This window comes from bacterium (genome assembly GCA_017744355.1).
GTDB lineage: Bacteria > Cyanobacteriota > Sericytochromatia > S15B-MN24 > UBA4093 > JAGIBK01.
This window is the reverse complement of record JAGIBK010000001.1, coordinates 167081-224751: the sequence shown is the minus strand read 5'-3', so window position 1 is coordinate 224751 and position 57671 is coordinate 167081. Positions and strand designations below refer to the sequence as shown.

Genomic DNA, 57671 nt, shown 5'->3' with positions numbered 1-57671 from the left:
AGGGCGTCCGCGACGCGGGTCAAGGAGGCGCTGCCAAGGCCGCCCTCTTCGTGGTGGGTCTCTAGGTAGATGTCCATCGCGAGCTCGATGTGCTCGGGCTTCGCCTGGTAGCTGATCGCGAGCTTCATGGAATCGCACAGGAACTCGAGGGCGTGGTGGTTCGCCAGCAGGGTCGGGAAGCCGCTGAAGGCCTCGGACTCGTGGGGGGCGGCCAGATCCGCTTCGACCGTCAGGAAGCCCTCGCGCTTGGCGCGGGTGAAGATCGCGAACATGGCGCCCAGGATCTCGTCGTAAGCCGCCCGGGTGTACTTGGATCCGGCGAAGACGGTGGGTAGCTCCTTGGTGATCTGCTTGAGGACCGGCGCCGGGGTCGCGCAGAGCATCGCCCCGAGCGCCGCCCCGCCGATGATGAGGAGCTCGTATGGCTGATAGAGGACCACGAGGGGGCCGCCCTCCGCCATGAACCCTCCAAAGACCGCGCCAAAGACGATGAGCAGCCCGATAATCGCGAACACCTGGAATCACCTCGACAATATCGATATAGAAACGAAAATCCGCCACCATGACAAGCAGGGGAGCGCCCGTCCACCTATACCCCGTTCATCCGCAAAAGCTACCTTTTTAATTGCGGAAGATTCGCCTAAGATGGGGGTCCCAGCCCATCACCCTCGCGAGGAGGCCCTCCATGACCCCGTCCCCCCCGAGCTTCGAAGCGCTCGGCCTAAGGCCCGAGCTGCTCGGCGGCCTTGCGCGACTCGGTTTCGAGCGCCCCACCCCCATCCAGGCCTCGAGCATCCCCTCCCAGCTCGAAGGCCACGACGCGGTGATCCAGGCCGAGACGGGCACGGGCAAGACTCTCGCCTACGGCCTGCCCCTGCTGAACGCCATCGCGGGCACCCCCCTGCGCCCCCGGGCCATGATCCTGGTGCCGACCCGCGAGCTGGCGCTGCAGGTGCGCGACGTGCTGCGCGAGGCCGCCCGCAAGTGGCGCCCCGCGATCCATGCCCTGGTCGGCGGCGAGGCCATCGAGCCCCAGCTCAAGCTCATCGACAAGGGGATCGCCGTACTGGTGGGGACGCCCGGCCGGGTGCACGACCTGGTCCGACGCGACGCCTTGATGCTCAAGCACTGCCGTACCGTCGTCCTCGACGAGGCCGACGAGATGCTGCTGCGCGGCTTCAAGCACGACCTGGACGGAATCCTCGCGGCGCTGCCCACCGAGCGCCAGACCGTCCTGGTCTCGGCCACGGTCGGCCCCGAGGTCCAAGCCTACGCCGAAGCGACCATGCGCAAGACGGAGGAAAAGGCCCCCCTCCAGCCCGCCACCACCGCCAAGACCCTGACTCACCATCACGTGGCGGTTCCCAAGGACGGCAAGCTGCCCATCCTGACCAAACTGCTGCGCGAGGAGCCGGGACAAGCCATCGTCTTCGTTCGGCTCAAGGAAGACACCAAGCGCGTGGCCATGCGCCTGCGCCAGGCGGGGCTCGCCGCCGCCTACCTCAACGGTGACTTGCCGCAGGCGAACCGCAACGAGACCATGGCGCGCTTCCGTGACGGGCTCTACCGGATCCTGGTCGCCACCGACGTGGCCTCGCGCGGGCTCGACATCCCCGAGGTCGATCTGGTCGTCAACTACGCCGTGCCGCCCGACGTGGACCAGTACGTCCACCGCGCGGGCCGCTCGGGCCGTGCCGGGCGCGAGGGACGGGCCGTGACCCTCAGCTACCGCGAGGAGGTCGAGGCCCTCAAGCGCCTGCGCACCGGGATACCGCTCGAACCCCTCAAGATCGCTCCGCCCCGTTCCGGCAGCGACGACCACATCCGGCCTTGGAAGCCGCCCGTCGAGGCCTTCGAGGCGCCCGAGACTCCGAGCAAGAATCCTGCCGCGAAGCCGCCCAGGACCAAGATCTCGCGCCATCTGGACTGGCATGAGGATCGACCCGATCGCAGGGATCGACGCAAGCGTTGACCCCTAGCAGGCGACAATTCATGCATGAAATGTCGTCGATCGTTTTTGCTCCTGACCGTCCTCGCGCTGAGCGCCGCCGGCTGCCAGGCCCCGCTTGCGGGCACGGGTCTTCCGGCCGCCGCTGAAGGCTTCGACGCCATGCTCGCCGCCTCGAAGGCGGGGATCGTGCGCATCAACGTCGGCCTCGGCGCGCTGAGCGCCGCCCAAGCCGCCGAAATCGGCAAGCGTCACGGCCTCGAACTGGTACGGCACCTCGGCGCCACGGGCCTTGCGACCTACCAGGTGAAAGGCGCCAAGCCTCAAGACCTCTCAGCCCTTTCGCGGCAAAGCGGCGTGCGCTACATCGAGCGGGACGTGACCGGCACCCTGAGCGACGCGGCACCCTCCCGCGCGATCCCGAACGACCCCGGCTTCGACGAGCAGTGGGACATGCAGCGGATGAAGGTCGCCGACGCCTGGGAGATCCGCGAGGGCGCCACGGACGCGGTCATCGCCGTGATCGACACAGGCTGCGACCTGAAGCACCCGGAGCTCGCCCCCAAGCTCGTGAGCGGCCACAACGTCACGGCCCCCACCCGCGTGCCCCAGGACGACCTGGGGCACGGGACCGCCGTCGCGGGCATCGCGGCGGCCGCCACCCACAACGGCGAGGGCCTCGCGGGGGTCGCCCCCAACGCGCGGCTGATGCCCGTCAAGGTCAACGTCTCGAACACCGGCGCAGTGCGCGCGGCCGACGCCGCGGCGGGCATCGTCTGGGCGGTCGATCACGGGGCGAGCGTCCTCAACATGAGCCTGGGCTTCGCCGAGGGTGAGGACGGCCTGACGGCAAGCGGCCTTCGGGCCCTCAAGGACGCGGTGACATACGCCCTCGAGCGCAACGTGGCGATCGTGGCCGCGGCCGGCAACATCGGAGATCGGCCGATCAAGACCTATCCCGCCTGCTGGAGCTCGGAGCCCGGCTTCGAGGGCCTGATCGCGGTGGGCGCCCTGGACCGGAACGACCGGCGCGCGAGCTACTCCAACTATGGGGCGTTCGTGACCGTGACGGCCCCTGCCGACGACGTGCCCGCCCTCGCCATCGGCGGCTACGGCCGCTTTGGCGGCACTTCGGCCGCAGCCCCCCACGTGAGCGGCCTCGCGGCCCTGCTCATCCACCCCTCGCGCCCGCCCTCGGCCAAGACCCTGCGCAAGTGGATCGTCACGAGCGCCCGCGACCTGGGTACGGCCGGCTGGGATCAGCAGTACGGCGCCGGTTGCGTGGATGCGCTCGAAGCGATCCAGACCAGCACCCGCGAGCGCTAGCTCAACAGCTCCTCGATCACCCGGGCCACCCCGTCCTCGCGCACGTGGTGGGTGACGCGATCGGCGACGGCCTTGACGGCGTCGGGCGCGTTGCCCATCGCCACGCCGAGCCCCGCGTACTCCAGCATGTCCAGGTCGTTCATGCCGTCGCCGAAGGCCACGATCTCCTCGCGCGAGACCCCCAGGCGTTCTGCCACGTGCTGGAGGGCGACGCTCTTGCGGATGGTGGGGTTCGCGATCTCGAGGAAGATGGGGATCGACTCGGTGACGTAGAGCTGCTCGCCGAAGCGCTCGCGCAGGGCGGGCACCCACTTCTGGACCGCCTCGGCCTCGGCGATCGCGACGATCTTGGTCGGCTCGGTCGTGAGGGCCTCCTCGAAGGTGGGCACCACCTTGGGAACGACCCGCGAGACGCTGGAGTAGAGCTCGGCCTCGGGGCTCATGCGCTCGACGATGAGCTCGTCATCCACGTACAAGTTGAGATGGAAGCCCGACGCCCTCAGCGACTCGAGCGCCTCGTGGGCGAGGGGCATGGGGATGGTGCGGTGCCACAGGTCCGCCTCGGTGAGGTGGTCCCGGATCAGCGCCCCCTGGTAGGTGATGAGCGGGGTCTTGACCCCGCAGGCCCGGGCGTAGGGCAGGGTGGCGCGGTACATGCGCCCGGTCGCCATCACGAAGTGGACCCCGGCCTCGTGGGCAAGCTCCACGGCCCGCCGGTTGCGCTCCGAGACCTCGAGGTCGCGCCCGATGAAGGTCCCATCGAGGTCGGTGGCGATCAGTTTCGGGCGCATGGGCAGACTCCTTACTCGGGCGCGGGGCAGGACGATGACAGTCTAGCAGATGCCCACGCCGAAAGGGGCCAAGGGGTCCGAGGCAAAGCGGGTCAGCGTGATATAATCGAAAGCCGCCCCTTTCTCGCACCGCCGGTCCATTCGGCAGGAGGTCCCCCCGTCATGAGCGCCCGTCAAAACGCCATCTTCATCGTCACGGGCCTCTCCGGGGCGGGCAAGAGCCTCGCAATCCGCTGCTTCGAGGACATGGGCTTCCTCTGCGTGGACAACCTGATCCCGCCGCTCTTGCCCCAGTTCATCGAGCTGACCTATCCCAGCATGCACCAGATCGCGGTGGTGATGGACTCGCGCGGCGGCAGCTTCCTCGACGAGCTGACGAACGTCTTGGAGCAGATCAAGCCCAAGGGCTACCCCACCACGGTGGTCTTCCTGGAAGCCTCGGACAACATCCTGCTGACCCGCTTCAGCGAGACCCGCCGGCGTCATCCCCTCTGGGGCGAGGCCACCCTCGTCGACTCGATCAAGCAGGAACGCGATCGCCTCGCCGAGATCCGCGCGGCCGCCGACGTCATCATCGACACCTCGGACCTGACCGGCAAGCAGCTCAAGGAGAAGCTCATCGCGAGCTTCATCCAGACCGATCAGGTCGACGGCTCCATGCAGGTGACGGTCAAGAGCTTCGGCTTCAAGTACGGCCCGCCCATGGACGCGGACCTGGTCTTCGACGTGCGCTTCTTGCCCAACCCTCACTACGACCCGGACCTCAGGCCCTTCACCGGCCTCGACGAGAAGGTCCAGGACTTCGTCCTGAGCCACCCGGTCACCCTGGAGTTCCTCGAGCGCTTCATCGACCTGGCCTCGTTCCTGGTGCCCCACTACCGCAAGGAGGGCAAGACCCACCTGGCGATCGCCATCGGCTGCACCGGCGGCCGCCACCGCTCGGTGGCGATCGCCCACTACCTGGCCGAGTACCTGCGTCGGGGCGAGACCCCGGTCATCGAGGAGCACCGCGACATCTCGCGCCATCCCGACTACTACGGCGCCGAGCCGCAGCCCCGCGCGGGCGCCTAAAACGGCCATGCGGCAGCTGCTTCGCTGGCTCACTCCGGGCCTCGGCATCAAGCGCTGGGTCGCCCTTTCGTTGTTCGGGGTTCTCCTGAGCAACACCGGGGTGATCTTCCTGACCTACTTCGTGCTCATGGAGCTGCGCGGGCGCGAGCCGCGCGTGGCGACCGTCATCGAAGGGGTTGCGCTCCTGGCCCTGGGGGCGGTGATCGCCTTTCTCGGCGCCCGGCGCCTCATCCGCGAGGTGGTATGGGTGCTGCACCCCGCGCCGCCGCGCCTGGTGGATGCCTTCCACCGCCAGCGGGTGCGCCGGGGGCCCAAGCTCGTCGCCATCGGGGGCGGCACCGGCCTCTCGACCCTGCTGCGCGGGCTCAAGGCCTACTCGGACAACATCACCGCCATCGTGGCCATGACCGACAACGGGGGCTCCAGCGGCCGCCTGCGCGAGGAGCTGGGGGTGCTGCCGCCCGGCGATCTGCGCCACTGCCTCACCGCTCTCGCCGGCGAAGAGGAGCTGCTCACCAAGCTCTTCGACTATCGCTTCACGGCGGGCAGCTCGCTTTTGGGCCACTCGTTCGGCAACCTCTTCCTCACGGCCATGGCCGACATCACGGGCGATCTGGAGCAGGCCATCCGCGCCTCGAGCAGCGTTCTTGCGGTCCGCGGCCAGGTGCTGCCCGCGACCCTCGAAGCCATGGAGCTCGTCGCCATCCTCGAAGGTGGCGAGGTGGTCCGCGGCGAGCAGCAGATCTCGACGAGCCCGGTGCCCATCGCCATGGTCCGCTCGGAGCCCGAGGCCCCGATGGCCCTGCCCGAGGCGATCCGCGCCATCCAGGAGGCGGACGCCATCATCATCGGGCCCGGCAGCCTCTACACCAGCCTCGCCCCCAACCTGCTCATCCCCGAGATCGTGGAGGCCCTGCTCATGAGCAAGGCACCCAGGCTGTACGTCTGCAACGTCATGACCCAGCCCGGCGAAACCGATCGCTACTCCGTCGCGGATCACGTCCGCGCCCTCCAGCGCCTGGGCGGGCCCGACATCATCCAGGACGTGCTGGCCAACCAGGAGCTGCCCCAGCGCCTGCTCGAAAAGTACGAGGCCCAGGGCCAGCACCCGGTCGCCTTCGACCGAGAGGCCTGCAAGGCCCTTGGCGTCCAGGCCTTCAGCGCTCCCCTGCTCGACGAGGGGGACGTGGTCCGGCACGACCCCGCCGCGCTTGCGCGCGCCATCGTGGAGTGGCTCCTCAAGGCCCGCAAGGAATCGGGCGAGAAGATCCTGCCCTTCCCCACCGAGGCCGAATGGTCCGCCAAGAGCAAGGGGTGGCTATGAGCGCGCCGACCTTCTCCCAGGAGGTGCGCAGCCACCTCGCCCAGGTCGAGAACGACCGCCCCTGCTGCCAGAAGGCCCTGCTGCTGGCGCTGCTCTCGGTCTGCGCCTCCGAGGCCGCCGAGGGCCAGCTGATCGTCTCGCTCGAAAACGGAGGGGTGGCGCGACTCCTCTTCAAGCTCGCCAAGCAAGCACTCGGCGTCACCCCTCACCTGCACGACCCGGACCCCTCGCAGCGCGGCACTCACTACCGCCTGGTACTCCCCATCCCCGCCGAGGGGCTGGGCGGGGTCATGAGCCTCGACGACTTGCAGCGCACCATCCGCCGGCGTGCCTGCTGCCGCCGTGCCTTCTTGCGCGGGGCCTTCCTCGGCTGCGGCTCGATCGTCAACCCTGAGCGGGCGTACCACCTGGAGTTCACTGCCACCGGCGAGCTGAGCTCGTGGATCGTCGTGCTCCTCCAGGACGAAGGGGTCAAGGCGGGGCACTACCGCCGCTCGGGCCATGCCCACTGGACCGCCTACGTGAAGAAGAGCGAGGACATCGCCACCTTCTTGACTCTGGTCGGCGCGGTTCCCGCCCTCTTGGCCCTCGAAGAGCTGCTCATCAGCCGAGACCTCAAAAACAACGTCCAGCGCGCGGTCAACTGCGAGACGGCGAACCTGGACCGGACCGTTTCGACCGCCCAGGAGCAGATCGCCCGGATCGAGACCCTCGAGAACACCGGCCGCCTCAAGGCGCTGCCGCCCGAGCTGGTGGAGACCGCCGAGCTCCGACGCGAGAATCCCTTCGCAAGCCTCGCCCAATTGGCCGAGCTCCACTCGCCGCCCCTCTCCAAGTCGGCCATCAACCACCGCCTTCGCAAGATCGCGCAACTAGCCGACGGCGGGGATGCCTCGACCACGCATTAGCGCCTCCCCCACCGGGGATGTAGACGGCCCGACCGCCTTGGGCGGCTCGACCAAACAGTTTTTCTCACCACGCTTAGGGTATAAGACGCTCGATGACCAACCAGGAGATTCTCAGAGCCGGCCATGCGGCCTTCGAGGCGGGCGACGACGCCACGGCGATCGCCACCCTCAGCCGCATCACCGCCCAGGACCCGTCGGCCTATGCACAGGCCCTCTTGATGCTGGGCCGCTCCTACGCGCGTACCAAGCAGCTGGACCAGGCGCGGTTCTGCTTCGAGGAGTCCTACAACACCCGCCAGAGCGCGCGCACCCTCTATCACCTGGGCGAGTGCCTCTACCAGATGGGCGATCGCGAGGGGGCCGAGTCGTGCCTCTCCAACGCCGCCCAGTCGGACGAGACCCTGACCGACGCCTACATCCTGCTCGGGGTGGTGCGCAAGGAGGCCGGCCGCTACAAGGAAGCGGTCCCCTGCTTCGACAAGGCCCTCAAGAACGACCCCAAGGCGATTGTGGCACGCTACCAGATCGCCCAGGTCGCCTTCGAGCTGGGCGACATGCAGCGTGCCGCCTCCCAGGCCCACCTGGTGTTACAGCACTCCGAACAGTTCGCCCCGGCGCACCTGCTGTTGGCCAACATCTCCCTCAAGCTGAGCGACTTCCGCCAGGCCGCCGTCGAGTTCTGCCGTGTGCTCGAGCTGAACGGGCCCGACGCCGCCGTCTACGTGTCGCTGGGCCGCGCCTTCGCGCACTTGCACGACCTGCCCCAGGCCATCCAGGCGTTCGAAGCCTCCCTCGACATGGATCCGAGCAACGAGCTCGCCCTCTCGGCGGTGGCGCGCCTGGCCGAGCGCCACGGCGACAAGGAGACGGCCGGCAAGTACTTCCGGCAGCTCTTGCGCTTCCCCAACTCGGCGCAGCTCGCAGGCGACGCCCTGGTGCGGCTGGGGCTGCCCGTCGAGGCGCCTCCGGCTCCAAAGGCCGAGAAGAAGGGCAAGAAGGGCGCCAAGGGCGCCAAGCCCGATGTCGCGAGCGCTCCCAAGCCCAAGGGCCCGGCGGTCTCCTTCTCGCCTCCCAAGATGATCGATCGCGCCACGCTCCCCAAGTCGCTGCCGACCCAGGCGCCGGGCCGCGTCATCGGCGCGAGCAAGACCGCGCCGCTCGGCAAGACCCCCACGAGCACCTCCGGCCCCTTGCCGCCGCGCCCGGTGCCGCAGCCGGCGTCCCCCACCACGCCGCTCGACAACCTCTTCGACGGCCTCAACCGCCTGATCGACAAGACCCCGCTCAAGGACGCCATCGACCTCTCGGGCGTCCAAGAGTCGGCGAACGCCATGGTCCGCAGCGTGACCGGCCGCCTCAACCCCGAGATGGTCAACAAGGTCAAGACCGGGCTCCTCGCCAAGATCCAGCCGGGCAAAACCCCGAGCGCGCCCATCCCGCCCGTCCAGCCGACGCCGCCGCAGGCCGCCGCGCGCCCATCCCTGAAGGGCGCCCCGGGGGCGCCCGCAAAGCCTGCGCCCGCCAAGCCGGGACCTGCCAAGCCGACGACGCCCCGCCCCAAACCGAAGGGCTAGGTAGCACATGGCAGCTCCCGCCCCAAGCAACCGAGACCTGTTGAAAGCAGCGACCGACGCCTTCAACGCCCAGGCCTACCCCGACGCCATTGCGGCACTCGGCAAGGTCACGGCCGAGGACAGCGGGATCCAGGCCCAGGCGCTGGCCCTGCTCGGTCGTAGCAAGAGTCGCACCGGCGCCTACGCCGAAGCGGTCGCAGCGCTCGAGCAAGCCATGACCCTGAGGCCCAGCCCCTTGAACCAGTACTACCTGGGCGAGGCCCGTTTCCAGCAGGGCGATCACGAGGCAGCGCTCGACGAGCTCAAGGCTGCCGTCGCGCTCGACCCCACCCTGACCGACGCCTTCATCCTGATCGGCACCATCCACCGCAGCAAGGGCCGTTACGACGAAGCGACCAAGGCCCTCAACCTGGCGCTGCGCAACGACCCCAAAGCCGTGGCGGCCCGCTTCCAGCTGGCGCAGGCCGCCTACGACGCGGGCGACCTGCAGCGCGCCACCTCGCAGGCTTTTCTGATCATCCAGCAGCAGGAGGACTTCGCACCGGTCCACCTGCTCCTCGGCCACTGCGCCCTGCGGCTCAATGACTTTCGCCAGGCAGCTTACGAGTACTGCCGGGTGCTCCAGCTCCAGGAGCCGACCCTCGAAGTCTACGAGGGGCTGGGACGCTCTTTCGCCAACCTCAAGGACTTCCCCCAGGCGATCAAGGCCTTCGAGGCGGTGATCGCCATGGCACCGGACAACGAGATGGCGTACGTGGCGGCCGCGCGCCTCTGCGATCGCCAGGGCGAGAAGGAAAAGGCGATCAAGCTCTGGCAGCGCACCCTGCACTTCCCCAAGTACGCGCAGCTCGCAAGCGATGCGCTCGCCAAGCTCGGCGCCGAGAGCGCCGGGACAGGCGCTGCCCCGGCAGCCGCCCCCAAGAAGAAGGGCAAGGCCGGCGCCAAGCCCGCAGCCCCTGCTGCCATCGACCTCACCAACCTGCCGCGCGACTTCGAACCGCCGCGCCAGCTCGACCGCAGCACCCTGCCGCAGCGCGCCCCGGCCCACATGCCGACCGCGCCGCTCACGAACCACGCGGCGGGCACCCTCAGCCTCGCCTCGCGCCAGCCCCAGAAGACCCAGCCCTTCACCGCGCCGCTCACCACCCCGCATGCGGCCCCGCTGCCCGTGCGCACCGAGCCCCAGACGGTCAAGGAAAAGTTCACCAGCGCCCTCGATCAGATGCTGCGCCCGTCGCTCGAGGCGATGGCCTCGCTCATGGCCAAGGCCCGCAAGCAACCCGACAACAGCCCCCCGGTCGATGGCGGCTCCCACGAATCCATCGCCTCCATGATGGCCAAGCGCGCCGCAGAGCAAGCAAGCGCGCAGGCCCCCGCGCCCGCCAAGCAAAAGGCGCCGGGAAACCCGGCGCCCAAGAAGACGAAACCCCGCTAACTCACCCCTCGAACAGCGCCCCCGCGATGGCCAGGGCCGCAAGGCTGGCCGTTTCCGTGCGCAGGATGCGGGTGCCGAGGCTGACGGCGATAGCCCCCGATGCCACGAGGGCCTCGCCTTCGCTCGGGGTGAAGCCGCCTTCGGGGCCCACCACCAACTCGACGGCACCCGGCACGCGCGGCTGAGCAAGGGCCTTCACGAGCGGCACCTTGCCCTCGCGCTCGAGGCACGCCAGGCGCGTCACGGCCTCTGCCTGCGAAGCCGCAAGCCATGCGCGAAAGGGAATGGGCGCCTCGACGGTGGGGACCAGGGCCCGCTCGCATTGCTCGGCCGCTTCCTTGGCGATCGCCTGCCAGCGGCGCACCTTGTCCTGGGCCTTGTCACCCTGGATCTTCACCACCGAGCGCTCGGTCAAAACCGGGACGATCCGCGAGACGCCGAGCTCGGTGGCCTTCTGGACGATCCACTCGAACTTCTCACCCTTGGGCATGCCCTGCACGAGGGTCAGCTGCACGCCGAGCTCCCCGCCTGCGGACTCCTGGGCCGTCACGCGGCAAGTCACCGCGCGCTTGTCGAGGGCCGTCACCTCGGCATGGAAGAGGGTGCCCTTGCCGTCGAGGGCGTAGAGCGGATCGCCCTCCTTGAGGCGCAGAACGCGGGCGGCGTGGTTGGCGTCCTCATCCAGGAGCACGAGGGTATCGCCCTGGATCTGGGAAGGGGGCAGGAAGAAGCGGGGAAGGTCGCGCATAAGAGGTCCTGATCAGGGGGCGGGCTTGTGCATGTGGACGATCGTGAAGCGGGGGTCCTTGGAGAGGTCGACGAGGGAACCTTCCAGCTCGATGAGCGGCCGCATCAGGTGCGGGCGCGTCACGCGCACGACCCGGGCGATCTGGCCCGTGTTGAGCTCCACGTAGCAGTTGACGGGATAGGGGACGATGAACTTGACGAAGGCCTGGACGATCCGCGGATCGAAGTGGTTGCCCGCGCCGTTGATGATGGCCTGGTAGACCACGTTGGGGGGCAGGCCCTTCTTGTAGGGGCGATCCGAGATGAGGGCGTCGTAGACGTCCACCACCGAGACGATGCGGGCGAACTCGGAAATGGCCGTGCCGCTCAGCTTCATGGGGTAGCCCGAGCCGTCGAACTTCTCGTGGTGCTGGAAGACCACGTTTTTGATCTCGGTATTCGCCCAGGCGTAACCCGACAGCAGCATGATGCCGTTGGCCGGGTGGGTGGCCATGATGTTGAACTCCTCCTCGGTGAGCTTGCCTGGCTTGTGCAGGATGCTCTCGGGGATCATGGCCTTGCCCACGTCGTGCAAGAGGGCGCCGATCCCGAGGATGCGCAGGCGCTCGGGCGAGTAGCCGAGTGCCGCCCCCACGACCAAAGCGAGGCTCATGACGTTGGAAGAGTGGGAGTAGGTGTACTCGTCGTAGACCCGCAGGTCGATCAGGCTATTGAGCAGCTCCTTGTTAGTGACGATCCGCTGGATGGTCGATTGCACCGACTGGTCCACGCTCTGGATGTCGATGCGGTTGGACTGCTTGACCTGGCTGTGAAGGTGCTTGATGGTCTGGACGTTGCGCTCCAGGACCTCGTTGCGGATGGCCTGAGGCTTGAACTGGGTGCCCTTGGCGCTGGGCCTGGGCGCTGGCGCGCTCGCGGAGGCCTTGGCGGGGCGAGGCGGCTGGGTGGGGTTGGTCGAGGTGGCGCCGTGGGCGCTGGGCTTGGTGAAGCGCAGGACGGGCGGATCCTTGGGGGCCTCGGCGGGTGACACGGCCTTGGAAAGGAGCGCCTCGCCCTCGCCCTCAAGCGAGACGCCACCCTTGGGGGCCCCCTCCATGTCGATGACCCGGACGGCCCGAAGCTCCATGCGCTGCAACAGGATGATGTGGTGCTGGGTGAGGGCCGTGCCGCTCGTCCAGATGACCTGCCGCGTGAAGGGATGGCAAACCGGCTCGGCAAGGACCATGCCGGGCGCCAGGTCTTGGGGCATGAGTTTCCGTTCGCTCACGCGGGGCTCCTCACGAGGACGTGGGGCTCGAACAAGGATTATAGCGTATCGGTCACGTCGAGGTGGATCGGACCGAACTCGCCGGTGCGGACCTTGAAGGTGAGGTGATGGGTGCCCTCGGCGAGCGGCTCGCCGCGCACCGAGACCGACACCGTGACGCCCTTGGCGAAGGGAACCGGGGCCTGCTCTGAGATCGCGTGGCCGCCGCGCACCTCGCCGAGGGCCGAGAATTCGAGGCCTTCGAGCGGGGCGAGCTCGCCGCCCACCGCGATCGCGTCGATCCCCACGATGGTGGCGCTCATCATGTGGTTGTGGACCTCGAAGCGAAAGCCCTCGGCGTGGTTCGCGAGGCTGCCCTGGCGGTACATCTGCTTGAGCAGGAAGGCAGGAATCTGCATCACAGGCCGAGCTTTGCGAGCAGCTCGCGCTTGCGGCTCGCAGGCAAGCGATCGCCGATCCGCGCCGAGAGCTCCGCGGCGAGCGCCGCGCCGTCACCGGCGCCGAGCGCGTCCGAGAGCAGGTCCATGATCAGGTTGCGCTCGGTCTTACTGAGGGTCGCAGCCTCGAGGGTGTGCTCGGCGAAGACGGCCCAGGTCTGGGGCCAGAGGCGCTGGACGAGGCGCGCCAGCTCCTGGGCGTAGACCCGGATCTCGTACTGGGCGTTCGGGGCCATGCGCAGGTTGAGGAAGTGCAGCCAGTTGCGAAGGTTGGCCTGGGCGCGGAAGCGGGTGTACTGGGAGAGGGGCAGGTTGATGCGGGCGAGCTCGCGGGCGACCCCGGCCTCAAGGTAGCCCTCGTAGTGCTCACGCACCAGGGCCTGATCCTCGGCGATCGATTCGAGGAAGGCCTGCTTGGCCGCATCATCCAGGGCCTCGCCCGAGGCCTGCTTGTTGGTCATCGACTGGCCCTGCACCCGCTCGACCGAGGGCTGGTAGTAAAGGGCGGGCATCTCGGCGTAGCGGCCCGAGAACTCGTTGAAGCTCTGGGTGCGGTGGCGGTGCCACTCGCGCGCCACGAAGATCGGCACCTGGACCTCGATCTGGAGCACGGCCATCTCGAAGGGGGTGGCGTGCGCGTGGCGCCACAGGAAGTCGCGGGTGGCGGCGTCCTTGGCCTCGTCCACCCCGGTGGGGTTGCCCGTGCTCATGCGGGCGGCCTCCAGGGGCGTCAGGTCGTCGCCCAGGTGGGCCACGTAGCGCAGATAGCCGTGGTCGAGGACGGGAATCGGCTCGCCTTGGAGGACCTGCTCGGGGGTGGGGACGGGACGTGCGGTCGCGACTTGGTTCATCATGCCCCCATGCTATCGCTCGCCGGCCTCGCAGGCAAGGCTCAAATCGCGAGCGGCGCCCCCTCGCGCGAGGGGGCGCCGAGAAGGCGGCGGGCGTCAGTCCCGCGCCATCATGGCCGCAAGCTCCTTTTCGAAGTCGCGGTACCTCTCCCCGCTCAGGTCGAAGACCACCTGCTTGAGGACGCCCCCCTTGAAGGGGAAGGGTGCCGCGTAGTCGTCCGTGACGGCTTCGGGCCCTGCCCGCCCCACCAGCAAGACGCCCCCCGAGAGGCCGAACTTGGCCGCCTGGGTCAGGATCGGGGCTTCGGCGACCTTTCGATCGTCGATGTAGAGGGCCGCGCAGCCCTTGAAGCCGAGGGCATCCTGCTGCTCCAGGCGGAACCTCACGCCGAGGCGGGTGGCCTTCATCGGGACCTCGACGTCCGAGACCAGCTTCTGGATGCGCTCGCCCAGCCAGTTATAGATGTAGCAAAGCCTGCCGTCCTTGAGGAACAGGGTATGCCCACCGAAGCGGCTTCCCTCGGCGAAGAGGACGCCTTCGGCCTCGGGCGAGGTCAGCGTCACTTCGGCCACGATGTTGTAGGACCGGCCCCGAATGCTCGCGACGACCGATTCGGGCACTCCCTCGGTGTCCGGGTAGTAGACGAAGGTGCGCCGCGGCTTGGCAAGTGCGGGCTTCTCCGCACTAAGAATTTCGACCGCCGAGCGATCGTCGAGGGGCAGACCCTGGTACTTGCCGGCCTGCATGGACCAGAGGTTCTTCAGCTGCTCCAGCTTCTCGGGCATCTGCTCGGCGAGGTCCTTCATCTGGTTGCGGTCTTCCTGGAGGTTGAAAAGCTCCCAGCGATCAGCCTCGAAGTGCCCCCAGCTCGCGGGCGTCGGCGGGTGCACGGTGCTCGCCTGCCACCCCTGGTACCAGACGCCCCGCGTGCCGAGCATGGTGTAGAACTGGACTTGCTTGGGGGTCGGCGCCTCGGCGTCCTCGAAGGTCCCCCGGAAGCTCACCCCCTCGATCGGGGCCTGGGGATAGCCCTTGACCGACTCGGGGGGCGTGATGCCCAGGCAGTCGTACAAGGTGGGCACGATGTCGACCGCATGGATGTACTGGTCGCGCAGCTCGCCCTTCGCCTTGATGCCCTTGGGCCACGAGACGATGCAAGCGTCCGCCGAGCCGCCCTCGTAGCTCGCGTAGCGCTTGAACATCTTGAAGGGGGTATTGAAGGCCATCGCCCAGCCGGTCGGGTAGTGATTGTAGGTCGCCTCGCTGCCCAAGGCGTCCAGGGCCTTCAGGTTCTCCTCGATCCGGTCGGGGACCCCGTTGAAGAACTTGTTCTCGTTGACCGAGCCGTTGGGGCCGCCCTCCCCGCTCGCCCCGTTGTCCGAGACAACCACGATGAGCGTGTTCTCGAGCTGGCCCGACTCCTGGAGATAATCGAGCAAGCGCCCGATCTCATGGTCCGTGTACGAGAGATACCCCGCGTACACCTCGGCCATTCGGCAGAAGAGCTTCTTTTCGTCCGCGCTGAGCGACGCCCATGGGCGTACCGTGTCGCCCTCGGGCCAGGGCTGCCCCTCGGGGCCCCTCACGTCAGCGAAGGGGTTGATGGGGGGCAACTCGGTGCTCTGGGGCACGATCCCTCGCTTCTTCTGGTTGGCGAGCACGGTCTCCCGGTACGCCTCGTACCCCATGTCGAACTTGCCCTCGTACTTGTCCGCCCAGTCCTTCCAGACCTGGTGAGGCGCATGGGCGCACCCCGGGCAGAAGTACATCATCCACGGCTTCTCTGGCGCGATGACCTTGGCGTCGCGAATGAAGCGGATCGCCTTGTCCACCACGTCCTTGCTAAAGTGATACCCCTCCTGCGGGCTGTAGGGTTGCTCGACGGGGTGGTTGTCGTAGACCAGGTCGGGGTGCCACTGATCCGTTTCGCCGCCGAGGAAGCCGTAGTAGCGCTCGAAGCCGCGCCCGAGGGGCCAGCGAACCTTGGTGCCGGCCATGTTGCACTCCTCGTCCGGGGTCAGGTGCCACTTCCCGAGGGCGTAGGTGTTGTAGCCCCGCTCCAGGAGCACCTCCGAGATGAAGGCGTTCTCAAAGGGGATGTGGCCGTTGGAGCCGGGGAAGCCGGTGGCCCCCTCCGTGATGCAGGCCATGCCGTTGCTGGTGGCGTTGCGACCGGTCAAGAGGCACGAACGGGTCGGCGAGCACAGCGCCGTGGTGTGAAACTGGGTGTAGGTCAGGCCGTTGTCGGAGATGCGCTTGAGGTTCGGCATCTCGATCAGGCCACCGTACATCTCGAGCGCCCCGAAGCCCGTGTCGTCCAGCACGATGTAGAGCACGTTCGGCGCCCCGTCCGGGGCCTTCGGGGGCTCGTAAGCACTCCAATCCGGCTTGGAATCGCGCACGTCCAGGGCGATGCGCCCTTTGAACTCCTTGGCCATTGTCCCCTCTCCCGCCATTCTTCGAGCCCGAGCGCGCCCACCCTAGCATCGGCCTAGACGGGGACAAAGCGACTAGCACGCGAAAGGGCAGGGCGCATGAAAAAAGGCGCCCCCCTCTCGGGGAGCGCCGAAGCGAGATTGTCGCTTACTTGGTGGTGAGGTTGTACTTCTTCATGAAGCGCTCGACACGGCCCTCGGTGTCGACGATCTTCTGGGTGCCGGTGAAGAAGGGGTGGCAGGCCGAGCAGATTTCGGTGCGGATTTCCTTCTTGGTGGAACCGGTCTTGAACTGGTTACCGCAGACGCAGGTGACGTTGATCTCGTTGTACTGGGGATGGATGTCGGCTTTCATGGTTTCTCCAACTGGGATAAGGCCCCGGTATCCCACCAAGAGGGGACACCATCGAACCTGGCGGACCGCTCGGCGGGGACGGCCCGGAACAAAACGCCGATAAAACTGGTCTCCTATGGTAGCACCCGCCAATGGCGCGGGTCAACGGCTTCGGAAGCCCGCTTGTGATATACTGGGGTTTCTGGAAAAATGACGCATTGACCGTGCCTCGTCACGGCCTCCGACCCCGGGCTTCGGCCCCCACCGCTAACACGAACTGAGGTAGCAAGACCCCCATGATGAAGCTGCTGGGCAAACTGCTGGGCGACGCCAACGAGCGCAAGATCAAGGCCATCCGGCCCCTCTTGTTCAAGATCAATAGCCTCGAAGAGGAGATCGCCAAGCTCAGCGACGAAGAACTGCGGGGCAAGACTGCCGAGTTCCGCCAGCGGCTCGCCAACGGCGCCCCCCTCGACAGCCTCCTGCCCGAAGCCTTCGCCACCGTCCGCGAAGCTGGCAAGCGAGCGCTCGGGATGCGCCACTTCGACGTCCAGATGATCGGCGGCATCATCCTCCACAAGGGCCAGATCGCCGAGATGCGCACGGGCGAGGGCAAGACCCTGGTCTCGACCCTGCCGGCCTACCTCAACGCGCTGCCCGGCAAGGGCGTCCACGTCGTCACCGTCAACGACTACCTCGCCAAGCGCGACAGCGAGTGGATGGGCCAGCTGCACCGCTTCCTCGGCCTCGACGTCGGCCTGATCCAGCACCACCTCTACCCGCACCAGCGCCGCATGGCCTACGGGGCCGACATCACCTACGCCACCAACAACGAGCTGGGCTTCGACTACCTGCGCGACAACATGGCGGGCACCATCGAGGACTGCGTCCAGCGCAAGCTCCACTACGCCATCGTCGACGAGGTCGACTCGATCCTGATCGACGAAGCCCGTACCCCGCTCATCATCTCGGGCCAGCTCGAGCAGTCGGCGGACCTCTACGAGAAGCTCGCCCGCATCGCCCCCAAGCTCAAGCGCGACGCGGACTACACCCTCGACGAGAAGGCCAAGAACGTCATCCTGACCGAGGACGGCATCACCCACGCCGAGAAGCTCATCGGCGTGCGCGACCTCTACGACGCCAACAACCCCGAGCTCGCCCACCAGCTGATCAACGCCCTCAAGGCGCGTGAGATCTACCTGCGCGATCGCGAGTACGTGGTCCGGGTCAACCCCGAGAACGGCCAGCACGAGGTCGTGATCGTCGACGAGTTCACCGGCCGCCTGATGGTCGGCCGCCGCTACTCGGACGGCCTCCACCAGTCCATCGAGGCCAAGGAAGGCGTGCCCATCCAGGACGAGACCCAGACGCTCGCCACCATCACCTTCCAGAACTACTTCCGCATGTACGACAAGCTCTCGGGCATGACGGGCACCGCGGCCACCGAAGAGGCCGAGTTCGGCAAGATCTACAACCTCGAAGTCTCGATCATCCCGACCAACCGCCCCATCCAGCGCCGGGACCTCTCGGACGTCGTCTACAAGACCGTCAACGCCAAGTTCAACGCGGTGGCCGACGAGATCGCCGAGATGCACAAGGCCGGTCGCCCGACGCTCGTCGGCACCGTGTCCATCGAGAAGAGCGAGTTCCTGTCGAGCATCCTCAAGGAGCGGGGCCTGCCCCACAGCGTCCTGAACGCCAAGTTCCACGAGCAGGAAGCCAAGATCGTCGCCCAGGCGGGCCGCGCGGGCGGCATCACCATCGCCACCAACATGGCGGGCCGCGGGACCGACATCATCCTCGGCGGCAACCCCGAGGGGCTGACCGGCGAGCTGCTGGTGGCCGCCGGCTACGAGGACCCGACCCAGGCTCCCGCCGAGGCCGTTATCAAGGCCCGCGAGGAGGCCACCCGCGTCTGCGCCGACGAGAAGGCCCAGGTCATCCAGGCGGGCGGCCTGCACATCATCGGCACCGAGCGCCACGAGAGCCGCCGCATCGACAACCAGCTGCGCGGCCGCGCAGGCCGTCAGGGCGACGTGGGCACCACCCGCTTCTTCCTGTCGCTCGAAGACGACCTCATGCGCCTGTTCGGCGGCGATCGCATCTCCAAGATGATGGACCGCCTCAACGTTCCCGAAGAGGAGGCCATCGAGCACGGCCTGGTTACCCGCGCCATCGAGGGCGCCCAGCGCAAGGTCGAGGTCTACCACTTCAACATCCGTAAGCAGGTCCTCGAGTACGACGACGTCATGAACAAGCAGCGCGAGATTATCTACGCCGAGCGGCGCAAGGTGCTCGAGGGCGCCGACATGCGCGAGAACGTCCTCGGGATGATCAAGCGCGTGGTCTCGGATCTCTGCGACCAGTTCACCAACCCCCAGCTCCAGCGCGACGAGTGGGACTTCCAGGGCCTCATGCAGGGCATGGCCGATTACATCCCGCTGATGGGGGCCATCCCCCAGGCCGAGATCGAAGAGCTGGTCAGCCCCGAGGCCATCAAGCAGCACCTGACGGATGCGGCGATCGCCGCCTACGAGGCCAAGGAAGCCACCATGCAGCCCGAGATGCTGCGCCAGATCGAGCGGATGCTGCTCTTGCGGGTCTTCGACCAGAAGTGGATCGAGCACCTGCACGACATCGACGCCCTGCGCGACGGCATCGGCCTGCGTGCCTACGGCCAGAAGGACCCGCTGCAGGAGTACAAGCGCGAGGCCTACGAGCTGTTCCAGAACCTGCTCGGCGCCATCCAGCACGACATCGTCCGCCAGGTCTTCCACGTCCAGGTGGTCTACGACATGCCGCAGCCGGAGCCCATGCACATCCACAACATGGTCCTCCAGGGCCCGGACGGGGTCGAAGCCTACGACCCGGCGGCCGAAGAGAGCAAGAACGCGTAACCAACGAGAAGGAACCCACCGTGACGCTTCAAGAATGCCGGACCGAGCTCGAATCGCTCAGCCACCGTATCGCCGAAGCAAGGAGGCATCTTTGACCCAGACCGACTGAAGAGTCGGATGGCGGGGCTCGAGGCCGAGGCGGCCTCCCCCGACTTCTGGAATGATGCCAAAACCGCCCAGGCGACCATGCAGACCCTCACCATGATCCGCAACCAGGTCGAGCGCCTGGAGCTCTGGGAGACCCTCAGCTCGGACCTTGCGGTCCTCATCGAGATGGGCCTCGAATTAGGGGACCTCTCGGTCCTGCCCGAGGTCGAGCAGGGTCTCGGGCGGATCCGCAGCACCCTGGGCGACTGGGAGATGGAGCAGATGCTCGGCGGCGAGTACGACCAGGCGCCTGCCATCGTCTCGATCAACGCCGGCGCAGGCGGCACCGACTCCCAGGACTGGGCCCAGATGCTGCTGCGCATGTACACCCGCTGGGCCGAGTCCAAGGGCTACAAGGTCGAACTGGTCGACCTGTCCGAGGGCGAAGAGGCGGGGATCAAGAGCGCGACCATCATCATGACGGGCCCCTACGCCTACGGCCGCATGTCGGCCGAGAAGGGCGTCCATCGCCTGGTGCGCATCTCGCCCTTCAACTCCAACGGCAAGCGCCAGACGTCCTTCGCCGCCCTCGAGGTCACCCCCGAGCTCGCAGACCAGGCCACCGACGTCGAGATCAACCCGGTGGACCTCAAGATCGACACCTTCCGCTCGGGCGGCGCCGGCGGCCAGAACGTCAACAAGGTCGAAACCGCCGTTCGCATCACCCACCTGCCAAGCGGCATCGTGGTGGCCTGCCAGAACGAGCGCAGCCAGCACCAGAACCGCGAGACCGCCATGCGCATCCTCAAGGCCAAGCTCTACGAGCGCATGCTCGCCGAGCAGGCCAAGCGCCTGGCGGATATCAAGGGCGGCTACAGCGAGGCGTCGTGGGGCAACCAGATCCGCTCCTACGTCTTCCACCCCTACCAGATGGTCAAGGACCACCGGACGGGGTATGAAGTCGGTCAGGTGCAGGGCGTCATGGACGGCGACCTCGACGGCTTCATCGAGGCCTACCTGCGTGCCAAGGCGAGCGGTCAGTGGGCGACCGCCGTCGGCGTCGAAGAGTAACAGGAAAGAAAACCACCCGCATGCTCAACTCGGATACCCTCCAGCGTCTCACCCAGTCCTTCGCGAAAACCCGGGTGCTCGTGGTCGGCGATCTCATCGCCGACGAGTTCCTGACCGGCCAGGTCGGCCGCATCTCGCGCGAGGCCCCGGTCCTCATCCTCTACCACCAGCACACCGACGTGGTGCCGGGCGGGGCGGCCAACGCCGCCGCCAACATGGCGAGCCTCGGGGGCCAGGTGGAGGTGATCGGCCTGTTCGGTGACGACCCGTCGGGCGTCTCCCTGCGCCAGGCCTTCGACGAGCGCGGGATCGACGCGACGCACGTGGTGATCGACCCCAGCCGTCCCACCACCACCAAGACCCGCATCTCGGCCTCGTCCCAGCAGTCGGTCACCCAGCAGATCGTCCGGGTCGACCGCGAGAGCCGCGACCCCATCGACGCGGCCATCGAGGCCCGGGTGATCGAGGCCCTCGAGGCCCGGATCCCGCACGTGGACGGGGTGCTCGTCTCCGAGTACGGCAACGGCCTCTTCACCCCCAAGGTGATCGAGCGGACCCTCGAGCTCTGCCGCGCGCACGGCAAGCTCGTGACGGTCGACGCCCAGTGCGACCTGCGCCTCTTCAACGGGGTCGCGGCGCTCACCCCCAACCAGCCCGAGGCCGAGGCGGTCGTGGGCTTCGCCATCACCGACGAGGCGAGCCTGCGCAAGGCCGGCCAGATCCTCCTGGCCGAGACGGGCGCTCAACACGTGCTCATCACCCGCGGCGCCAACGGCATCGCCCTCTTCGGCGCGGACGGTAGCCTGCACCAGATTCCGGCCTTCAACCGCCACGAGGTCTTCGACGTGACCGGCGCCGGGGATACGGTCGTGGGCACCCTCACCCTGGCCCTGGCGGGCGGCGCTTCGCCGCTCGAGGCGACCATCCTCGCGAACCTCGCCGCCTCCATCGTCGTGCGCCGCTTCGGGACCGCGACCACCTCGGTTTCCGAGCTGATGGAGACCTGGTCCAAGAATCCCCCCGAAGCCCTGGTACTGGGGTAAGCCGCGTGAACGTCTACACCGTCGACACCATCGCCTCCAAGATCGCCGATTGGGAAGCCGAGGGCGGCAAGACCGTCTTCACCAACGGCTGTTTCGACCTGATGCACGTGGGCCACGTGCGCTACCTGCAGGCGGCAAGGCAGCTGGGCGATCGCCTTGTGGTCGGCCTCAACTCGGATCGCTCGGTCAAGGAACTGAAGGGCCCCGCCCGCCCCATCCTCCCCGAGGAGGAGCGCGCCGAGCTGCTCGCCGCCCTCGGCTGCGTCGATGCGGTCGTGGTCTTCGACGAGCGCACCGCGGATCGCGCCATCGAGGCGGTTCGCCCCGCGCTCTACGCCAAGGGCGGGGACTACGAGCCCGATACCATCCCCGAGACCCCCCTGGTGCGCAGCCTCGGCGGCGAAGTCGTCGTGCTGCCCTTCGTCGAAGGCCGTTCGACCACCTCGCTGATCGCCCGGATCAAAGCGAACGGCTAAGCTCGCTCGGTAGCCGCGCCAGGGAGACCACCGAACGGTTGGCCTTCAAAAATGCCTGCGCGTGGCGAACCTTCGCCTGGTAGGCTTCGCGGACCACGTCGAAGTCCTCGGGCAAGTCGTCGAACAGGGGCCCCTGGTAGAACATGAGCGCCAGCTCGTAGAACATGGCGCCCATGCCGGCCTGCCCCTTGCCTTCGAGCGCCTGGGCGTTGCCGTACAGGGCGTCGAAGGCGTACAGGTCGCAGAAGGCGATCCTTTCCTGATCCAGGCGATAGATGCCCCGGGCTGACTCGATCAAGTCCGCGCCGCCGACCACCTTGAGCGATTGGCGCAGGGTGTAGACGGTCGTGTGCAGCGATTCGACGGCCCCGGGATCCCCGAAGAGTGCCTGCGCCAACTCTTCGGTGGTGCAGCCGTCCGGGTGCAGGACCAAGAGGGCCAAGAGGGCGAGGGCTTTCTTTCTTGGCCAGCGCGCGATGGGCGTCATCCCCTGCTGGAAGGTGATGGCGCCGAAGACGCGCAGCTGGAAGCAGGGCACCGGATCGACGAGCCCCAGCTCGCTTAGAAATAAGGCCTCCTGCTTGGCCAGCCACCGGCCCTCGGGCGCAGCGAGAAACGCGCGCGCCTCGGCCTCGGCGGCAGCATCCCCATGGCGGGCCTTGAGGCCGAGCAGGGTCAAGCGCGTGAAGGTCTTCTCTTGCTCGCTCACCTCACCGTCGAGCAAGCCTGCAAGCAGCGCTTCGGCCTCCTCGCGCCGGCCCTGGGCCGAGAGGATCATCGCCCAGCGCCGTTGGACGCTTAGCCCCGAGTTGCCGAAGGCCGGCACCCGCGAGAGCTCGTCATAGACGAGGGCCGCGTTTTCGAGCCGGCCGAGACGGGCCAAGTTGTTCAACAGCCCCAGCCCGCTCATGTGGACGTGGATCGGCATGTGCTTGGCGATCGCGCACGCCTGGTAATAGCGGTAGAGGCGAAGCGCCAGCTCATGCTGATACAGCAGCTGCGCGTTGACGGCGAGCGACCAGAGATAGCAGAGCAGGATCTCGATCGCCACCCCCTCGAAGGTCTCGGGCGGAATCGCCACCACGCTCATGAAGGGTTGGGGCTCGGTCTCGTCCTGGGCCCGGGTGTCGAGCCAGGCGAGATGCGCCCGGAGCAGATCCGCATGGAAGCCATGCTCTTGGGCGATCGCAAGCATCTGCTCGGCGTAGCGGAAGGCCTCGCGCTGGCGATACTGGTTGTAACAGAGGGTGTGCAGGTTCCGCAGGGCGCGGAAGTGCTCGTAGGCCATCAAGCGATCGCCCGCGATCGGCAGGCCCAAGACCTGCTTCAAGGCCGGCTCTGTGCAGTCCTTCCGGCCGTCGAACCAATGGAGCAGGGCCTGCTGCTGCAAAAGCTCCGCTTCTTGGAGGGCGCAGAGAGGAATGGCGCCGGCCTCGAAGGCGGCGAGCAAATCGCGAAGCAGGGGCACGTCTTCCTCGATCGAGGCGAGGCGCGCCAGGCGAAGCCGCATATCGGTGGCAAGTCCCCCCTTGCCGGCGGTCAGGCTCAGGGCCCGGCGATAACACCCCTTAGCCTGCTCGAGTTGCCCCATCTCCAGGTGGTGATCCCCTTCGAGATGAAGCAGCAAGGGGCGCACGCTACGGCGCGCGGCGGGGATCCGGTCGAGGATCTCGGGAATTTCTGCCTCGCGCACCGTGCGCAGGTGGCGCGCCTGGAAGATCGCAACTTGCGCCTCGACGGCTTCCCAGGCCTGCTCGGCGTTCGGTTGCTTCAGGACGAGCTCTGCGGCACTGCGCCACGGGGCCCGCAGATGCAGGGTGGAGTTTTCCGAAAGGCAGGCAACATTGCGACGCACCAGCTCGAAGCCCGCAGAAGAGGGCGCAACCTCGCCGACCGCCGCCAGGGCGAGGACCTGCGCGAATAGCTCGTCAGGCAGCGCCAAGACATCGTCGAAGCTCGGCTTCTCGCTCCAGAAGGGCTCCGCCGCCTCATAGCGAATGATTGAGGGCCGATCGAGCGCGGGCAGCTGATGGCGCGAGGCGATCGCGAGGGTCCCCGTGTCCGGGAAGTACCGCAAGAAGGCCATGACCTCGGGCAGGGCCTCGGCGCCTTCGAGCCGGTGGAAATCGTCCAAGAGCAGACAAGCGTCGGGGTGGGTCTCGGCGATCGCACGCGCGAGGCGCACGCCCGGTGAAGCAGCCAGCACGTCGTCTTCGAGGGCCGTATGACGCGCTCGCGCGGAGGGCCAGTTCAAGAGCAGGCGGTAAGCGAAGAACCGAAAATCCTGGTCCTCGCGTGAGAGCGCCAGGTAGAGCGTCGGCGTGGTGCTCTCCTCGCGCCAAGCGCTCAAGAGCGCTGTCTTACCGGCCCCGGGGCCGGCGCTGAGCAGTGAGGTCCTGGCTGACGCAAGCCGAGGGAATTTCAAGTCGAGGGGTCTCCTAGCGATGGGGGTCAGGGCCCGAGAGAGCCTTTAGAAACTGTACCAGATCCGCTCGGTCGGTTCCCGGCAGGAAGATCGGCTCCTCCACCTCCGGGTCGATGTTGGTGAAGTCCTCGAGGTTGCTTTCGTAGTGCAAGATCGCATCTTCCAGGGTCTGAGCGGATCCGATGTGGAAATAGGGAGCGGTCTCTGCGACGTTGCGTAGGGTCGGCGTCTTGAAGGCGCCCAGGTCCTCGGGCCGGCCCGTCACCGCCTGACGGCCGGGTCCCAGGCTGCCCTCCGCATCCATGATGGCGATGTTGTGGAACTTGCCGTCGCTGAAGAGCGGGCCGGAATGGCACGCCGCGCACCGCCCGCGGGTCACGAAGATCGCAAGGCCTCGCTTTTGGACCGGGCTCAGCGCCGCCTGATCCCCTCGGGCCCAGCGATCGAATTGGGCCTCGTCGGTCACCACCGTCCGCTCGAAGGCAGCGATCGCTTTGGCCGTCATGTCGAGGGCCTCCGGGCCCGTCGAGGGCGGAGCCCCGAAGATCGTCGAGAAAGAAGCGGGATACCCCGCGGTCTCGAGCACGCTCTTCAAGCTCTCGCCCGATCGGTTGAGTTCCAGGGGGCTCGCAAAGACCGCCTTGGCTTGTGCTTCCAGGGTCGCAGCCCGCCCATCCCAGAAGAAGGCCCCCGGCTGGAGGGCCACGTTCAGGATGGTCGGAGCGTTGCGCGGCAGCGGCGCCCCATCGTTGCCCATCGAGCGGGCCAAGCCATCGCCCCAGCCCTGCTCGGGCAAGTGGCAAGTCGCGCAGGCCATCGCCCCGTTCGAGCCGAGGCGCGGATCGAAAAACAGCGCGCGCCCGAGAGCGATCTTGGCGGGGGTCGCAGGGTTGTCGGGTGGGTGGCTCACCTCGGAGTCGAGGGGTGCCAGCACGTCCTTGACGTCTGCGAAGGTGAGCGGATGGGTCGTGACGGTGGCCTCTCGCGCCGCGGAACCGTTACCGATCCGCACCTTGTACGTCCCGTCGGAGACCCCTGCGACGAAGCGGCCCATGATGTCGTCGCCCTCCACCTCGTCGTCATCGTCGTCCAGAGCGGGCTCGATGCGCGCCGCGGGGCCAGCGATCGCCTCGACGGTCCAGGTGTAGGGCGGATCCACGATCGTCCTGCCCGCGAAGTCCTCGGCCTCGGCCGAAAAGGTCTGCAGGCCGTACGGCACGAACACGTCCGCCGTGGCCGGCGAGAGCTCCCAGGCATGAATGGTCGTGAAGACCCGATGGCTCTCGGCAAAGCGGGTGCCGACCTTGAGAACCACCACACTGTTGGTCGCCCCCTCGGGCACCTTGAAGCTCATGGTGGTGTCGTCCTCGCGCCGCAGGTCCGCTTCGGGCACCGTCAGATCCCCCACCTGCACGGAGAAGGTCGCATTCCGACTCGCGCCGAAGCCTACGCCCATGATCGTGACAGTCGAGGTGGGATCCGCGCTCCAGGCGCTCAGGGAGATGATCTTGAAGAGCTCGGTGGAGTCGAGGTGGAGGGCGCCGCTGACCAGCTGATTCGGCAGGATTTTCACCTGGGCCACCCCGCTCGCCACCGCTTCACCCTTGCCATTCTTGGCGGTCCCCTGGATCTGAAGGTCGCCGGTCGGCAAATCGTCGAAGCGCACGGGGCTCACGCCCCCGCCGACGGGGCGCGGCACGGAGCGGGTCACGAAGGGCGTCGGCTGGTTAGCCGCGTAGATTTTGAACTCGATGGCCACGGTCTCGGGCGGGATGTACTGGGCCCAGCGCTCGGGCCAGCGGATGTTGAGGCCGAGGCTGCCCGTTGCACGGCGCGGCGACACCTGCGAAACGGCCGCCTCCTGTGGCGTAATCCCGAGCAGCGGCGCGGCAAGACGCGCCTGACAAGCGGCGAGCAGGATCCCTGCGGCCAGGAAGACGATCGTAAGCCACTTTCGGCCCACGTCACTGCACCTCGATCGAGACGGTCGCAAGCACCGGCGCGATGCCCGCCCCGAAGCGCGCGACGCCCGTGACGTTGGCGCGGGTAACGCGTCCGCTCGCATCGATCCGCGCCACCGAATCCGAGGTGCCGCAGGCGCTACAGTCTTGCCCCAAGCTGCCCCAAGGCACCACGGGCGACATCACCTCGTTGCCGAAGGCGTCCTGGGCGCTCAGGAGCAGATCGAGGGTGTGCTCGCCAGGAGCCAGGGTTGCCGTGCGGGGCGAGACCGAGAGGGTCGCGATGGTGGTGAAGCGACTATCCCCCAGCGTCGAAGCCGCGCTCACCCCGCTCACCGTCACCGCGATGGCGCTGTTGGTGGCGTTTGGCGGCACGAAGAAGCCCATGGCCGTGTCGCTGAAGCGGAAGATTCGATTCGACGGAAGCACCACCCCGCCGAACGAGATGGAGTAGGTCGCATCCCGCGAGAAGCCGAAGTCCGTGCCCGTGAGCGTGACCTGCTGCCCGGGGCAGCCGTTGGCCGGGCTGAAGCCCGTGAGCGTCGGACGCAGGGTGGAGGCCAGGGTGAACTTGACGGGGGTGAGGGTGTTGGGCAGGACCGGCACGGTCACGCTGCCCGAGGCCCCGACGTAGCCGTCGGGATCCATCGCCTCGGCCGTGAAGCGCAGGGTCTCGACCGGCAAGGCCGTGAAGGCGAGACTCGCGGTGGGCGCGAGCGTCCGCGCGACGCTGCCCGTGGCAAGGGGGGATGCGACTCCGGGGCGATAGGCGCCGAAGCGGATGGCGCTCGCCGAGGCGGGGATGTACTGGGCCGCGCGATCCGGCCAGCGCACGGTGAAGACCACCCCACCGCTCGGGCTACCCGGATTGGCCTGGTCGGCCGCGACGATCGTGGCAGGCTGCTCGGCTTGCCGGACGCCGAACTGAGCAGGCAGACTCTGGCAGGCGAGCAACAGGCCACCGAGGGCCGCGGCACCGCAGAAGCGGATCAAACGTCGCATGCGCCCTCCCTAGTCCACTTCGATGATCGCGCCGCCCTTGGAAAGGACGGTAAGGGTGACCGAGGCCGAGGCGCGGCCATCCAGCGAGGTCGCGAAGATCTCGACCGTCCCCGGCGTGTTGCCGGCCGAGACGAGGCCCGCCGTATCCACCGTGGCGATCGCATGGTCGCTGGTATCCCACTGAGCGGTCGCCTGGCGGTGACCGTTGCTCAAGAGCACCTCGACGGTCGCCGTGGTGGTGTAGGGGTAGAGGGGGCTCGCCCCGTTCGAGGGGGCCACCACCAAGGTGTTCATGGCGAGCCAAGGCTGCACGTTGATGGCGAAGGGCGTAGCCGGCGTCTCCTCTGCCGTCGGCGTGGCCGACGGAGTGGGCGTGGGGGTCTTGTTGGTGGTGGGGGTGGGCGAGGGGGTTGCCCCACCCGACTGGCCGCCACCTTTCGAGACGCCACCGGTCACATCGGTGCTGGCCCCCGTCCCGCTGGGGGGCAAGACCCCGGTGATCTCGTCGGCATCACCCGTACAGCCCCAAATGGCGAGCACCAGGGCCAGCAAGGCGGCGATCGCCCCCACCCGAGGACGAAACAAGCTATCAACAAGCCGATCGCGCATGAGAGAACCTTTCACATCGCAGGACTACCTAACGGTGCCGCGGGCCACCTTGGGCCACAGGGGCCCCGCGTCCCCCTGGTTGGAGCTGATGAGGTAGAGGTACTTGCCCACCTGGACCTGCACCGGCGAGTTGGCGAGCTGGACCCCCGAGGTGCTCGGGATGTCCGTCGTCAACTCGGTCATGGGCTTGGGGACCAGGTTGTCCTGAATGGCGCCGCGGAAGGCGCGCAGGGTGGGCCAGGTGTGGAGGTAGTAGTAGTACCGCCCGAACTGCATGACCTGGCAGGAGAGAATGTCCCCGTTGGGCAAAAGCGGCGTCGCCTGCTTGACCCAGTTCGACATGCGGCCCGTGGCGTCGATCACGCACTGCTGCGACGCGTTGGTGACGGCATTGCCCGTCCCGCCGATCTGGTAGAGGACGTCCCCGATGATGAAGGGGCAGCCGTCCTCCCCGTAGGGGTGCTGGTTGGGGCCGACTTCCCACTGGCCGATGTTCCCCGACTCTAGGAGACGGGCCTGCATGGTACCGACCGGGTTGTTGCTGCAGCTCATCCCGTCCGAGGTGCAGCTCACCCCGTGGCCCATGATGTAGACGTAGCGATCGCTCGCGATGAGCGCCAGGTCCTTGCCCGCCCAGGTGGGCGGCAGATCGTTGATCGGGTCGTAGCCGAAGCCGATCACGTCGCCGGTGTAGGGATCCAGGCTCGCGAAGTTGATATGGCTCTTGTTGGGCGCCGCGAGCTGGTTGGTGACGGTGTAATAGATCCGATTCTTGATCTGCACGCGGCTGTTGGGGTTGTCGTCCTGGTTGGTGCCCTCGGGCAGGACAAACGGCGAGACCGTCCAGTTGGAGTCCTTGAAGCTGCCGTCCGGATTGAGGTTCATGTAGGCGACCTTGGTGCTGTTGTTGCCGCCCCAGACCCACACCTTCTCCCCGCCGACATAGGCGTGGATCCCGGGGCCACCGACGCCCGCCGGCAAGTCCGGCACGTTGACCCAGGCATTGACGGCATCGGCGTCCACGACCTGGAGGCTCTGGGTCGCGATGCCGAGCGGCGCGAAGATGGTCACCATCTGCGGGCCCTCGTCGACGTGCCAGGGGACCTTCACCCGGATGACGTTCGGATTCCAGGAGACGACCTCAGCCTGGTAGTCCCCGATGAGCACCGCCCCGTCCGGCCCGAAATTCTGGCCCTTGATCGCGACGATGGTCTTGTTGGGGGCCACGGTGGGGAAGACCGAGGCGGCGATCGGCGTGGTCAGCGAATCGATCGTCAGGTAGTAATTGTTGCTCGTCTGACCGTTCACGGTCACGCTCACGTTGCCGCTCGTGGCCCCGGCGGGCACCCGGAAGACGAGACTCGTCGTGTTGGCGAAGTCCGGCGTCACGCTGCCACCGTTGATGTTGACCACGTTCTCGGTGAGCACCGCGCTGTAGCCGTGGCCGGTGAGCGTGACCGAGCCCGCCGGCCGCGCGGGGTTCGGGCTGATGGCCTGGATCGAGACGGCCGCACCGTTCGGCACCGTGAAGAAGACCGCGTTGCTGTCACCGCCCCGGTTGGTGTTGACCACCAGATTGCCGCTCGTCGCCCCCACCGGAACCGTGAAGACGATCCGGTCCCGGGTGACGGCCAGGACGTTGGAGCCAGGGACCGTCATGGCCCCCAGGCGCAGGGTGGTCGTGCCGCCCGCGAAGCCGACCCCCGTCACGCTCACCACCTGATTGGCCGAGCCCGAGGTCGGGGTGACGCCGTGGATCTGGGGACGCACGGCGTTGGTGGACGCCAGGGGATCGTCGTCGCGCCCGAGGGTGGTCACCACGTCGGCGGCAAGCTGGTTGAGCTCGGTGTCCGGGTGGGAGACCCAGCTGGGGGTCGCCTTGAGGCTGCCCGGCGAGGCCGGGTTGACCTTGCCCATGGCCGAAGGGGCCGGCAAACCGATCGGGTCGAGCGCCGAGACGATGGCAACGGCCGTGGTGTGGGCGTTGATCGCAACGATCCCCCCGACCTCCCCGTTGGTCAGCGAGAGCCAGCCGGCCGTGGTGTACTGGACGAAGGTTCGCAGGCGAGGTGCCGTACGACCAGGCAGCTGGGCCCCCAGACCCTTGACGGCCTCCAGGATGTAGACGCCGTTGGTCGCGGGGATAAAACCCGGCATGCTCAGGCTGAAATTGCCGCTCGCATCGGAAACGGTGGCGGTGCGGGTTTCGCCGGTCACGGCGTCGAAGAGCGAAACGGTCGAACGATCGAGCAAGGTGCCGACGTTTGCCTGCAAGTTGCGGATGGCCCCGTAATCGACGCGCCCCACCAGCGTCGGCACCCGGTGGGTGGCTGCCTTCAAGTCGTCCTGACCGGTCGCGGGCGCCCCCGTTCGCGGCATGCAGGCGAGCATGGCGAGGACGACCAGAAGCCAGGCAAAACGCGATAGACGACGCATGGGCCCTTCCTCAGTTCAGGGTGCAGCGGAAGACCTTCCGCTGGAGCGCATGACCACTGTCCGAGCTGATCGAGTACAGGTAACGCCCGATCACCACGTCCACCTTGTTCAGGCCCTGGCCGGTCTTCGGCAGGTTGTAGGCCGACATGGGCTTGGGCACCAGGTCATCCACGATCACCCCGCGCAGGGTCGGAGACTCGATCTCGTCGGCGGTGGCGATCAGGTAGAGGTACTTGCCCACGCGCAGCGGGCGCCGGGAGATGGTTCGGCCGAGCGCACCGGGCACGACGGGGGCCGACGAGGTCGTCCAGGTCCCCATGGTGCCGTCGGGCTTGATAACGCAGAACTGGGAGCCGCCGGTCGTGCTGGAATCGGTGCCGCCCAACAGATGCAGGACCCCGCCGATGTAGAGGGGGATGCCGTCCTCGCCGTAGTAGAGGTTGTTGGGGCCGTTCTCCCAGATCCCGATCCCCCCGGAGGGCAGGATGCGGGACTGCTTGGTCGCAAGCGGGTTGCCGTCGCAGTTGCCGCCGCCCGAGCAGCTCACGCCCTGCCCCAGCAAGTAGACGTACTTCTCGCTGGCGGCGAGGGCCAGATCCTTGCCCAACCAGGACGACGGCAAGTCGTTGGTCGGATCGTAGCCGAAGCCGGTCACGTCCGCGGTGTAGGGGTTGAGGGTCGCGAAGTTGACCTTGTTGCTCGAATTGGAGACCGTGTAGTAGAGGCGGTTTCCGACCTGGACGATCCCGTTCGGATTGTCGTCCTGATTGGTGCCTGCGGGCAACATTAGAGGCGAGGTGGTCCAGTTGGCGTCCGCGAAGCCCCCATCGTCGAGCAGGTTGATGTACTGGACCGCAGTCGAGTTGGCCCCGCCCCAGACCCAGAGCTTCTTGTCCCCGACCCAAACGTAGGTACCGTTGCCCCCCACCCCGGTCATGGTGGTGCCCGTGTCCACGAAGGTGTTGGCCGCCGTGCCGTCGATGACGGTGAAGTTGGCCGTGGCCACCCCGAAAGGACCGAACAGGGTGAGGGTGGTCGGGCCCGGTGCGAGGTACCACGGCAGCTCGACGCGCACCACCTGCGGGTGCCACGAGAGGACCTTGGCCTGGTAGCCGCCGACGACGACCTTGCCGCTCGGACCGAAGTTCACCCCCTTGATCGCAACGACCGACTTCACGGCCCCAACGTTCGGGAAGAGCGAGGTGATCTGCGGGGTCGCAAGCACGTCCAAGGTCAAGGCGAAGTCGTTGCTCTTGGCGCCGTTCACCGTGACCGTCATGTTGCCGCTGGTCGCGTTGCCCGGCAGCACCAGGACCAGGGTGGTGGCGTTGGCGAAGATGGGGGTCAAGGCGACCCCGTTGAGGCGCACGTCATTCTCCGCGAGCACCGGGCTGTAGCCGCCGCCCGAGATGGTGACGGTGCTGCCGGGCCGCGCCGGGTTGGGGCTGATCGCCATGACCGAGACCGCCGAGCCCGCGGGGATGGTGAAGGGGGTGGCGTTGCTCGCACCGCCCCGCAGGGTCGAAACGCTGAGGTTGCCGGTGATCGCGGTGGGTGGCACCGTGACGATCATCTCCCACTTCTGGAGGCCGCCGGCCAGGTAGCGCCGCAGCGAGAGGATCGGCGCCGAGACCCCGCCGATGGTCACGGCGGTCCCACCGGGCACGAACCCCACCCCCTGGATGACCACCGGCGCGTTGGCTGGCGCCTGGATGGGCGTCACCGCGTCCACCCGGGGCTTGATGGCATCCGTCGAGCCGACCGGGTCCCCGTTGCCGGTGAGGATGGCGCTCACGTCCGCGCTGAGGTTCAAGAGCTCGGCGGCATTGTGGCTCGGCGGCGGCGCGGGGCTCCCCGTCAGGGCCGGCGGCGAGACCTGGGCGTTGACCATCCCCATCACGCTGTGATAGGGCATGGCGGCCTGGTCGAGCCCCGACACCAGGGCGATCGCCGTGGTCAGCGCGTTGATCACGACCCTGCCCGATACGGCTCCATTGGTGATCGAGGCCCAGCCCGGGTTGCGGAAGGTCACGAGCGTCCTGAAGCGCGGGGCGTCGTTGCCCGGCAAATGAGCGTTGAGCCCCTTGATGGCCTCCAGGACGTAAACCGAACCCGAGGCGGGTACGAAAGTGGCGAAGGGCAGGGTGAAGGCCCCATCGGCGTCCGTGATGCCCGCGGCCCGGGTCTGGCCCGTCACCGTGTCGATCAGCGAAATCGTCGCGAGGTTGATCACGTCACCGGGGATGGCCTGGACCCTGGTCGCAGCGGCGCCGAAGTCCACCCGTCCCGAGAGGGGGGTGACGGTCGAGCCGCCTTGCACCCCGGATCCCGTATCCGCCCCCGGCGGCGCATCAGGAGTCAGCGTGGCGGTCCCCATGGGTGGGGCGACGGCCTGGCAAGAGAGCAAGGCCACGCTCAACACGATGATGACGATCCGAGCCAGGTCGAAACGCAAGGCAGAGCTCCTTGGCTAGTTCACGATCGCGCCGCCGAGGCGGGGGATGACGGTAAAGCGAATGCCGTTGCTCAGGCCGAAGGAGTTGCGCACCATCACGTCGCCGCTCGGCGCTCCTTCCGGCACGCTCACGTAGAGAGCGTTGGGGGAGTTGGGGGCCTTCGGGTCGATCACGGCCACGCTGCCGGTCGCGCCGCCGAAATAGACCGTGTTCTTGCCGATGTCGGGATCGAAGCGATAGCCCGTGATGATGAGCGGCGCCCCGTAGCCCGCCACCGTGCTGCTCAGGTTGTCGATGAAGGGATCCTCGGCCGTCTTGACGATGAACGCGCCCTTGTCTGTGTCGAACTGGAGGGCGGTGATGGGGTCCGAATCACCGAGCACCGCCCGGTCGACCAGATCGCTGACCGTGTGGAAGTCCTGCTTGGTGTAGCCCCCCACCGGGGTGAAGGTGTCGAGGCTGGCCGGCAACGGCAGGGCCTCGGGCAGATCCGGCTGGACCGAGCCCATCAGGTCAGCGGGACTCACTCCCTCGGGCCGCAGGTTGTAGAGGATCGCCACCGCGGTCGAGCCCAGGCCGAGATTCACCCGGCCTCCGACCGTCGCGTTGGTGAGGCTCACCCAGCCCTCCCTCCAGCGGATCAGGGTCCGGATGCGCACCGCGTCGCGGTTCACGGCGTTGCCGCCGAGGCCCTTGACGGCCTCTAAGAGGTAGGTGCGATCGCCTTGCGGGCGAAAAGCCGTGAACGTGAGCTTGAACGTGCCGCCCGGCTTGGTGAGGGTGGTCGCGATGGTCACCGAGCTGGTCCCGGCACTCTCCATCAGCGACACGGTGGCGGCATCCGCCACTTCGTCGAAGGTGGCCTGCGCCCTGCGGGCTTTCGATAGCAGGGCGAGATCCACCCGGCCCGTCAGGGAATAATTAGAGGTTCCGGCCCCGTTCGGACCACTCCAGCAAGCAGAGGGCAGCACGGCGCAGAGCGGAATAGCCAGCAGACGAGCGAAAATCTTAGACACACCAGCCTCGCGTAGACCAGGTCGCTAGACAACAGCTATACAACTCCTGACAAATCCCACATGCCCTGATTGCTTTATCGCTAAACCATCAAACATCCCCAAGTCAAATCACAATCCCGACAGAGCCCCGTATTCGGCTTTGCAAACGCCGGTGCTTGCCGTGAGGCCGGAAACGAGGCATCATGAGACCCCGGTAAGACAGGGGCCGCTCCGGACGGCCCGGTGCAATCTGCTCACGCAAAGGGGACGACTCAGTGTTGGATCAGCAAGGAAGGGTTTTCGGGAAGGTCAACCTCATCGATCTGTCGATCGTCGTGGTCGTGGCGCTCTTCATCCTGGGGGCGGGGCTCGCCCGCACCGGCAACGCCGGCGTCAACCAGCAGCTCAAGGGCGAGGCCACCGCCGAGTTCGACCTCTTCATCCGGGGCGGCATCTCGGACGCCGCCATGTTCAAGCCCGGCGACAAGACCTTCATCACCATCCGTAACCAGCCCTACGCGGCGCTGACCATCCGCAAGGTCAAGGTCACCCCCCGGACCGTCACCGTGCCCGTTGCCGGCGGCGTGAAGGCCTATCCCGACCCCTCCGAGCCCTACAGCAAGGACGTACTCCTGACCCTGCGCGAAACGGCGCAGCTGACGGACGACGCCATCGTGCTCGGCGGCAACAAGATCAAGGTCGGCGTCCCCATCGACATCGAGGGCCGTCTCTACCGGCTGCGCGGCTCGATCGTCGACGTGCGCCTCGTCGACCAGCCGAAGCCCTAGCCCATGGCCGCCCACTCGGATAGCGGGGCCCTCGGGGCCTCGAAGCGCGCGACGCGCGGCAGCCTGAGCGCCGCGCTCGGGCTCGTCTCCATCCAAGCGGCTTGGCAAGCGCGCGTGCGCCACAGCCTTCCCTACCGCGCGACGTCGGCGCTGCGCGCGGCCCTCTATGCGAAGATCGCGCCCTTCGCCGAAACCTCGCTCGCCATCAAGCTCGCCCCCTACTTCTCGCTGGTCGCGGCGTGCCTGCTGCTGCTGGTCTCGCCCTACGTGGGCACGGGCCTCAACGCCCTGATGGTGCTCCTGGCCTTCGGGACCTTCCTGTTCCAGTGGGTGGTGGAGAAGCCCGTCGCCAAAGAGGCGGATGGGCTCGATCTGCCCTTTCTCGCCCTCTTGGCCGTCTCGATCGTGGCGGTCGGCTTCTCGCCGTACCTGGTCCTGAGCGTCAAGGGGCTCGCCAAGATGCTCGTCTTCTGGATGAGCTTCTTGGCCTTCCGGGGCGCGCTGCGCCGCGGCGAGCGCGGCTGGCTGCCGCTCTTCGGCGCCCTCTTCGTCGCGGCCTTCGCCCAATCCCTCTACGGAATCTACCAGTGGAAGATCCAGGTCGCCCCCCTGGCCCTTTGGGACGACTCCGAGGCCGAGGTCAAGCTGACCCGCGTCTACGGCACCCTGCTCAACCCCAACCTGCTTTCGGGCTACCTGATCCCCATCATCCCCTTCGCCGCGGCCGCGGCCATGACGTGGAAGGCCTGGGGCATGCGTCTCCTTGCCGTCGGCACCGCCCTGACGGCACCCATCTGCCTCTACTTCACCTACTCGCGCGGGGCCTACCTGGGCCTGGTGGGCGAGGCCGTGGTCTTCGGGGTCCTGGGGTTCGCGGCCCTGTGGCCCGCCATCCGGCGCCGCCCCTGGCTCTTGGGGGTGCTCGCGGGCCTGCTCGCGCTCGGGGCCGTCGGCGCGGTGGTGGCCTACCACCACTCGCCGGCCATGCAGGAGCGGCTGCTCTCCATCACCGCCACCCGCACCCACTCGTCCAACTCGTTTAGAATGAACGTCTGGGACGGGGTGATCCGGATGATCGAACACTCCTGGTGGTTCGGGATCGGCCTCGGCAACGACGCCTTCCGCAAGGTCTACGCCCTGTACATGGTCAGCGGCTTCGAAGCGCTCGGCGCCTACAACATCTTCCTCGAGGAGCTGGTCGAGAAGGGCATCTTCGGCCTCTTGGCCTTCGTGGCGCTGGTGGGCGGCGGGATCTTCCGGGCCCTCCACCACTTCAAGCAAGGGGTGAGCCGCCCCTGGGCGACGGCGGCGATCGCCTCGCTCGTCGGCTTGATGATCCACGGCATGGTCGATACCGTCTTCTATCGGCCGAGCGTCCAGATCCTCTTCTGGCTGACGCTCGCCGTCATCCTCCACCTTCCCAACCGAGAGCAAGGCGCCGCATGAGCAAGATTCCCGTCGACTCCCGCATCCAGCGCATCCTGGTCGTCAACTTCGGCGGCATCGGGGACGAGATCCTCTTCTTCCCCGTGATCCAGAGCCTGCGCGAGGCCTACCCCCAGGCCAAGCTGACCGCCCTGGTCGAGCCCCGCTGCAAGGGGATCATGGCCTTCAACCCCGCCATCGACGAGGTGCTCACCCTCGACGTCAAGGGCAAGCCCTCCGTCTTCGAGCTGCTCAAGGTGGTAGGCGAGCTGCGTTCGCGCTCCTTCGATCTGGCCATCGGATCGGGGCGCTCGCCCGTCATGCCCGTGATCCTGCTCTTGAGCGGGGCCAAGTACCGAGCGGGCTACGACGCCAACCGCCTCTCCTGGACCCTGACCGAGAAGGCCAAGTGCAACCCGCAGCAGTACGCCGCTGAGATGTACTACGACCTGATCCGCCACTGGGTCCCCATCCCCTTCCGGCTGCCCCAGGCGGCCCTGACCCAGCCGGACCGCGAGTGGGCCAAGGCCTTCCTCGCCGAGCATGGGGTCCAGGCGGGCGACCAGGTGGTCGTGCTCCATCCGGGCACCAGCAAGCTCTCGGTCCAGAAGAAGTTCATCAAGAGCTGGGACGCGGACCGCTGGTCGGAGCTCGCCGCGCGCCTGCAAGCCGCCGGGGTCAAGGTGGTGCTCGCCGGCGGGCCCGACGACGAGGAGACCATCGAGCGGATCAAGGGCGTGCTCAAGACCCAGCCCATCGAGGCCTTCGGCAAGACCAAGGGCCTCGGGCAGCTCGCCGCTCTCATCTCCCAGGCGTCGATCCTGGTCTGCGTCGACTCGGCGCCCCTGCACCTGGGGGTGGCGGTCGGCACCCCCACCGTCGGCATCTTCGGACCGACCGATCCGGCCAAGCTGATGCCCACCGGCACGGTCCACCAGGCGATCCACGTGGACGGCCTCGCCTGCCGCCCCTGCCTGTGGGATCGCCGCGCCACCACGTGCGACGAACTGTCGTGCCTCAAGAATCTCGGAGTCGAGGCGGTCGAAGCCGCCGTTTGGCGGGTGATGCCCGCAAGGAATCAAGCGAATCATGGAACCATCAACGCCGCAGAACACTAGATCCGAAGCCGCCGAGCGCGAGGCGCTCGCGAAGCTTCCCACCTACCTCACGGACACCGACGCCGACGCCCGCTTCACGCAGGGCGAGCGCGCGGGCACCGACTGGGAGAGCCGGGTGGAGGCCCTCGAGGACGAGGCCGAGGACACCAAGGCCCAGATCGAGAACACCTTCGAGTCGCCCCTCCACCAGACCGACGAGGACCTGGAGGTGCTCGACACCCTGATCACCGAGGGCTGGGGCCAGGAGTTGCCGCCCGAAGAGGAGCTCGCGACCATCGCCCTGGAATGGGGCACCTACCTGGGCGACCTGATCATCAAGAACCTGGGCGGCTCCTGGGTGATCCGCCAGGAGCCCGAGCACCTGAGCATCCGCTTCTCGCGCCTCGAGACCCAGTTCTTCCCGGTCCACGCGGTGCTGAGGCGCTTCGCCCTCGGCCAGGAGGCCACCCTCGAGAGCACCTACGCCGGGCTGGTCGCGACCCTCACCGACTGATTGACAAAGGTGGCCCCATGTCGGAACAGGAAACGAAGAACACCGCCCCGGTCATCGAAGAAGAGGAAACGCTCACGGACGAAGACCTGGAACAGGTCGCCGGGGGCGCCCGACTGCGGGTCCGCACCGCATAGGCCGACGGCAACCATCGCCGGCCGCTCGTGCGCCAAATCTCTCAAGGGGCCGCCGATTGGCGGCCCCTCAACCTATCAATCGGACGCTAGTCGGGTATAGTGAGGCATCCCTCGCCACTTGGACAGCTCCCTTGAGACACCTTCGAACGCTGTTACTCACCCTCGCCCTCGGACTGGCCGGCGCTCAGGCGGCCAGCGCCGAAACGTGGAAAACCGTGGCTTCCGACACGGGTGTCCAGTTCAAGGTCAACCTCAAGAACCCGCGGATCGTGCGCAAGGTCCCCCTGGTGGACGGCATGCGCTGGGACATCGAGGTTTCGAACAGCGTCAAGAACCACGTGGTCAAGCAGCTCGCCTCGGGACCGCTCGCGAGCGTGACCATCGACCAGAACAAGCGCTACGTCCGGATCGTGGCCCGCTGGCGCTTCCCCTACGTCATGACCCCCAAGGTCAGCCATGACCGCTTCGAGCTGTTCATCCCGTACACCATCACCCGCACCAGCACGGTGGATCTCTCAGAGGGGCTGACCTTCCAGCGCATGAATCGCTGGACCATGGCGGGGCCCGTCTCGGTCAACGTGGTGAACGCGGACCTGAAGCACTACGCCCTTCGCCCCCAGCTCGCGCGCCCCGGCCAGGGCTTCTCGGTCGAGCCGGTTTCGGCGATCGCGAACCGCTCCAAAGCACTCGCCGCCATCAACGGGTCGTTCTTTGCCCCCAAGGGCGGCGCCCCCATCGGCCTCCTGATGCTCGACGGCCAGATCGTCAGCTCCAGCTACTTCAATCGCTCGGTCTTCGGCGTGCGCTACGACGGCACCTGCTTCATCAACAACGCCAAGCTCAAGGCCGCCATCGGGCTCGGGGACAACCGCGTCTTCGTCCCCAACGGGGTCAACCGCGAGGCCACGCGCAACCAGCTCATCCTCTACACCTCGCACTGGGGCAACCGCACCCGCACCTACCCCGACCCGAGCCGCCGCGAGTTCATGATCGCCGCCGACGGCACGGTACTTGCCGCCAACACCGGGAACTCCGAGATCCCCCGAGGCGGGTATGTGGTCTCGGGCCAGGGCACCGCCCTCAAGGCCCTGGTCGAGCAGTTCCGCATCGGCAAGCGCGTCGCCGTCTACGCGCAGCTCTCCGACGAGTGGCAGGGAGTTCGCTCCGCCATCGGCGGGGGCCCGACCCTGGTATCGGGCGGCCAGGTCAAGGTCACGGCGCGCGAAGAGCGCTTCGGCCCCGAGATCGCCCGTGGGCGCGCGCCTCGTACGGCTATCGCCTACCTGGGCGGCACCTCGATCGCGATGGTCACGGTCGACGGCCGCCAGAAGCACAGCGTAGGGATGACCCTCTACGAGCTCGCGCGCCTCTTGCGCGAGCTGGGGGCTCACGACGCCATCAACCTGGACGGCGGCGGCTCGACGGCCATGGTGGTGCGGGGCAAGCTGGTCAACCATCCCTCCGACGGCGTCGAGCGCTCGGTCAACAACGCCCTGATCGTCACCCGCCCATAAAGCAGGCGAATCGCCCCGCCATCCTCGGAGGATGGCGGGGCGATTCGTTTCGAGCCGAAACTCAGTAGCGTCGCGGCTGAGCGTATTGTTGCGGCTGGCCGTATTGTTGCGGCTGGCCGTACTGTTGCGGCTGGCCATATTGTTGCGGCCGGCCGTACTGTTGCGGCTGACCATACTGCTGGGGCTGCCCCTGCTGGTAGCCATGACCGTTGGCGTACCCGCCGCCATTGCCATTGGCGAAACCATGACCATTGGCGTAGGCCATGCCGCCATTGCCGTTGGCGTAACCATGGCCGTTGGCGTAGGCCATACCGCCAGGGCCGCCGGCATAACCAGGGCCGCCAGCGTAGGCCATTCCGCCAGGGGCGCCTGCGTAGCCCATGCCGCCATAGCCCGGGACCACGCCCTGCATGAGGCCGGTCCCCATAAAGGGGGCGTAGCCGGTAGGGTACCAGGCCCCGCTGTAGGGGAAGAAAGCAGGGGAGTAATAGTAGGGGGCCGAATAGTAGTTGTAGAAGGGGTAATAAGAGTTTCCGGCCAGGAAGTAGGGGTAGTACATGCCGCCATAGGGATAGAAGCCGAAGGTCTGAGCCCCCCACCAGCTAGGGCCACCCCACCAGCCGCTGCCGCCCCAGCCACCCCACCAGTTGGGCCCCCACCAGTTGGCCCCGAAGCCCAAGCCCAAGCCTAAGCCCAAGCCGCCGAATCCAAGGCCGCGGAAGCCTGCACCTCGGAAGCCACCCCGGAAGCCGCCACCCCGGAACCCGCCACCTCGGCCGCCCCGGAAGCCGCCGCCCCGGCGCTGCTGGACGGAGTACCCGCCCCCCTCCCCGACCGACTCATCAAGCGGCTGGTTCATGATCTTGTCCATCGACACCGGAATCAACTGGCTCGCCGTCAGGCGCGGAGGAAGGTTGATCGGCTGTACCAGGGGCTGGCTCGTCTCGGCGGCCACGCTGAGGGCGTCATCCGCTGCAGCAGGCGCAGCGTCGGGCGCGGTGGTCGGGGTCTGCGCGCAACCCAGCGTTCCGGCCAAGAGTCCGATCATGCTCCATATCAGAAGCTTGGTTTTCACCATGGGGGTGGACCTCCTGTCGCCAAGCAGCCTGGACCGCCGACGCTTCGGCAATCGTTTGGCATCAGGGGTCACGATAAAGCCTCGGATGAGAAATAAAACCAGCCACGCCCCTGAAGTTTGCGCTCGCTTACAGGAGAGCAAGAGCAAGGCCTCGCAGCCGTGAGAAAGGGGCGAGCCCGACCTTCGGGCCCGCCCTGCGGGGAAGCGAGGGATTCCGAATAACCAAATAGCCGAGGCTTAGTAAGGCTGAGCCGAAAGGCATGCCAGCCCACACCACTCCGCAGGCGATTAGTAGGCCGGCACGTACGTCCCGTCGTCGTAGTAGTAGGGATAGTTGCCGTAGGGGTTGTAGAAAATGCCATCGTAGTAATACGGATAGTAGTAGGGGTAGCTGTAGAGGAACGCGACGTTATTGAAGAAGCGGCGATCGGTGAAGCGCCGGAAGCGGCGATCGGTGAAGCCTCGCATACGGCGGCCGGTGAAGCCTCGCATGCGGCGGCCCGTGAGGCCCCGCATACGGCCGGTGAAGCCGCGCCCTCGGAAGCCGCCACCACCGCCCCGGAACCCACCACCGCGACCGCGCTGTTGGACCGCGTAACCCGCCTCGGTCGCGACCTGGCCACTGGGGACCGTCAGCAACTTATCCGGCGTCAGGTTGCGCGGCAACCCTTTCTGGTCAACGGGTTGCGCGGGGATCACAGGCGAAACCGCGCTCGGAGCCTGCTGAGCGCAAGCGGTCGTCGCCGCGAGCATTCCGAAGAGCACCGTGTACATGAGCTTTGATCGACACATGGCAGGAAAGGCCTCCTCTGTCCTCACGAGAGAAGATCGCAAGACGGCCCGCGATCGCATCTCGTAGGCTCGAAGATACTCTCGCATCACCAGTGTTGAACGAGGCGGAGCGCCTAATCTCTGAGCGAAAAGGGATCGCTTTTCGAAATGCAAGAGCAAGGCCTTGAAAGCGCAGGATCTTCGCCCTGCGGCTTCTTCAAAACGAACGCCCCCTTGCAACACGCAGGGCGGGCGCTCGTATTTTGGGTCCGGCTCGGCCGTCCACATGACACAAAAGCAGGCCCGATACGGCGTATCGGACCTGCAACCGTGAACCGAGTTAAGCGCTAGCAGCCGCCACAGGCGCCGAGGCCACCCCAACCAAGACCACCGTAGCCACCGTAGATAGAGGGAGGCAGCGAACCCGGGATGTAGGTGCTGCGCAGAGCTTCGACCGCCAAGGCCGAGGGCAGCCCGATGGTGGAGATGCCGCCGCAACCGCCGCAGGCACCGGCATAGGGCGTGAACATGTTGCCGTCGAAGGCATAGGGGGCATACCCGAGGCCGGCGCCCCACGAGTACGGCAAGTAGTTGCCGCCGTCCAGGTAGTACGGCCACCACAGGTTGTCGAACCCACCGAACCCACCGAGGCCGCCGAAGAAGAAGGCATCCCGGCCCCGGAAGCGCCCGGTCCCGAAGCGTCCGCGGAAGCCGCGCCCACGGAAGCCGGCGCCGCCACGGAAGCCGCCGCCACGGAAACCACCACCGCCGCGGAACCCACCACCGCCACCACGGCCGCCGCGCTGCAGGATCGAGTAGTCCTTGTCCACCGTGACCATATTAGCCGGGATGATGGGCAACTGGATCGCCTTGTCGGGCTGGGACTGGCTAGGGGTCACCGCGCTGGGAGTCGACTGGGCGCAGCCCACAGTCGCGGCCAGCGTTCCCATCAGCACCACCGACGAGAGAGTCGAAAATCGCATAAGAAGGAGGCCCTCCTTTTTCCCGTACAGCGGGCGATCGCCGAGCACTCCGCAATCGCACCTCGCAAGTTCGAAGTTAAACCCTCCCGGGCTTTGAGGGACGATGCACAATCCCTAACGTTTGGACAGGATGCGCTCGCTTAAAGCAAAGCAACTCCAAGCGCTCGTAATCGTGCGAGCGAGATGCGGCGCATCCTGGCGGCGCAAGCTATAATAGGGTCGTCCCCTGACCCACGCTCGGGGGCCAACCGAAACAGGAGGCCAGCAAAACCCCATGATGGAACGGAAGATTCGGGTGCTCATCGGCAAGCCCGGCCTGGACGGCCACGATCGCGGCGCCAAGGTCGTGGCGCGCGCCTTGCGCGACGCCGGGATGGAGGTCATCTACACCGGCCTGCACCAGACCCCGCAGGAGATCGTCAGCGTCGCCATCCAGGAGGACGTGGACGTGGTCGGCCTGAGCCTCCTGTCCGGCGCCCACCTGACGCTGGTGCCCGCGATCTGCGGCCTGCTGCGCGAGCAGGGGGCCTCGGACATGACGGTCATGGTCGGCGGGATCATCCCCGACGCCGACGTGGAGCCCCTCAAGGCCGCCGGCGCCCACGCCGTGTTCGGCCCGGGCACTCCGACCGAGACCATCGTCGACTTCATCGCCGGGCGCGCCGGGAGCTAGGCCGATGATCGTCGCGACGGCGCTCCTCAGGCTCCACCTGCCCCAGGCGCACTCCCTCAAGGACAAGCGCCGCGTCGTCAAGTCGATCCTCACCCGGCTGCACAACGAGTACGCCGTGAGCGCCTCCGAGGTCGAAGACCAGGACCTCTGGCAGGTCGCGACCCTCGGCATCGCCTACGTCAGCAACGACGCGAGTCATGCCAACTCGGTGGTCTCCAAGGCCGTGGCCTTCGTCGAAACGGGCCACTGGGAGACCTGGCTGTCCGGCTACGAGCTGGAGATCCTCCACGTCTTCTAGGGTCGCCCCTTCCATACATGGAGATTGGCGAAGGCTTCCTTCCCTCCTCGCACCCTCCCTCGGTACGATGCCGATGACCGTGCGAGAGGAGGATACGCCATGCAACCTTTCGATCCCAGGATCCAGCCGCCCCGGCATCCTCAGGCGGGCGGCCCATTCATGCCGCCGTTCGCCGCCCCCGGCGCGCGCGGGGCGGGCTTTCCCCCGGCGGGACCAAACTTCCATCCCGCCATTCCGCTGCCCTCGGGCACGATCCTGGCCCAGCGCTTCGAGGTCGTCGAGCCCATCGGCGAAGGGAACTGCGGCTTCGTCTACCTGACGCGCGATCGCACCGCCCAGAACGCCCTGCGGGCCCTCAAGACCTTCGATCCCCGGCGCGGCGACGACAAGGACGCTGAGCTCTTCAAGCGCGAGGTCCGGCTCCTGATGAGCCTCTCGCACCCGCACATCCCCAAGGTGGAGGCGCAGGGCGAGCATCAGGGGATGCTCTGCGCCTCCATGGCCTTCATCGACGGCGAGGATCTGTTCGATTTCATCGGGCGGCGCGGGCCCATGTCCGAGCACGAGGCCCGCGACGTCATGCGCCAGGTCCTGGAGGTGCTCGTCTACCTCCACGGCCAGAAGCCGCCGGTCCTGCACCGGGACCTCAAGCCCGAGAATCTCCTGCGGGACGCGGATGGCAAGATCTGGCTGATCGACTTCGGCTCCGCCTCCGACCGCACCCACGACAAGCAAGGGGTTGCAATCGAGGCGCTCACGACCATGCACACCCTGGGCTACGCCGCCCCTGAGCAAGCCATGGGCCTCGAAGCCTACCCCTCGAGCGACCTCTACGGCCTGGCCTGCACCGTGCTCTACCTCCTCACGGGCAAGAACCCCTTGCTCCTCTACGACGGGCAGCACGCACGGCTCGAATGGAAGGTCGCGCTCAGCGAGGGCCTCGACGCCCTGCTTAAATCGATGCTCGCCATGCCGGCCAAGGAACGCCCCCAAACGGCGCAGGAGGCCCTCGCTCGCCTTGGGACCTTCGGGATATAATGGGCTCGCGCCCCATCCGACGTCGCAAAGGAGCATCCCGTCCCCATGGCCACCCTTTCCCAGGCCCCGGCGCTCGAGCTGATCGCCCAAGCCGAACGAGACCTCGCCCCCGTTTGGGCCGAGATCGAGCGCATCCGCCACCACAACCAGCGCAAGGTCCTCAAGGCCTTCATCGACCACAAGATCGGCGAGCAGCACTTCGCCGGCACCACCGGCTACGGCCACGGGGACCTGGGCCGCGAGGCCATGGAGGCGGTCTTCGCCCAGGCCATCGGGGCCGAGGCGGCCCTGGTGCGCACCCAGTTCGCCTCGGGGACCCACGCGATCGCCGTCGCCCTCTTCGGCGCCCTCAAGCCCGGTGACGAGCTGCTCTACGTCACGGGCCACCCCTACGACACCCTCGAAGAGGTGATCGGCACCCGGGCGCCGGGCCAGGGCTCCTTGATGGAGTGGGGCGTCCTGTACCGGGAGCACGACCTGTTGCCCGACGGCCGGGTGGACATGGAGGGCCTGGTCGGCGCCTTGCGCCCCGAGACCCGGGTGATCGCCATCCAGCGCTCGCGCGGCTACTCCTGGCGCCCGTCGGTCACGGTCGCCGAGATCGGCGAGATCATCCGCCGGGTCAAGGCCGTTCGCCCCGACCTGGTGGTCTTCGTGGACAACTGCTACGGCGAGTTCACCGAGGAGCTAGAACCCTGCGACGTGGGGGCGGACCTGGTGGCAGGCAGCCTCATCAAGAACCCGGGCGGCGGCATCGTGCCCATGGGCGGCTACGTGGCCGGCCGCGAGGACCTGGTCGAGCGCGCGGCCTGCCGCCTGATCGCTCCCGGCATCGGCCGCGACGGCGGGGCGAGCCTCGATTACAACCGCCTCCTGTTCCAGGGCTTCTTCATCGCCCCCAACGTGGTCGGCGAGGCCCTCAAGGCCGCGACCCTCGCAAGCCGCCTCTTCGCCTCGCTCGGCTTCGACGTGGATCCCCTGCCCGAAGCCAAGCGCACCGACATCATCCAGTCGATCCGGCTGGGGAGCCCCGAGTTGCTCGTGGCCTTCTGCCGCGGCATCCAGGAGTCCTCGCCGGTCCACGCCTACGTCCAGCCCATCCCCGATGTGGTGCCTGGCTACGAGGACAACGTGGTGATGGCGGGCGGCACCTTCATCGAGGGCTCGACCATCGAGCTGTCGGCCGATGGGCCGCTGCGCGAGCCCTATGTCGCGTACTACCAAGGCGGGCTGACCTACTCGCACGCCCGCATCGCGCTGGAGCAGTGCCTCGAGAAAATGCGCGCGGCGGTGCGCGCATGAGCGTGAGCAAGGCCCCGCGAATCCGCGTCTGCACCGTCCTGCCCAAGGACGACCAGCTGTTGCTGGTCCGCCATCGCAAGGGGGACAAGACCTACTGGATGCTGCCCGGCGGCGGGCTCGACTTCGGCGAGTCGTTCGAGCAGTGCGCCATCCGCGAAATCAAGGAAGAGACCGGCCTCGACATCTCGATCGAGCGGATGCTCTACCTCTCCGAGGCCATCTGCCCCCGCGGCACCCGGCACGTGGTCAACATCTACCTGCTCGGCCGGATCGAGGGCGGCACCCTCGCCGTGCCCGAGGCGGACGTGATCGACGCGGTCGAGTTCATCCCGGTGTCGCAGCTCAGCGAGGTGACCCTCTACCCGGCGATCGCCCCTGAGCTCCAGGCGGCGCACGCCGGAGGCTACGCAGGCGCCATCCTGAACCTCGGCGCCATGTGGGCCGATTAGCCCCCACGACCCGCCTTCTTGCCAGCTTGACGAGGCCCCGACGAATCCGTCGGGGCCTCGTCCGCGTCACGGGATCTTCACGCAAGGCCCCCGTTCCTCGCGGGGCCGAGCACCTTGCATGTGTTAACATTGATAATCTTTTGTTAATTATTGTTATTGACATGCATCGTTTCAGGGGTCACGGCGCTTCGGTAGGGGCTCGCGGGGTCCCTCAAGCGGCGAATTCAAGGAGGGACAATGAGATTGACGGTGGGCAAAAAGCTGATCGGCAGCTTTTTCGGGATCGGCCTGATGGTGCTGGTGGCGGGTGGCATCACCATCGCCCAGCTGATGAGCGTCCACGGGACGGTCGTCGAGCTGAGCAACGACTGGTTGCCCGCGACCGCCTCGGCGGGCAAGATCGACACCAACCTCTCCAACCTCCAGCGGCTGCTGAATCGGCACCTCTACGAGACCGACGCGGCGCAGCTCGCCGAGGTCGAGCGCGAGATCGGCGAGCGGCGCGAGCTCGTCACCAAGGCCATGGACCGCTATCGCCCGACCATCACCGATACGAACCAAGCGGCGCTGTTCGAGGGCATCGGCCGCGCTTACGCCGATTACCTGACCCAGCTGGAGGAAACCCTCGACATCAGCCGGAAGGGTAACAAGTTGGCGGCCGTCACCCACGTCAAGGCGAAGACCCTGCCGATCTACATGCGCATCAAGGCGGACGTCAACCGGTTGCTCGACCACAACGAGAAAGGGGTGAGCGAGGCCACGCAGGGGGCCGAACGGGTCTACCAGGCGGCCTTGCTGACCAATATCGCCTCGATTGCGCTGGCGATGTTGGTCGGCGGCATCCTGGGAACCCTCCTCTCGCGCCAGATCACCCGCAACGTCCAACGGATCGCCGAGGCCGCCGACGGAATCTCGCGCGGCGAGCTGGATCAGCGCCTGGAGGTCACCAGCCAGGACGAGCTGGGGGACATGGCCCGGACCTTCGAGCGCATGACGACCTACCTCAAGGAGGTCGCCGATACCGCCGAGGGCATGAGCCGCGGGGACTTCACCCGGACGGTCACCCCCAAGAGCGATCGCGACCAGTTCGGCGTCGCCGTCGCCCACATGATCACGAGCCTGCGCGCCATCGTCGGCCGGGTGCGCGCCGCCTCCGAGTCGGTCGGCTCGGGGGCCGAGCAGCTCAGCAGCTCGAGCTCCGAGCTGAGCGCGACGGTCACCCAGCAGGCGGCGAGCGCCGAGGAGACCTCGGCCACCATCGTCGAGATGAGTTCGAGCATCCGCTCGGTGGACCAGAGCGCCCAGGTGGTGAGCCAGAAGGTCCAGCAGATCGAGCGTCAGTCCCACGAGCTCGGCGCCTCGGTGACGCAGACGAGCAGCGCCATCGCGGAGCTCGCGGCGAGTCTCCAGCAGGTCGCAGGCAACGTGGCCCACGCGAGCCAGGTCTCGGGCCAGGCCGCCGAGGGGGCCAAGGCCGGCGGGACGGCGCTCGCGCAGACCATCGAGGGGATCACGACCGTCGCCGGCACCATGACCGCCATCCAGCGCACCATCCACCACCTGGAAGAGCGCTCGGGCGAGATCGGGCGGATCATCGAGGTGATCGACGACATCGCCGAGCAGACCAACCTCCTCGCCCTCAACGCCGCCATCGAGGCGGCAAGGGCGGGTGAGGCCGGCCGAGGCTTCGCCGTGGTCGCCGACGAGGTCCGCAAGCTCGCCGAGCGCTGCGCCCACGCCACCCAGGAGATCGGCTCCCTCATCAAGGGGGTGCAGGTCGAAACCCAGCAAGCCGCCGAAGTGACCCGCCAGGGAAGCGAGCAGGCAGAGGAAGGCGTCCGGCTCGCGGCGCGCACCGGCGAGGTCCTCAAGCAGCTCCAAACGGCGGCGAGCGAGGTGAACGCCCTCATGGGCGAGGTTGCGATCGCCACCGACGAGCAGACCCGGGCGAGCGCCCAGATCGTCACGAGCGCCGAGCAGATGGGGCGCATCAACCGCCACGTGGAAGAGGCCGTCACCGAGATGGCTCAAGCCACCCAGACCGTGACCTACGCGACGGGCGAGCAGCGTACCGGGTGCGCCCAGGTGGTCGCAGCGGTCGAGCAGCAGAGCCGCAGCTCCCAGGAAGCGGCAACGGCCACCGAGCAGGTCGCCCGGACCGCCGACGACCTCAAGCTACAGGCCAGCAGGCTCCAGGAGGCCATGGCCTTCTTCCGGACCGAAACGGCCGAGCGGACGCTTGCGATCCCGCGCGGCAACGAGCGGATTCTCGTCTGATCCAAGGAGGGCTTCCGTCCGCGTCGCGGGCGGAAGCCCTTCAGGCCTCGATAGCGACCGGCGTCTCGCCGGCGTCGAAGGCCTTCACCCCGGGCAAGAGGGGCAAGAGAATCCCCACCAGGGCGAGCATCACCCCCGAAGCGGCGAAGATGGCACCCGGCGGCACGCGGCTCGCCAGCACCCCGACCAGCGCGTAAGAGGCGGGCATCACCCCGAGGGCCACGGCGGTGAGCAGGCCCATGAAGCGCCCGAGTTGCTCGGCGGGGACGGCCCGCTGGAAGGCCGCGAGCGTCACGATGTTGAGCGCGCTCAGGGCCGCCCCCAGGATCAAGAGGCCGACAACGAAGCCTGCGAACTGAGGCTTGAGGCCCATCAGGGCGAGGCACACCCCCTGCAAGGCGAACGAGCCCGCGATGAGGGCGACCTTGCGCCGCACGTCGCTCCGCCGCACCAGCACTAGGGCCGCCGCGATCATCCCGACGCCGAGCGCCCCTTCGAGCATGCCGAGGCCGCTGGCTCCGGCGGCGAAGACGTCCTTGGCGAAAACCGGCAAGAGCACGGGGATGGGCGCCAGGAAGAGGTTCGCCACCGCGAAGGCGCCGAGCAGCGAGGCGATCGCCGGCCGCTCCGCGAGGGTCCGGGCGCCTCCCTTGAGGGTCTCCCAGTAGGTCTCGGCCCCAGGCTGCGCCACGTGCGCGCGCCGCGTCATGGCCGAGAGGGCGAAGCCAGACAGGGTGAAGGTCGCCGCATTGAGGATAAAAGCCGCCGGGGCACCGGTGGCGGCCACCAAGAGCCCACCGAGCGCAGGGCCCAGGATCGCCGCCATCTGGGTCGTCAGCTCTAGAGCGGAGTTGGCCTTCAAGAGCTGATCCTGCTCGACCACCTCCGGCACGATGGCAAGGCCCGCTGGAGTGAAGACCGCCCCGATACAGGAAAGCAGGATCGCAAGCCCGAAGAGCAGCGGCAAGGGCAACATGTGGAAGTAGGCGAGCGCTGCCATCCCCGCCACCAGCACGGCGCGCGCCCAATCGCAGGCGAGCATGAGCCGGCGCCGGTCCATGCGATCCGCGAGCGCCCCGGCAAAGGGGCCGACCAGGATCAGGGGCAAGCTGGTCGCCACCATGAGGGCGCCGGTCATAGCCGCCGAGCCGGTGGTATCGAGCACCCACCAGACCATGGCGAGCTGGTGGACGCGATCGCCGAACTGAGAAGCCGCCTGCCCTGTCCAGAGCAGGCGGAAGTCCCTAGTGAAGGCCATCGGCCGCCTTGTCCTCGCGGCGCTGGTCGGTCCGGCCAGGCTTGACCATGCGCTGGTCGATGATCCGCTTGACCTTGCCGGTGCGCTCAAGGCGCGGCAGGCCGCCGGCGGGCAAGACCTCGAACTTGAGGCCTGTGAGCAAGCCCTTGGCGCTCACCTCTTCGAGCAAGGGGATCTTGCGGGCGACCCCTTCGGCGAGCAGGCGTTCGAGCTGTGAGACGTCGCGGTCCGGGTCCTCGCCGACCAGCTCGGCCCGCACTACCAGGTGGTCCTGATGGCCATCGAGGGAGGCCTCCAGCTGGATCATGGAGCTGAGGCCCTCGACGGTGCTTGCGGCCTGCTGGAAGTCCGCGTAGGGGAAGACGTGGCCCGCGACGATCACGACGTCGTCGCTGCGTCCGAGCAGCTCGAAGCGGGGCATGGATCGCCCGCAGGGGCAGTCGCCCTCGACCCAGCGACCGAGGTCGCCGATCTTGTAGCGAATGAGGGGCATGATGCGCCGGTTGAGGTTGGTCACGACCACCTCGCCGAAGCCGCCGGGGCCCGCCGGCTCGCGGGTGCGGCGGTCGATCAGCTCGACATACTGGTGGTCCGCGTGGATGTGGTGCTCGCCGCCCTTGGTGTAGGGGCACTGGAAGCCGATGGGACCCGCATCCACCGTACCGTAGCCGATCGAGCCGATGACCTCGACGCCGAAGGTGCGCTTCAGGTACTCCTGCTCACTCGGGTAGAGGTGCTCGCCGGTGTAGAAGACCTTGCGGATGCGGATGCCCTCGGGGTCGGCCTTGATGGCGTCGAAGACCCGCAGCAGCCAAGAGGGCAGGCCCATCAGGGTGTCGATGCCGTAGGCCCGGAGGAAGTAGGGGATCTGCTCGGGCGGCACCGAGCTGGTGAAGGGGAAGCTGTTGCAGCCGACGATCTCGATGGCCCGGTTGACCGAGAGGAACGAGCCGTAGAGGCCGCCCGAGTAGAAGAGGTTCGCCACGCGATCGCCCCGGCGCAGGCCCACCGCGAAGGCGCCGCGCGCCGCGCGAGCCATGTCGTCCTCGTAGTCTTCGAACGAGAAGACCGAGAGCTTGGGGGAAGCGGTCGAGCCGCCGCTGCGCAGGAAGTGGCCGCCCTGGGGGGCTTGGGTGAAGAGGCCCTCGCCGACGGGCGGGGTGTGCAGGGCCACGTCGTCCCGCTCCATCAGGGGAAGCTGGTGCCAGTCCTCGGGTGTCTCCAGCCGAAGGCCCTCGAGGCGCTCCCGATGGTAGGGGGCCTCGGGCGCAAGCTCGGTGACGAGGCGCAGGCGGCGTCCGAAGGAGAGGGCCTCCAGCTCCTCGGGGCCCAGCCACTCGGCCCCGTCGAAGCGATCGCCGGCTTCCGAGAAGCCGATGGAGACCCACTTGACCAGCTCGTTGAGGGCGATCAGGCCGTCGTGGGGCTCGCCGGGGGTCCCACCGCTCATCTCGCCCAGCGCCGTCACCCGCAGCACGCCCGAAGCCAGGAGGCGATCGGCGATGTCGAAGAGGCGCGCAGGCGGAATCGAGACGCCCGCGGTCTGGAGGGCGTCCCCATAGGGCGCAAGGTGGGTGCTCAGTTCGCGTAGGTCCCCCACGCGCTTGACGTAGAGGGTGCGGAACAGGGGCGAAAGCTTGAAGGCGGGGTCCTGCTCGACGATGACGGTCCAGTAAGGCGCCGTACCCGGAGTGTGAAGCTCGGCAACGCCCATGGCCGCATCGAAGCGGGCCATCTCGCGCTCCTTGGTCACCTCGGCGCGCTCTTGCATCGAGAGAGGCCCTTGCGGCAGCTCGCGCTGGACGACGTCGAGCGCCTCTTTGAGGGCCGTAATGAAGGCCCGGGTGGGTTCACCGTCCTCGGTGGCGTCTTCGAGGTAGAGGACCTGGGGGCTAGAGCAGGCATTCTGGTCCCAGAGGGCGAGCGAGCGCGCCATCTCGGCGGCCACGGCCGGGTCCGAGAGGCGCTCCTTGGCGATCGCCGCGAACGAGACCTTGGGGCCGTACTCGACCAGGTGGGTCTTGAGCGAGAGACCCTCGCGGTACTCGCGGACCACCTCTTCGCCGCCCCACACGACGATGCCGTCGCAGTGCTGCTGGAAGACCTTGTGAAGCTGGCTCTTGCCGCCCGACCAGGAGAGGATGGCGATGGAGTCGGCCACCACCCCTTCGGGGTCGCACGCTTTCAGGGACTTGGCGAAGAGCAAGGGGAAAAGCGGCGCCTTGCTCGCGGCCTTGAGGAGGTTCACGTTCTTGGTGACGACGCCTTCGATCATGCTCAGGATGCCGCCGGTGAAGACATTCCCGCTCGAAACGTGCAGCACCACCCCTCGCGGCACCGCCCGCTTGAAGGCTGCCCCGTTGCCGCCCTGCCACATGTCCAGGGCATCCAGCGAGCCCAGCTCCAGGCGGATCTTGGGCTCCAGGTACGCGCGCGACAGAGCGAGCTTGAGGCTGCCGAGTTCCTGGGCGACCATCTCGGGCGAGAAGCCGATCTGCTCGGGGATGCGCCGCATGACTTCCTGGCAACCGGCATAGGCGGGATCCGCCCATAGCCGTGCAGCACGGTCGAGCACGCTCAGGATGCGGTCGATGGGCGTGCGCGCGAGGCGCTCCTTGCGGGCCTGAGCCTCGACCAGGATGTCGCGCACCGTCTCTTCGGTGAGCTCACCGTGTAACGTCCGACCGAATACATAGTGTTCACGCATCTTGAAACCCTGCTCTTGGTTCCCCTGCCCCCTGGTGGGGCGGGGCTAGGGGTGGGGGGATCTAATCAAGTTCCTTATTTCAATAGCTGGCTGGCCGAGATGGCGCAGCCCTTGTTCTTGCGCGTCCCGGCACGCCCGATGATCGTCACGGTCGGCATCGCGCGCCCGCACGGGCAATCCGCGTGCAAGGTCGCAAGATCGCTCGTCAGCAGGGACATGGCGGGCATCGCGAGGTTGTAGGGGGTCACCAGGTTCAAGAAGCCCGTCTCGCCGTACGGCAGCACCTCGAGCGTCCCCACGTCCCGCACGTAGGCCCGCGCGAAGGTGGGCACGTGGAAGCGGTGGTTCTCGCACTGCAGGTAAGGCACCCCGTGCTCGACCATGCCATAGCCGTCACGCACGTTGCCCGCCGGGATCCCCAGATACTCCTCGACCTCGGCCACGAAGGCTTCGGGCTCGATCCGCTCGTTCTCGGACTTCTTCCAGCCGCCGCCGGTCAGCACGTAGGAGTCGGGCCCGAAGTCGAACTTAGGCAGGTTCTCTTCGCGCATCCGGCTGACGATGCGGTGCAAGAAGGCCGGAAAGCCCAGGATCCGCACCGGCGCACCCTCATCGGCGTAGGACTTGAGCATCGCGAGGGTCTCGGCCTCGCGGAAGGTAAAGGCCTGGGTGGCCTCGTCCCAGCGCAGGGCGTGGTACGAGCGCTTCTTGGACGAGTACTTGGTGATGTTCGAGTCGGTGTAGGCCGTCCCGACGTTCTTGGCCTCATTGGGGTCGTAGGCGAAGATCAGGTAGTTGGTTTGAAGGTCGTTGCGGACCAGGCCCATGGCCTCGTGAGCCAGGTCCACCATGCCGAGCCCGCGCGCAAGCGAGGCCGCGTCGAAGAAGATCTGGCTCTTCTGGCCGGTGGTGCCGCTCGACGTGAGGTTCAGCGCGATCTGCTCCCGCTCGATGGAGAGCAGTTCGTACCGCTTGAACACGTTCACGAAGACGTGAGGCACCTTCGGCACGTCGGCGATGGTCTTCAGGTCTTCGGGTGAGAAGCCCTGCGCTCGGCACAGCTCGGCGTAGGGGCCGTTGTGCGAGAGGTGCCATTCGAGCGCCTCGCGCAGGGCCGCGACGAACGCCTCGTCGTGCGCGGGGCTCGCGTCGTAGATGCCCGCAAGGGCCATGTAGCGGTCAAGGGCGGGGGTGTCGGTCAAGGTCGGCATGTGTCCCTCGCAAATCCTCTTATCAGGAAGTGAGTCCGTTCAAGCTACGGTCGAGTGTGCGTTTCACCTTGCCCGTGACGGGCACCCGGGGAATCTCGCCCAGGTCGAAGACCGACACGCCCAGATCGAGCACGTGCCCGGTCTGGATCAGCTTGGCGAGATCCGGCTTGTGGCGCAGGACGGCAGCGCGCAGGCGCCAGGCGAGATCTGCGCGATCGCCCGTGTAGCCCGGCCGCGCCTCGACCTTGACGGTCAGGCGGTCCTTCATCAGGTCCCGCTCTTTGACCAGCTGCACGTTGGTCGTAAGCTCCGGCAGCTCGGCGACCGCCCGGATCACCTCGTCGTAAGCGACCGTAGCGATGCCGATCCGCAGATCGTCGTTGCGGCCCAGCAGCTCGAAGCGCGGGAAGGTCCGGCCGCAGGGGCAATCCCCTGGCACCATCCGGGCCATGTCGCCCACGGCGTAGCGGATGGTCGGCATCAAGAAGCGATCGAGCTCGGTGACGAGCACGAGCCCCTCCTCGCCATCGGGAACCGGCAGATACGTCGCGGGATCGACCACCTCGAACAGGACGTGGTCCGAATGGACGTGGTGGACGGCCCCCTCACCGTGGGGGCACTGGAAGCCGATAAGGCCCGTGTCCACCGTCGCGTAGCCGCCCGAGGCGATGACCTGGAGGTTGGGCAGGCGATCGTGGAGCCAGGTGCGCTCCTCGACGTAGAGGTGCTCGCCGCCGTAGAAGATCTTCTCGATCTTGGGCAGGACCTCGTCGGGCAGCTTCTGGACCACTTCGAGCACCCATGAGGGAATGCCCATCAGGGTGTTGATGGCGAAGCGCCCCATGTTCTGCGACACCGTCTCGGCCGGGGCGTTGCCCGTGAAGGGGAAGTTGACGCAGTTCATCTCTTCGAGCACCCGGTTGATGAACACGAAGGACGAATAAAGACTGCCGGCGACGAACAGGTTGCCCACCCAGTCGGTGGAACGCAGGCCCGCCGCCCCGTAGGTGCGCTTGAAGAGGTCGGTGACCTGCCGGAACTCGTCGTAGCTGAAGGCCGAGAACTTGGGGCTGCCCGTGGTACCGCCGCTGCGCAGGACGTAGGCGCCCGCGAGCGGCGCGGTCAAGAGGGCGTCGCTCACCGGTGGCGAGTTCTGGACCAAGAGGTCCTTGGTCAGCGGCGGGATGGCCTCCAGGCGCCAGTCGCCGTCGAGGTCGATCCCTTCGAGGTGCGCGCGGTAGAAGGGCGAGTTCGCCCGCGCCAGCCTCAAGAGCGCTGAGAGCTTCTCACGCTGGAGCGCCGAGAGCGCGTCAGGGGCGAGGGTCTCGACGCCCTCTAGCGGGATGTCGCCGATCAAACCAGCGCCTCGCCTTCGTCCTGTGGGTCGGCGAAGTGCATCTTGACCACCAGGTTCCGGTACTCGGTGTTCTGGAGGTAGACGTCCAGGAACTGGCGATCGCGCGGGGTCATCTGGACGTTCGAGAAGTTGAGGGGCAAGGTCGAGCGCGCGAAGACCAGGTAGTCCCGCCGTTCGCCCTCGTGCTCTTCCATGCTGGGGAAGTAAGCGCAGGGCAAAAATTGCGCAGCGAGGGCCGCGCGCTGGATATCCGGCTCGTAGGCGTCCACCAGGATCTCCAGGTACTCCACGCCCACCTTGCGGGCCGCGTCGAACACGGCGCCGAGGGCGCTCTTGAGATCGGCCATCGGCGACTTGAGGCCGACCATCACCCCGTGGCCGTCCTTGCCCTCGTAGTTGATGTAGGCGCGCACCGAGCCGTCCTCGGTCTGGAGCAGGAAGTTCGGGGTGTGGAAGGGATAGAAGTCGAAGAGCAGCTCGCCTGCCGCCTGCGAGGCCTCGTAGGCCTGCTTGACGGCGTCCCCGCGCACGATCCGCAGCCGCGGCACGTCGCGCTGCGGCATGATCTCGGAAGGCTCCAGGTTGAACGTGTGGCGGATGATCCGGTAGAAGCCCTCGACCTCGGGGATCAGCTTGGGCAGGCGCTTGCGCTTGGTGAAGGCCTCCGGGTGGAAGATGGCGTTGAGGCCGTGGGTCTCGTAGTCCGCCAGGCGGTGGACGTTCGGGAAGATGCCGAGACTGACGAAGCCCAGCTTCTTGAGGAGCTTGCTCGGCCCGATGCTCGCCGTGCGGGTGGTGGCGTAGATGACGTCCACGATGCGATCGCGGTGCATCAGGGCGTTGATGCCGTTCTGGATGGTCACGTACATCAGCTCGTGACGGCGGAACTCGGGATGCACGACGGCGGCGTAGACCTTGCCGTTGCGCTGGCTCGGCTCCACGTCAAAGATGACCGAGCCCACGACCCGGCCTTCGCAAATGTTGATCAACCAGTAGCAGTTGGGATCCAGGAGGGCGCGCTCACGGTCCTCGTCGCGGTTGACCACGTCGAGGGTGTAGGCCCCTTGGTAAACATCGTCGTAGAGCGCGAAAATCGCCTGGCTGTCGTCGGGGGTCGCCCGGCGCATCTCGACTTCGCGCCCATCCTCTAAGGGAATCATCCGTTCCATGCCAACATCTTACCCAAGGCTGAGTGGTTGTACCAGTCACGGCGCTGCAGGGCCCCCATTCTACCCAAGGCTGAACGGTTGTGCCAGTCACTGCGAGGGAGCGGGGCCCGCTGGGTATAAGTTGTTTGATCGGTCTATTTCCCGTACCATCCATGCTGGACTTTGCTCGCCTGTTTCAGAAGGGCTCTTCATGCACCGTCGCTGGTATCAAGCGCTCATCATCGCCGCCGCCGTGGGCCTGCCCGCGTGCGTCTACGTGCCTGCGAGCAGCTACCTCCCGAACGGCGGCACCACCTGGAGCACCAGCAAGTCCGAGGCGTCGGCGCGCCTCACGGTCAGCCTCAAGCTCGACACGCTCAAGACCGCCTCCTCGGTCATGGATGGCGCCTACTGGCAGACCAACCAAGTCACGGTCTCGGTGCTGCGCGATCACCAGCTCCTGGATATCAAGACCTTTGCCGTCGGGGCGCTGAGCGCCGATAAGCTCAAGCTCGCCTTCGAGAACCTCAGCGAGGGGACCGTCCAGGTCATCGTGGAGGTCCACGACCCCGATGGCGTGCAGATCGGCGAGGGCAGCGAAGAGATCACCCTGCGCGCTGGCCGCAAGGCCTCGCTCACCCTCGCGGTCGTCCCCACCCAGACCGACCCTGACGACGACTTCGGCAACGATCCCTATCCTTCGCCGCGGCCGCTGGCGCACGCGGACCCCAACGCCTTCTTCGTGTCCCAGATGTACGACACCAAGTGGAACCCCGGGGCTCCGGCCTGGAGCCAGAACTGCGGCCCGGCGAGCCTTGCGATGGTCCTCAAGGCCTACGACATGATCCCGCCGCTCATCGGCACCCCCGAGGACCCGCAGGAGTTCATCCGCAAGACCCGCCGCGCCATGATGGGCAACGAGGACGACTACAAGCTCTCGAGCCTCGAAGACCTGGAGCGGGGTGCTGAGCGTATGGGCCTGTACCACGAGCGGACCTACGGCTTCGAGAGCGTCCGCACGGCGGTTTCGCTCGGCAAGCCCGTCATCGTCGCGGGCAACCCCGTCGCCTACAGCGGCCGCTTCACCAGCGAGCAGTACGCCCCGTTCGACGGCGGCCACTTCGTGCTCGTCACCGGCGTCACCAGCTCGCAGGTCTACCTCAACGACCCCCTTTCCCGCCAGGGCAACATCACCGTCAGCATCGCCGACTTCAAGCGTTACATGGCCCACCAGGACTGGAACGTCGGCATGACGGCCTACCGCTAACCGCTTCGACGCGCCCCGATGCCCACGCCGACCTCCTCGCTGGCAAGCTACCTGCCCGCCCTCATCACCGAGCGCTACGTGGCAGATCCGGCCCCTCTCTCCTCGCCCCGGCGCGAGTACTACGAGGGAGCCGTGCTCTTCGCGGACATCTCGGGCTTCACGGCCTTGACCGAGCGGCTCTCGCACCAGGGGCCTGAGGGCCTCGAAGAGCTGACCCGGATCCTCAACACCTACTTCGGGCGCTTCATCGACCTGGTCTACGCCCACGGCGGCGACGTGTTGAAGTTCGCGGGCGACGCGCTGCTCGCCATCTGGCCGCGCGAGCGCGCAGACGACGACCTCTCGCCCCTCGTCCATCGGGCCCTCCAGTGCGGGCTCGACCTTCAGGGGTTGCAGGGCGACGTCCGGCTGCGCAAGGTGGCGCCCTTGACCCTGCGGGTCGCGGTGGGCGCGGGCGAGGTCACCCTCTCGGATC

At 67.3% G+C, this 57671-nt stretch carries 47 protein-coding genes (2 of these 47 running past the window's edge); 24 read left to right on the top strand and 23 right to left on the bottom strand.

Annotated elements, in window-relative coordinates:
• Positions 1–515, bottom strand: partial view of a flagellar motor stator protein MotA gene (gene motA / locus J7643_01105; protein ID MBO9539170.1) — the 5' portion only. Its footprint begins 373 nt before the window's first position; 515 of the gene's 888 nt are visible here — the first part of the coding sequence; its start codon is at positions 513–515; its stop codon lies off the left edge, out of view.
• Positions 516–685: 170 nt separating this feature from the next.
• On the opposite strand from motA, the gene J7643_01100 reads away from it, so the two are divergent.
• Complete coding sequence (locus tag J7643_01100) at positions 686–1972, top strand: DEAD/DEAH box helicase (protein ID MBO9539169.1); 1287 nt, start codon at positions 686–688, stop codon at positions 1970–1972.
• A gap of 24 nt (positions 1973–1996) precedes the next feature.
• Complete coding sequence (locus J7643_01095) at positions 1997–3274, top strand: S8 family serine peptidase (GenBank protein ID MBO9539168.1); 1278 nt, start codon at positions 1997–1999, stop codon at positions 3272–3274.
• On the opposite strand, the gene J7643_01090 is transcribed toward J7643_01095, so the two are convergent.
• Positions 3271–4065 (bottom strand): HAD family phosphatase, encoded by a 795-nt coding sequence (locus tag J7643_01090; GenBank protein ID MBO9539167.1) that lies wholly within the window; start codon positions 4063–4065, stop codon positions 3271–3273. The genes J7643_01095 and J7643_01090 overlap by 4 nt on opposite strands.
• A gap of 162 nt (positions 4066–4227) precedes the next feature.
• Here J7643_01090 and rapZ point away from each other — a divergent pair, with 162 nt between their 5' ends.
• The 5 genes from rapZ to J7643_01065 all read left to right on the top strand — a co-directional run bounded on the left by rapZ (position 4228) and on the right by J7643_01065 (position 10377).
• A complete protein-coding gene (gene rapZ, locus J7643_01085; protein ID MBO9539166.1) occupies positions 4228–5136 on the top strand; it encodes an RNase adapter RapZ in 909 nt (302 codons plus the stop codon).
• A 7-nt stretch (positions 5137–5143) separates the two neighbouring features.
• Positions 5144–6460: a YvcK family protein gene (locus tag J7643_01080; protein ID MBO9539165.1), complete on the top strand. Its 1317-nt coding sequence runs from the start codon at positions 5144–5146 to the stop codon at positions 6458–6460.
• Positions 6457–7368, top strand: a complete 912-nt coding sequence (whiA, locus tag J7643_01075) for a DNA-binding protein WhiA (GenBank protein MBO9539164.1) — start codon at positions 6457–6459, stop codon at positions 7366–7368. Before J7643_01080 ends, whiA begins: the two co-directional genes overlap by 4 nt.
• Positions 7369–7460: 92 nt before the next feature.
• Positions 7461–8942 carry a tetratricopeptide repeat protein gene (locus J7643_01070; protein MBO9539163.1) on the top strand — a complete coding sequence of 494 codons (1482 nt, stop codon included), beginning with the start codon at positions 7461–7463 and terminating at the stop codon, positions 8940–8942.
• 7 nt (positions 8943–8949) lie between these two features.
• The gene (locus J7643_01065; protein MBO9539162.1) at positions 8950–10377 is read left to right on the top strand and encodes a tetratricopeptide repeat protein; all 1428 of its coding nucleotides are present in this window, start codon (positions 8950–8952) and stop codon (positions 10375–10377) included.
• A gap of 1 nt (position 10378) precedes the next feature.
• On the opposite strand, the gene J7643_01060 is transcribed toward J7643_01065, so the two are convergent.
• The 6 genes from J7643_01060 to rpmE form a co-directional block, all read right to left on the bottom strand.
• Positions 10379–11125, bottom strand: a complete 747-nt coding sequence (locus J7643_01060; GenBank protein MBO9539161.1) for a 16S rRNA (uracil(1498)-N(3))-methyltransferase — start codon at positions 11123–11125, stop codon at positions 10379–10381.
• Positions 11126–11137: 12 nt separating this feature from the next.
• Complete coding sequence (locus tag J7643_01055; protein ID MBO9539160.1) at positions 11138–12391, bottom strand: HD-GYP domain-containing protein; 1254 nt, start codon at positions 12389–12391, stop codon at positions 11138–11140.
• Positions 12392–12429: 38 nt separating this feature from the next.
• Positions 12430–12789: a hypothetical protein gene (locus J7643_01050; GenBank protein MBO9539159.1), complete on the bottom strand. Its 360-nt coding sequence runs from the start codon at positions 12787–12789 to the stop codon at positions 12430–12432.
• Positions 12789–13682, bottom strand: coding sequence for an FAD-dependent thymidylate synthase (thyX, locus tag J7643_01045; GenBank protein ID MBO9539158.1), 894 nt, complete (start codon positions 13680–13682; stop codon positions 12789–12791). The genes J7643_01050 and thyX overlap by 1 nt, the downstream gene beginning before the upstream one ends.
• A gap of 93 nt (positions 13683–13775) precedes the next feature.
• Positions 13776–16136, bottom strand: coding sequence for an arylsulfatase (locus J7643_01040; protein ID MBO9539157.1), 2361 nt, complete (start codon positions 16134–16136; stop codon positions 13776–13778).
• 127 nt (positions 16137–16263) lie between these two features.
• Positions 16264–16470, bottom strand: a complete 207-nt coding sequence (gene rpmE / locus J7643_01035; protein ID MBO9539156.1) for a 50S ribosomal protein L31 — start codon at positions 16468–16470, stop codon at positions 16264–16266.
• Positions 16471–16745: 275 nt separating this feature from the next.
• On the opposite strand from rpmE, the gene secA reads away from it, so the two are divergent.
• From secA to rfaE2, 4 genes are all read left to right on the top strand, one after another.
• Complete coding sequence (gene secA, locus J7643_01030; protein MBO9539155.1) at positions 16746–19346, top strand: preprotein translocase subunit SecA; 2601 nt, start codon at positions 16746–16748, stop codon at positions 19344–19346.
• Positions 19347–19463: 117 nt separating this feature from the next.
• Positions 19464–20504, top strand: a complete 1041-nt coding sequence (prfB, locus tag J7643_01025; protein MBO9539154.1) for a peptide chain release factor 2 — start codon at positions 19464–19466, stop codon at positions 20502–20504.
• Positions 20505–20524: 20 nt separating this feature from the next.
• Positions 20525–21547: a bifunctional hydroxymethylpyrimidine kinase/phosphomethylpyrimidine kinase gene (locus tag J7643_01020; protein ID MBO9539153.1), complete on the top strand. Its 1023-nt coding sequence runs from the start codon at positions 20525–20527 to the stop codon at positions 21545–21547.
• Between the two features lie 5 nt (positions 21548–21552).
• Positions 21553–22023: a D-glycero-beta-D-manno-heptose 1-phosphate adenylyltransferase gene (gene rfaE2 / locus J7643_01015; GenBank protein ID MBO9539152.1), complete on the top strand. Its 471-nt coding sequence runs from the start codon at positions 21553–21555 to the stop codon at positions 22021–22023.
• Here the strand turns inward: rfaE2 and J7643_01010 are convergent.
• Genes J7643_01010 through J7643_00980 form a run of 7 tightly spaced genes read right to left on the bottom strand, consistent with a single transcriptional unit; the run spans position 22007 to position 33928 of the window.
• Positions 22007–24448, bottom strand: coding sequence for a hypothetical protein (locus J7643_01010; protein ID MBO9539151.1), 2442 nt, complete (start codon positions 24446–24448; stop codon positions 22007–22009). The genes rfaE2 and J7643_01010 overlap by 17 nt on opposite strands.
• 13 nt (positions 24449–24461) lie before the next feature.
• Entirely contained in the window at positions 24462–26411 is a 1950-nt protein-coding gene (locus tag J7643_01005; GenBank protein MBO9539150.1) for a hypothetical protein, read from the bottom strand.
• 1 nt (position 26412) lies between these two features.
• A complete protein-coding gene (locus J7643_01000; protein MBO9539149.1) occupies positions 26413–27411 on the bottom strand; it encodes an IPT/TIG domain-containing protein in 999 nt (332 codons plus the stop codon).
• 9 nt (positions 27412–27420) lie between these two features.
• On the bottom strand, positions 27421–28020 hold the full coding sequence (locus J7643_00995; protein MBO9539148.1) for an Ig-like domain-containing protein: 600 nt from the start codon (positions 28018–28020) through the stop codon (positions 27421–27423).
• Positions 28021–28044: 24 nt separating this feature from the next.
• Positions 28045–30456 carry an IPT/TIG domain-containing protein gene (locus J7643_00990; GenBank protein MBO9539147.1) on the bottom strand — a complete coding sequence of 804 codons (2412 nt, stop codon included), beginning with the start codon at positions 30454–30456 and terminating at the stop codon, positions 28045–28047.
• Between the two features lie 10 nt (positions 30457–30466).
• Positions 30467–32911 (bottom strand): IPT/TIG domain-containing protein, encoded by a 2445-nt coding sequence (locus J7643_00985; protein MBO9539146.1) that lies wholly within the window; start codon positions 32909–32911, stop codon positions 30467–30469.
• A 15-nt stretch (positions 32912–32926) separates the two neighbouring features.
• The gene (locus tag J7643_00980) at positions 32927–33928 is read right to left on the bottom strand and encodes a hypothetical protein (GenBank protein MBO9539145.1); all 1002 of its coding nucleotides are present in this window, start codon (positions 33926–33928) and stop codon (positions 32927–32929) included.
• Between the two features lie 257 nt (positions 33929–34185).
• On the opposite strand from J7643_00980, the gene J7643_00975 reads away from it, so the two are divergent.
• The 5 genes from J7643_00975 to J7643_00955 all read left to right on the top strand — a co-directional run bounded on the left by J7643_00975 (position 34186) and on the right by J7643_00955 (position 39379).
• Complete coding sequence (locus tag J7643_00975) at positions 34186–34695, top strand: DUF4330 domain-containing protein (GenBank protein ID MBO9539144.1); 510 nt, start codon at positions 34186–34188, stop codon at positions 34693–34695.
• A gap of 3 nt (positions 34696–34698) precedes the next feature.
• Positions 34699–36141: an O-antigen ligase family protein gene (locus J7643_00970; protein MBO9539143.1), complete on the top strand. Its 1443-nt coding sequence runs from the start codon at positions 34699–34701 to the stop codon at positions 36139–36141.
• Entirely contained in the window at positions 36138–37238 is a 1101-nt protein-coding gene (locus tag J7643_00965) for a glycosyltransferase family 9 protein (GenBank protein MBO9539142.1), read from the top strand. The genes J7643_00970 and J7643_00965 overlap by 4 nt, the downstream gene beginning before the upstream one ends.
• Entirely contained in the window at positions 37210–37731 is a 522-nt protein-coding gene (locus J7643_00960) for a hypothetical protein (protein MBO9539141.1), read from the top strand. The genes J7643_00965 and J7643_00960 overlap by 29 nt, the downstream gene beginning before the upstream one ends.
• A 265-nt stretch (positions 37732–37996) precedes the next feature.
• Positions 37997–39379: a phosphodiester glycosidase family protein gene (locus J7643_00955; GenBank protein ID MBO9539140.1), complete on the top strand. Its 1383-nt coding sequence runs from the start codon at positions 37997–37999 to the stop codon at positions 39377–39379.
• A 61-nt stretch (positions 39380–39440) separates the two neighbouring features.
• Here J7643_00955 and J7643_00950 read toward each other — a convergent pair whose 3' ends face one another.
• The 3 genes from J7643_00950 to J7643_00940 all read right to left on the bottom strand — a co-directional run bounded on the left by J7643_00950 (position 39441) and on the right by J7643_00940 (position 42211).
• On the bottom strand, positions 39441–40457 hold the full coding sequence (locus J7643_00950; protein MBO9539139.1) for a hypothetical protein: 1017 nt from the start codon (positions 40455–40457) through the stop codon (positions 39441–39443).
• A 288-nt stretch (positions 40458–40745) separates the two neighbouring features.
• The gene (locus tag J7643_00945) at positions 40746–41249 is read right to left on the bottom strand and encodes a hypothetical protein (protein ID MBO9539138.1); all 504 of its coding nucleotides are present in this window, start codon (positions 41247–41249) and stop codon (positions 40746–40748) included.
• Positions 41250–41575: 326 nt separating this feature from the next.
• Complete coding sequence (locus tag J7643_00940; GenBank protein ID MBO9539137.1) at positions 41576–42211, bottom strand: hypothetical protein; 636 nt, start codon at positions 42209–42211, stop codon at positions 41576–41578.
• A gap of 274 nt (positions 42212–42485) precedes the next feature.
• On the opposite strand from J7643_00940, the gene J7643_00935 reads away from it, so the two are divergent.
• The 6 genes from J7643_00935 (at position 42486) to J7643_00910 (ending at position 48248) form a co-directional block, all read left to right on the top strand.
• Complete coding sequence (locus tag J7643_00935) at positions 42486–42884, top strand: cobalamin B12-binding domain-containing protein (GenBank protein ID MBO9539136.1); 399 nt, start codon at positions 42486–42488, stop codon at positions 42882–42884.
• A gap of 4 nt (positions 42885–42888) precedes the next feature.
• A complete protein-coding gene (locus J7643_00930; protein ID MBO9539135.1) occupies positions 42889–43182 on the top strand; it encodes a DUF503 domain-containing protein in 294 nt (97 codons plus the stop codon).
• 99 nt (positions 43183–43281) lie between these two features.
• The gene (locus tag J7643_00925) at positions 43282–44220 is read left to right on the top strand and encodes a protein kinase (GenBank protein ID MBO9539134.1); all 939 of its coding nucleotides are present in this window, start codon (positions 43282–43284) and stop codon (positions 44218–44220) included.
• 45 nt (positions 44221–44265) lie between these two features.
• Positions 44266–45522, top strand: coding sequence for a methionine gamma-lyase family protein (locus J7643_00920; protein MBO9539133.1), 1257 nt, complete (start codon positions 44266–44268; stop codon positions 45520–45522).
• The gene (locus J7643_00915) at positions 45519–45971 is read left to right on the top strand and encodes an NUDIX hydrolase (GenBank protein MBO9539132.1); all 453 of its coding nucleotides are present in this window, start codon (positions 45519–45521) and stop codon (positions 45969–45971) included. Before J7643_00920 ends, J7643_00915 begins: the two co-directional genes overlap by 4 nt.
• Before the next feature lie 237 nt (positions 45972–46208).
• Entirely contained in the window at positions 46209–48248 is a 2040-nt protein-coding gene (locus J7643_00910) for an MCP four helix bundle domain-containing protein (GenBank protein MBO9539131.1), read from the top strand.
• Between the two features lie 40 nt (positions 48249–48288).
• Here J7643_00910 and J7643_00905 read toward each other — a convergent pair whose 3' ends face one another.
• From J7643_00905 to J7643_00885, 5 genes are all read right to left on the bottom strand, one after another.
• The gene (locus tag J7643_00905) at positions 48289–49506 is read right to left on the bottom strand and encodes an MFS transporter (protein MBO9539130.1); all 1218 of its coding nucleotides are present in this window, start codon (positions 49504–49506) and stop codon (positions 48289–48291) included.
• Positions 49493–52213: a hypothetical protein gene (locus J7643_00900; protein ID MBO9539129.1), complete on the bottom strand. Its 2721-nt coding sequence runs from the start codon at positions 52211–52213 to the stop codon at positions 49493–49495. Before J7643_00900 ends, J7643_00905 begins: the two co-directional genes overlap by 14 nt.
• A gap of 74 nt (positions 52214–52287) precedes the next feature.
• A complete protein-coding gene (locus tag J7643_00895) occupies positions 52288–53424 on the bottom strand; it encodes an acyl-protein synthetase (GenBank protein ID MBO9539128.1) in 1137 nt (378 codons plus the stop codon).
• A 22-nt stretch (positions 53425–53446) separates the two neighbouring features.
• Complete coding sequence (locus J7643_00890) at positions 53447–54781, bottom strand: phenylacetate--CoA ligase family protein (GenBank protein ID MBO9539127.1); 1335 nt, start codon at positions 54779–54781, stop codon at positions 53447–53449.
• A complete protein-coding gene (locus J7643_00885; protein ID MBO9539126.1) occupies positions 54778–55950 on the bottom strand; it encodes a hypothetical protein in 1173 nt (390 codons plus the stop codon). The genes J7643_00890 and J7643_00885 overlap by 4 nt, the downstream gene beginning before the upstream one ends.
• Positions 55951–56140: 190 nt before the next feature.
• On the opposite strand from J7643_00885, the gene J7643_00880 reads away from it, so the two are divergent.
• Positions 56141–57196, top strand: a complete 1056-nt coding sequence (locus J7643_00880) for a C39 family peptidase (protein ID MBO9539125.1) — start codon at positions 56141–56143, stop codon at positions 57194–57196.
• 18 nt (positions 57197–57214) lie between these two features.
• Positions 57215–57671, top strand: the 5' end (the start) of a protein-coding gene (locus tag J7643_00875) for an AAA family ATPase (protein ID MBO9539124.1). Its footprint extends 3626 nt past the window's final position; the window shows 457 of its 4083 coding nt (coding positions 1–457); it begins with the start codon at positions 57215–57217; its stop codon lies off the right edge, out of view.

Coding starts and splice junctions, on each gene's coding strand:
- J7643_00965 (MBO9539142.1), top strand. CDS start 36,138: ATGAGCAAGATTCCCGTCGACTCCCGCATCCAGCGCATCCTGGTCGTC.
- J7643_01090 (MBO9539167.1), bottom strand. CDS start 4,065: ATGCGCCCGAAACTGATCGCCACCGACCTCGATGGGACCTTCATCGGG.
- rapZ (MBO9539166.1), top strand. CDS start 4,228: ATGAGCGCCCGTCAAAACGCCATCTTCATCGTCACGGGCCTCTCCGGG.
- J7643_00995 (MBO9539148.1), bottom strand. CDS start 28,020: ATGCGCGATCGGCTTGTTGATAGCTTGTTTCGTCCTCGGGTGGGGGCG.
- J7643_00880 (MBO9539125.1), top strand. CDS start 56,141: ATGCACCGTCGCTGGTATCAAGCGCTCATCATCGCCGCCGCCGTGGGC.
- whiA (MBO9539164.1), top strand. CDS start 6,457: ATGAGCGCGCCGACCTTCTCCCAGGAGGTGCGCAGCCACCTCGCCCAG.
- J7643_00910 (MBO9539131.1), top strand. CDS start 46,209: ATGAGATTGACGGTGGGCAAAAAGCTGATCGGCAGCTTTTTCGGGATC.
- J7643_00920 (MBO9539133.1), top strand. CDS start 44,266: ATGGCCACCCTTTCCCAGGCCCCGGCGCTCGAGCTGATCGCCCAAGCC.
- J7643_00915 (MBO9539132.1), top strand. CDS start 45,519: ATGAGCGTGAGCAAGGCCCCGCGAATCCGCGTCTGCACCGTCCTGCCC.
- rpmE (MBO9539156.1), bottom strand. CDS start 16,470: ATGAAAGCCGACATCCATCCCCAGTACAACGAGATCAACGTCACCTGC.
- J7643_00960 (MBO9539141.1), top strand. CDS start 37,210: ATGGAACCATCAACGCCGCAGAACACTAGATCCGAAGCCGCCGAGCGC.
- J7643_00905 (MBO9539130.1), bottom strand. CDS start 49,506: ATGGCCTTCACTAGGGACTTCCGCCTGCTCTGGACAGGGCAGGCGGCT.
- J7643_00970 (MBO9539143.1), top strand. CDS start 34,699: ATGGCCGCCCACTCGGATAGCGGGGCCCTCGGGGCCTCGAAGCGCGCG.
- J7643_01050 (MBO9539159.1), bottom strand. CDS start 12,789: ATGCAGATTCCTGCCTTCCTGCTCAAGCAGATGTACCGCCAGGGCAGC.
- J7643_01040 (MBO9539157.1), bottom strand. CDS start 16,136: ATGGCGGGAGAGGGGACAATGGCCAAGGAGTTCAAAGGGCGCATCGCC.
- J7643_00885 (MBO9539126.1), bottom strand. CDS start 55,950: ATGGAACGGATGATTCCCTTAGAGGATGGGCGCGAAGTCGAGATGCGC.
- thyX (MBO9539158.1), bottom strand. CDS start 13,682: ATGATGAACCAAGTCGCGACCGCACGTCCCGTCCCCACCCCCGAGCAG.
- J7643_01020 (MBO9539153.1), top strand. CDS start 20,525: ATGCTCAACTCGGATACCCTCCAGCGTCTCACCCAGTCCTTCGCGAAA.
- J7643_01080 (MBO9539165.1), top strand. CDS start 5,144: ATGCGGCAGCTGCTTCGCTGGCTCACTCCGGGCCTCGGCATCAAGCGC.
- J7643_00990 (MBO9539147.1), bottom strand. CDS start 30,456: ATGCGTCGTCTATCGCGTTTTGCCTGGCTTCTGGTCGTCCTCGCCATG.
- secA (MBO9539155.1), top strand. CDS start 16,746: ATGATGAAGCTGCTGGGCAAACTGCTGGGCGACGCCAACGAGCGCAAG.
- J7643_01095 (MBO9539168.1), top strand. CDS start 1,997: ATGAAATGTCGTCGATCGTTTTTGCTCCTGACCGTCCTCGCGCTGAGC.
- J7643_01100 (MBO9539169.1), top strand. CDS start 686: ATGACCCCGTCCCCCCCGAGCTTCGAAGCGCTCGGCCTAAGGCCCGAG.
- J7643_00940 (MBO9539137.1), bottom strand. CDS start 42,211: ATGCGATTTTCGACTCTCTCGTCGGTGGTGCTGATGGGAACGCTGGCC.
- J7643_00925 (MBO9539134.1), top strand. CDS start 43,282: ATGCAACCTTTCGATCCCAGGATCCAGCCGCCCCGGCATCCTCAGGCG.
- J7643_00950 (MBO9539139.1), bottom strand. CDS start 40,457: ATGGTGAAAACCAAGCTTCTGATATGGAGCATGATCGGACTCTTGGCC.
- J7643_00900 (MBO9539129.1), bottom strand. CDS start 52,213: ATGCGTGAACACTATGTATTCGGTCGGACGTTACACGGTGAGCTCACC.
- prfB (MBO9539154.1), top strand. CDS start 19,464: ATGGCGGGGCTCGAGGCCGAGGCGGCCTCCCCCGACTTCTGGAATGAT.
- J7643_01070 (MBO9539163.1), top strand. CDS start 7,461: ATGACCAACCAGGAGATTCTCAGAGCCGGCCATGCGGCCTTCGAGGCG.
- J7643_00930 (MBO9539135.1), top strand. CDS start 42,889: ATGATCGTCGCGACGGCGCTCCTCAGGCTCCACCTGCCCCAGGCGCAC.
- J7643_00895 (MBO9539128.1), bottom strand. CDS start 53,424: ATGCCGACCTTGACCGACACCCCCGCCCTTGACCGCTACATGGCCCTT.
- J7643_00935 (MBO9539136.1), top strand. CDS start 42,486: ATGATGGAACGGAAGATTCGGGTGCTCATCGGCAAGCCCGGCCTGGAC.
- J7643_01065 (MBO9539162.1), top strand. CDS start 8,950: ATGGCAGCTCCCGCCCCAAGCAACCGAGACCTGTTGAAAGCAGCGACC.
- J7643_01000 (MBO9539149.1), bottom strand. CDS start 27,411: ATGCGACGTTTGATCCGCTTCTGCGGTGCCGCGGCCCTCGGTGGCCTG.
- J7643_00945 (MBO9539138.1), bottom strand. CDS start 41,249: ATGTGTCGATCAAAGCTCATGTACACGGTGCTCTTCGGAATGCTCGCG.
- J7643_01060 (MBO9539161.1), bottom strand. CDS start 11,125: ATGCGCGACCTTCCCCGCTTCTTCCTGCCCCCTTCCCAGATCCAGGGC.